The organism is Cellulomonas sp. ACRRI, from assembly GCF_022346185.1.
Classification (GTDB): domain Bacteria; phylum Actinomycetota; class Actinomycetes; order Actinomycetales; family Cellulomonadaceae; genus Cellulomonas.
Genome location: NZ_JAKRMS010000002.1, coordinates 1 through 55,093 on the forward strand (window position 1 = coordinate 1; position 55,093 = coordinate 55,093).

Annotated in this window: 55 protein-coding genes, 1 tRNA gene and 1 other RNA gene (1 of these 57 cut by a window edge); 22 read left to right on the forward strand and 35 right to left on the reverse strand. The window is 76.3% G+C overall.

Annotated elements, in window-relative coordinates; all coding sequences use genetic code 11:
- Window positions 1–43: 43 nt before the first annotated feature.
- The 4 genes from MHY85_RS00740 to MHY85_RS00755 all read left to right on the forward strand — a co-directional run bounded on the left by MHY85_RS00740 (window position 44) and on the right by MHY85_RS00755 (window position 4,280).
- Entirely contained in the window at window positions 44–955 is a 912-nt protein-coding gene (locus tag MHY85_RS00740) for a MetQ/NlpA family ABC transporter substrate-binding protein (protein WP_239191988.1), read from the forward strand.
- Between the two features lie 582 nt (window positions 956–1,537).
- Window positions 1,538–2,437: a MetQ/NlpA family ABC transporter substrate-binding protein gene (locus MHY85_RS00745; RefSeq protein ID WP_239191990.1), complete on the forward strand. Its 900-nt coding sequence runs from the start codon at window positions 1,538–1,540 to the stop codon at window positions 2,435–2,437.
- A 113-nt stretch (window positions 2,438–2,550) separates the two neighbouring features.
- Window positions 2,551–3,621, forward strand: coding sequence for a methionine ABC transporter ATP-binding protein (locus tag MHY85_RS00750; RefSeq protein ID WP_239191992.1), 1,071 nt, complete (start codon window positions 2,551–2,553; stop codon window positions 3,619–3,621).
- A gap of 59 nt (window positions 3,622–3,680) precedes the next feature.
- The gene (locus tag MHY85_RS00755; RefSeq protein ID WP_239192303.1) at window positions 3,681–4,280 is read left to right on the forward strand and encodes a methionine ABC transporter permease; all 600 of its coding nucleotides are present in this window, start codon (window positions 3,681–3,683) and stop codon (window positions 4,278–4,280) included.
- Window positions 4,281–4,423: 143 nt separating this feature from the next.
- On the opposite strand, the gene MHY85_RS00760 is transcribed toward MHY85_RS00755, so the two are convergent.
- The 6 genes from MHY85_RS00760 to ffs all read right to left on the reverse strand — a co-directional run bounded on the left by MHY85_RS00760 (window position 4,424) and on the right by ffs (window position 11,324).
- Window positions 4,424–5,878 (reverse strand): FAD-binding oxidoreductase, encoded by a 1,455-nt coding sequence (locus tag MHY85_RS00760; RefSeq protein ID WP_239191994.1) that lies wholly within the window; start codon window positions 5,876–5,878, stop codon window positions 4,424–4,426.
- On the reverse strand, window positions 5,875–7,083 hold the full coding sequence (locus MHY85_RS00765; RefSeq protein WP_239191996.1) for an alpha-hydroxy acid oxidase: 1,209 nt from the start codon (window positions 7,081–7,083) through the stop codon (window positions 5,875–5,877). The genes MHY85_RS00760 and MHY85_RS00765 overlap by 4 nt, the downstream gene beginning before the upstream one ends.
- A 106-nt stretch (window positions 7,084–7,189) precedes the next feature.
- Window positions 7,190–8,857: a serine/threonine-protein kinase gene (locus MHY85_RS00770; RefSeq protein WP_239191998.1), complete on the reverse strand. Its 1,668-nt coding sequence runs from the start codon at window positions 8,855–8,857 to the stop codon at window positions 7,190–7,192.
- A 125-nt stretch (window positions 8,858–8,982) separates the two neighbouring features.
- Window positions 8,983–10,359, reverse strand: a complete 1,377-nt coding sequence (locus MHY85_RS00775; RefSeq protein WP_239192000.1) for an FtsX-like permease family protein — start codon at window positions 10,357–10,359, stop codon at window positions 8,983–8,985.
- A complete protein-coding gene (locus MHY85_RS00780; protein WP_239192002.1) occupies window positions 10,356–11,066 on the reverse strand; it encodes an ABC transporter ATP-binding protein in 711 nt (236 codons plus the stop codon). The genes MHY85_RS00775 and MHY85_RS00780 overlap by 4 nt, the downstream gene beginning before the upstream one ends.
- 161 nt (window positions 11,067–11,227) lie before the next feature.
- An RNA gene (ffs, locus tag MHY85_RS00785) (signal recognition particle sRNA small type) lies at window positions 11,228–11,324 on the reverse strand.
- Window positions 11,325–11,503: 179 nt separating this feature from the next.
- Between ffs and MHY85_RS00790 the strand changes: the two genes are divergently transcribed.
- Window positions 11,504–11,588: transfer RNA gene (locus MHY85_RS00790), tRNA-Ser, on the forward strand.
- 60 nt (window positions 11,589–11,648) lie between these two features.
- On the opposite strand, the gene MHY85_RS21695 is transcribed toward MHY85_RS00790, so the two are convergent.
- The 4 genes from MHY85_RS21695 to MHY85_RS00810 form a co-directional block, all read right to left on the reverse strand.
- Entirely contained in the window at window positions 11,649–12,668 is a 1,020-nt protein-coding gene (locus MHY85_RS21695) for an HNH endonuclease (protein WP_239192004.1), read from the reverse strand.
- Window positions 12,669–12,722: 54 nt separating this feature from the next.
- The gene (locus tag MHY85_RS00800) at window positions 12,723–13,097 is read right to left on the reverse strand and encodes a VOC family protein (RefSeq protein ID WP_239192006.1); all 375 of its coding nucleotides are present in this window, start codon (window positions 13,095–13,097) and stop codon (window positions 12,723–12,725) included.
- 94 nt (window positions 13,098–13,191) lie between these two features.
- Window positions 13,192–13,905, reverse strand: coding sequence for a glycosyltransferase family 2 protein (locus MHY85_RS00805; RefSeq protein ID WP_154730916.1), 714 nt, complete (start codon window positions 13,903–13,905; stop codon window positions 13,192–13,194).
- A 357-nt stretch (window positions 13,906–14,262) separates the two neighbouring features.
- The gene (locus MHY85_RS00810) at window positions 14,263–15,087 is read right to left on the reverse strand and encodes a DUF5926 family protein (RefSeq protein WP_239192009.1); all 825 of its coding nucleotides are present in this window, start codon (window positions 15,085–15,087) and stop codon (window positions 14,263–14,265) included.
- A gap of 96 nt (window positions 15,088–15,183) precedes the next feature.
- On the opposite strand from MHY85_RS00810, the gene pgm reads away from it, so the two are divergent.
- Entirely contained in the window at window positions 15,184–16,857 is a 1,674-nt protein-coding gene (gene pgm / locus MHY85_RS00815) for a phosphoglucomutase (alpha-D-glucose-1,6-bisphosphate-dependent) (protein ID WP_239192011.1), read from the forward strand.
- Window positions 16,858–16,930: 73 nt separating this feature from the next.
- Here pgm and MHY85_RS00820 read toward each other — a convergent pair whose 3' ends face one another.
- Window positions 16,931–17,755 carry a GyrI-like domain-containing protein gene (locus MHY85_RS00820; protein WP_239192306.1) on the reverse strand — a complete coding sequence of 275 codons (825 nt, stop codon included), beginning with the start codon at window positions 17,753–17,755 and terminating at the stop codon, window positions 16,931–16,933.
- Between the two features lie 109 nt (window positions 17,756–17,864).
- Here MHY85_RS00820 and MHY85_RS00825 point away from each other — a divergent pair, with 109 nt between their 5' ends.
- Window positions 17,865–18,029, forward strand: a complete 165-nt coding sequence (locus MHY85_RS00825) for a hypothetical protein (RefSeq protein WP_203669314.1) — start codon at window positions 17,865–17,867, stop codon at window positions 18,027–18,029.
- Here MHY85_RS00825 and MHY85_RS00830 read toward each other — a convergent pair.
- Window positions 18,019–18,720, reverse strand: a complete 702-nt coding sequence (locus MHY85_RS00830) for a DUF998 domain-containing protein (protein ID WP_239192014.1) — start codon at window positions 18,718–18,720, stop codon at window positions 18,019–18,021. The two genes, MHY85_RS00825 and MHY85_RS00830, sit on opposite strands and share 11 nt — an antisense overlap.
- An 87-nt stretch (window positions 18,721–18,807) precedes the next feature.
- On the opposite strand from MHY85_RS00830, the gene MHY85_RS00835 reads away from it, so the two are divergent.
- On the forward strand, window positions 18,808–19,488 hold the full coding sequence (locus MHY85_RS00835) for an HAD family hydrolase (protein ID WP_239192016.1): 681 nt from the start codon (window positions 18,808–18,810) through the stop codon (window positions 19,486–19,488).
- Between the two features lie 22 nt (window positions 19,489–19,510).
- Here MHY85_RS00835 and MHY85_RS00840 read toward each other — a convergent pair whose 3' ends face one another.
- On the reverse strand, window positions 19,511–19,804 hold the full coding sequence (locus tag MHY85_RS00840; RefSeq protein WP_239192018.1) for a GNAT family N-acetyltransferase: 294 nt from the start codon (window positions 19,802–19,804) through the stop codon (window positions 19,511–19,513).
- A gap of 71 nt (window positions 19,805–19,875) precedes the next feature.
- On the opposite strand from MHY85_RS00840, the gene MHY85_RS00845 reads away from it, so the two are divergent.
- The gene (locus MHY85_RS00845) at window positions 19,876–21,282 is read left to right on the forward strand and encodes an MFS transporter (RefSeq protein ID WP_239192020.1); all 1,407 of its coding nucleotides are present in this window, start codon (window positions 19,876–19,878) and stop codon (window positions 21,280–21,282) included.
- 250 nt (window positions 21,283–21,532) lie between these two features.
- Here the strand turns inward: MHY85_RS00845 and MHY85_RS00850 are convergent, their stop codons facing one another.
- Window positions 21,533–25,828: an SCO7613 C-terminal domain-containing membrane protein gene (locus MHY85_RS00850; RefSeq protein WP_239192022.1), complete on the reverse strand. Its 4,296-nt coding sequence runs from the start codon at window positions 25,826–25,828 to the stop codon at window positions 21,533–21,535.
- 262 nt (window positions 25,829–26,090) lie between these two features.
- Between MHY85_RS00850 and MHY85_RS00855 the strand changes: the two genes are divergently transcribed.
- Window positions 26,091–27,863, forward strand: coding sequence for a pyruvate dehydrogenase (locus MHY85_RS00855; RefSeq protein WP_374232553.1), 1,773 nt, complete (start codon window positions 26,091–26,093; stop codon window positions 27,861–27,863).
- 18 nt (window positions 27,864–27,881) lie between these two features.
- Here MHY85_RS00855 and MHY85_RS00860 read toward each other — a convergent pair whose 3' ends face one another.
- Window positions 27,882–28,574, reverse strand: a complete 693-nt coding sequence (locus tag MHY85_RS00860; RefSeq protein WP_239192026.1) for a FadR/GntR family transcriptional regulator — start codon at window positions 28,572–28,574, stop codon at window positions 27,882–27,884.
- Window positions 28,575–28,807: 233 nt separating this feature from the next.
- Between MHY85_RS00860 and MHY85_RS00865 the strand changes: the two genes are divergently transcribed.
- Together MHY85_RS00865 and MHY85_RS00870 are read left to right on the forward strand one after the other, a co-directional pair.
- Entirely contained in the window at window positions 28,808–29,368 is a 561-nt protein-coding gene (locus MHY85_RS00865; protein ID WP_239192028.1) for a gluconokinase, read from the forward strand.
- A complete protein-coding gene (locus MHY85_RS00870) occupies window positions 29,368–30,771 on the forward strand; it encodes a GntP family permease (RefSeq protein ID WP_239192030.1) in 1,404 nt (467 codons plus the stop codon). Before MHY85_RS00865 ends, MHY85_RS00870 begins: the two co-directional genes overlap by 1 nt.
- Before the next feature lie 88 nt (window positions 30,772–30,859).
- Here MHY85_RS00870 and MHY85_RS00875 read toward each other — a convergent pair whose 3' ends face one another.
- Window positions 30,860–32,467 carry an FAD-dependent oxidoreductase gene (locus MHY85_RS00875; RefSeq protein WP_239192031.1) on the reverse strand — a complete coding sequence of 536 codons (1,608 nt, stop codon included), beginning with the start codon at window positions 32,465–32,467 and terminating at the stop codon, window positions 30,860–30,862.
- Window positions 32,468–32,482: 15 nt separating this feature from the next.
- On the reverse strand, window positions 32,483–32,815 hold the full coding sequence (locus tag MHY85_RS00880; RefSeq protein WP_239192033.1) for a YtxH domain-containing protein: 333 nt from the start codon (window positions 32,813–32,815) through the stop codon (window positions 32,483–32,485).
- A gap of 139 nt (window positions 32,816–32,954) precedes the next feature.
- Here MHY85_RS00880 and MHY85_RS00885 point away from each other — a divergent pair, with 139 nt between their 5' ends.
- The 7 genes from MHY85_RS00885 to MHY85_RS00915 all read left to right on the forward strand — a co-directional run bounded on the left by MHY85_RS00885 (window position 32,955) and on the right by MHY85_RS00915 (window position 37,690).
- Window positions 32,955–34,364 (forward strand): APC family permease, encoded by a 1,410-nt coding sequence (locus MHY85_RS00885; RefSeq protein ID WP_239192036.1) that lies wholly within the window; start codon window positions 32,955–32,957, stop codon window positions 34,362–34,364.
- 6 nt (window positions 34,365–34,370) lie between these two features.
- On the forward strand, window positions 34,371–35,111 hold the full coding sequence (locus MHY85_RS00890; RefSeq protein ID WP_239192039.1) for a nucleotidyltransferase domain-containing protein: 741 nt from the start codon (window positions 34,371–34,373) through the stop codon (window positions 35,109–35,111).
- 33 nt (window positions 35,112–35,144) lie between these two features.
- Complete coding sequence (locus MHY85_RS00895; protein ID WP_239192042.1) at window positions 35,145–35,384, forward strand: antitoxin; 240 nt, start codon at window positions 35,145–35,147, stop codon at window positions 35,382–35,384.
- Window positions 35,381–35,734 (forward strand): type II toxin-antitoxin system PemK/MazF family toxin, encoded by a 354-nt coding sequence (locus tag MHY85_RS00900; RefSeq protein ID WP_239192045.1) that lies wholly within the window; start codon window positions 35,381–35,383, stop codon window positions 35,732–35,734. The genes MHY85_RS00895 and MHY85_RS00900 overlap by 4 nt, the downstream gene beginning before the upstream one ends.
- 41 nt (window positions 35,735–35,775) lie before the next feature.
- On the forward strand, window positions 35,776–36,594 hold the full coding sequence (gene ppk2 / locus MHY85_RS00905; protein WP_239192048.1) for a polyphosphate kinase 2: 819 nt from the start codon (window positions 35,776–35,778) through the stop codon (window positions 36,592–36,594).
- A 37-nt stretch (window positions 36,595–36,631) separates the two neighbouring features.
- Window positions 36,632–37,132 carry a GNAT family N-acetyltransferase gene (locus MHY85_RS00910; protein ID WP_239192051.1) on the forward strand — a complete coding sequence of 167 codons (501 nt, stop codon included), beginning with the start codon at window positions 36,632–36,634 and terminating at the stop codon, window positions 37,130–37,132.
- A 72-nt stretch (window positions 37,133–37,204) separates the two neighbouring features.
- Window positions 37,205–37,690 carry an ATP-binding protein gene (locus MHY85_RS00915; RefSeq protein WP_158373333.1) on the forward strand — a complete coding sequence of 162 codons (486 nt, stop codon included), beginning with the start codon at window positions 37,205–37,207 and terminating at the stop codon, window positions 37,688–37,690.
- 101 nt (window positions 37,691–37,791) lie between these two features.
- On the opposite strand, the gene MHY85_RS00920 is transcribed toward MHY85_RS00915, so the two are convergent.
- The 6 genes from MHY85_RS00920 to MHY85_RS00945 form a co-directional block, all read right to left on the reverse strand.
- A complete protein-coding gene (locus MHY85_RS00920) occupies window positions 37,792–39,438 on the reverse strand; it encodes an ABC-F family ATP-binding cassette domain-containing protein (RefSeq protein WP_239192054.1) in 1,647 nt (548 codons plus the stop codon).
- A 75-nt stretch (window positions 39,439–39,513) separates the two neighbouring features.
- The gene (locus MHY85_RS00925; RefSeq protein WP_239192057.1) at window positions 39,514–39,867 is read right to left on the reverse strand and encodes a DUF3817 domain-containing protein; all 354 of its coding nucleotides are present in this window, start codon (window positions 39,865–39,867) and stop codon (window positions 39,514–39,516) included.
- 70 nt (window positions 39,868–39,937) lie between these two features.
- On the reverse strand, window positions 39,938–40,900 hold the full coding sequence (locus MHY85_RS00930; protein ID WP_239192060.1) for a pseudouridine synthase: 963 nt from the start codon (window positions 40,898–40,900) through the stop codon (window positions 39,938–39,940).
- A 25-nt stretch (window positions 40,901–40,925) separates the two neighbouring features.
- Window positions 40,926–41,486, reverse strand: coding sequence for a dienelactone hydrolase family protein (locus MHY85_RS00935; RefSeq protein WP_239192063.1), 561 nt, complete (start codon window positions 41,484–41,486; stop codon window positions 40,926–40,928).
- Window positions 41,487–41,536: 50 nt separating this feature from the next.
- The gene (locus tag MHY85_RS00940) at window positions 41,537–42,103 is read right to left on the reverse strand and encodes a pyridoxamine 5'-phosphate oxidase family protein (RefSeq protein WP_239192066.1); all 567 of its coding nucleotides are present in this window, start codon (window positions 42,101–42,103) and stop codon (window positions 41,537–41,539) included.
- A gap of 31 nt (window positions 42,104–42,134) precedes the next feature.
- The gene (locus tag MHY85_RS00945) at window positions 42,135–43,619 is read right to left on the reverse strand and encodes a gluconokinase (protein WP_239192069.1); all 1,485 of its coding nucleotides are present in this window, start codon (window positions 43,617–43,619) and stop codon (window positions 42,135–42,137) included.
- 133 nt (window positions 43,620–43,752) lie between these two features.
- Here MHY85_RS00945 and MHY85_RS00950 point away from each other — a divergent pair, with 133 nt between their 5' ends.
- A complete protein-coding gene (locus MHY85_RS00950) occupies window positions 43,753–44,853 on the forward strand; it encodes a DNA glycosylase AlkZ-like family protein (RefSeq protein ID WP_239192072.1) in 1,101 nt (366 codons plus the stop codon).
- A 31-nt stretch (window positions 44,854–44,884) separates the two neighbouring features.
- Here the strand turns inward: MHY85_RS00950 and MHY85_RS00955 are convergent, their stop codons facing one another.
- From MHY85_RS00955 to MHY85_RS00980, 6 genes are read right to left on the reverse strand one after another with little or no spacing between them, the layout of a single operon-like run.
- Window positions 44,885–45,478, reverse strand: coding sequence for a hypothetical protein (locus tag MHY85_RS00955; protein ID WP_239192075.1), 594 nt, complete (start codon window positions 45,476–45,478; stop codon window positions 44,885–44,887).
- Window positions 45,475–46,029, reverse strand: a complete 555-nt coding sequence (locus MHY85_RS21700; protein ID WP_239192078.1) for a DUF6286 domain-containing protein — start codon at window positions 46,027–46,029, stop codon at window positions 45,475–45,477. Before MHY85_RS21700 ends, MHY85_RS00955 begins: the two co-directional genes overlap by 4 nt.
- Entirely contained in the window at window positions 46,026–46,403 is a 378-nt protein-coding gene (locus MHY85_RS00965) for a hypothetical protein (protein WP_239192081.1), read from the reverse strand. The genes MHY85_RS21700 and MHY85_RS00965 overlap by 4 nt, the downstream gene beginning before the upstream one ends.
- Entirely contained in the window at window positions 46,396–46,578 is a 183-nt protein-coding gene (locus MHY85_RS00970) for a DUF2273 domain-containing protein (protein ID WP_239192084.1), read from the reverse strand. The genes MHY85_RS00965 and MHY85_RS00970 overlap by 8 nt, the downstream gene beginning before the upstream one ends.
- A complete protein-coding gene (locus tag MHY85_RS00975) occupies window positions 46,578–46,925 on the reverse strand; it encodes a hypothetical protein (RefSeq protein ID WP_239192087.1) in 348 nt (115 codons plus the stop codon). Before MHY85_RS00975 ends, MHY85_RS00970 begins: the two co-directional genes overlap by 1 nt.
- An 11-nt stretch (window positions 46,926–46,936) precedes the next feature.
- The gene (locus MHY85_RS00980) at window positions 46,937–47,425 is read right to left on the reverse strand and encodes an Asp23/Gls24 family envelope stress response protein (RefSeq protein ID WP_239192090.1); all 489 of its coding nucleotides are present in this window, start codon (window positions 47,423–47,425) and stop codon (window positions 46,937–46,939) included.
- A gap of 154 nt (window positions 47,426–47,579) precedes the next feature.
- Here MHY85_RS00980 and MHY85_RS00985 point away from each other — a divergent pair, with 154 nt between their 5' ends.
- Together MHY85_RS00985 and MHY85_RS00990 are read left to right on the forward strand one after the other, a co-directional pair.
- Entirely contained in the window at window positions 47,580–48,128 is a 549-nt protein-coding gene (locus MHY85_RS00985; RefSeq protein WP_239192093.1) for an RNA polymerase sigma factor, read from the forward strand.
- The gene (locus MHY85_RS00990) at window positions 48,119–48,631 is read left to right on the forward strand and encodes a hypothetical protein (protein ID WP_239192096.1); all 513 of its coding nucleotides are present in this window, start codon (window positions 48,119–48,121) and stop codon (window positions 48,629–48,631) included. Before MHY85_RS00985 ends, MHY85_RS00990 begins: the two co-directional genes overlap by 10 nt.
- 7 nt (window positions 48,632–48,638) lie before the next feature.
- On the opposite strand, the gene MHY85_RS00995 is transcribed toward MHY85_RS00990, so the two are convergent.
- The 6 genes from MHY85_RS00995 to MHY85_RS01020 form a co-directional block, all read right to left on the reverse strand.
- The gene (locus MHY85_RS00995; RefSeq protein ID WP_239192099.1) at window positions 48,639–49,994 is read right to left on the reverse strand and encodes a family 1 glycosylhydrolase; all 1,356 of its coding nucleotides are present in this window, start codon (window positions 49,992–49,994) and stop codon (window positions 48,639–48,641) included.
- Entirely contained in the window at window positions 49,991–50,890 is a 900-nt protein-coding gene (locus MHY85_RS01000) for a carbohydrate ABC transporter permease (RefSeq protein ID WP_239192102.1), read from the reverse strand. Before MHY85_RS01000 ends, MHY85_RS00995 begins: the two co-directional genes overlap by 4 nt.
- The gene (locus MHY85_RS01005) at window positions 50,890–51,858 is read right to left on the reverse strand and encodes a carbohydrate ABC transporter permease (protein WP_239192105.1); all 969 of its coding nucleotides are present in this window, start codon (window positions 51,856–51,858) and stop codon (window positions 50,890–50,892) included. The genes MHY85_RS01000 and MHY85_RS01005 overlap by 1 nt, the downstream gene beginning before the upstream one ends.
- Before the next feature lie 72 nt (window positions 51,859–51,930).
- On the reverse strand, window positions 51,931–53,187 hold the full coding sequence (locus MHY85_RS01010) for an ABC transporter substrate-binding protein (RefSeq protein WP_239192108.1): 1,257 nt from the start codon (window positions 53,185–53,187) through the stop codon (window positions 51,931–51,933).
- Window positions 53,188–53,355: 168 nt separating this feature from the next.
- Window positions 53,356–54,393 carry a LacI family DNA-binding transcriptional regulator gene (locus MHY85_RS01015; RefSeq protein WP_239192111.1) on the reverse strand — a complete coding sequence of 346 codons (1,038 nt, stop codon included), beginning with the start codon at window positions 54,391–54,393 and terminating at the stop codon, window positions 53,356–53,358.
- A gap of 49 nt (window positions 54,394–54,442) precedes the next feature.
- A protein-coding gene (locus MHY85_RS01020) for an anti-sigma factor (protein WP_239192114.1) crosses the window boundary here: on the reverse strand, window positions 54,443–55,093 show its 3' portion. Its footprint extends 93 nt past the window's final position; the window shows 651 of its 744 coding nt (coding positions 94–744); its start codon lies beyond the right edge, outside the window — the gene reads right to left on this strand; it ends in the stop codon at window positions 54,443–54,445.

Here is a 55,093-nt window from a genome sequence, read left to right on the forward strand (position 1 = left end):
ACCCGGCACGCCCCGCCGGGCCCACCCCGAGAGGCACACCCCCATGAAGCGCAGACTCACCGCCTGGATCGCCGCGATCGCCGCCACCGCGTCGCTCGCCGCCTGCGGCTCCGGCGGCGGCGAGGCGTCCTCCGGCGCGACCGCGACCGCCGACGCGGACAACCGCGTCACGGTGCGGGTCGGCGTCACGGACAAGGCCCAGGAGTACTGGACGACGTTCACCGACCTCGCGGCGGACGAGGGCATCGACGTCGAGCTGGTGAACTTCACCGACTACACGCAGCCGAACCCGATCCTCAGCTCGGGCGACCTGGAGCTCAACCAGTTCCAGCACCTGCTGTACCTGGCGAACTACAACGTGAACTCCGACGACGACCTGCAGCCGATCGGCTCGACCGCGATCTACCAGCTCGGCCTCTACACGACCAAGGGCTACGCCTCACCGGAGGACATCCCCGAGGGTGCCGAGATCGCCATCCCGAACGACGTGGTGAACCAGGCCCGCGCGCTGCTCGTCCTGCAGTCGGCCGGCCTGATCTCGCTGGTCGACGGCGGCAACGCGTTCTCCACGCCGGCCGAGGTCGACGAGGCCGCGTCGAAGGTGAAGGTCGTCCCGGTCGACGCCAACCAGACGGCGGTCCAGCTGCAGAGCCTGGACGGCGCGATCATCAACAACAACTTCGCGACGGACGCGGGCATCGACCCGACCACCGCGATCTACTCCGACCTCGAGGACACCGACACCGCGCGTCCGTACCTCAACCTGTGGGTCGCCCGGGCCGAGGACGCGGACAACCCGGTGTACCAGCAGCTCATCGACATCTACCACTCCCCGGAGGTCACCGACCAGCTCGTGGAGGAGAACGGCGGCACCGCCGTGGTCGAGGAGGTGCCGGCGGAGGAGCTGCAGTCCGACCTCGCCGACCTCGAGGACCTGGTCCGCGAGAACGCCTGAGCACCGCGCCCGACCGACGGCGCCGGCCCCGCGACGGGGTCGGCGCCGTCGGCGCGCCGGACCCGCGGCCGCTGTTCGGTGGCGGGACCGCGGACCCGGTGGCACCGTGATCGCGCGGCACCCGGGTGCCGTGAGATCCGTGGACGCGGCGCTCCCGGCGGGTGCTAGGGTCGCCCGCGTCCGCCCCACCCAGGGACAGGAGTCGAGCACGTGAGCACCCACGCCGCTTCCGAGCGCCGCGCGCAGCAGATGCGCGCCATGGCCGGGGCGCCCTGCGGGCTCATGTGCTGTCGTCAGCGAATGTGCTGACGCTGCGGCACCTCCGCAGCACGGCCCTCCCGCGGCGGACGTCCCGCCCGGCCCGACGCTCCTGAGCGAGCCGGACGGCCCGACCGGACACCCTGTCACGACCCGCACGCCCGACGGCCGCGCCGTCCGGCAGGGGGCCGGCCGCCGGTCGGCCGCACGACGGCACCGCGGCCACGCCGCACGCCACCGCCCCGCGGGCCCGGCCACCGGCCCGCACGGGGCCCGCGCCGCGAGCCGGGCCCCCGCTCAGATCCACCGGAAGGCAGCACCACCATGAAGCGCAGACTGACCGCCGTCCTCGCCGCCCTCGCCGTGGGCGCCCTGGCCGCCTGCTCCGGCGGCGAGCCCGCGGCCGCACCGACCACGGCCGACCCGGACAACCCGGTGACCGTCCGCGTCGGCGTGACGGACAAGTCGAAGGCGTACTGGACCACCTTCACGGACCTGGCGGCCGAGGAGGGCATCGACGTCGAGCTGGTGAACTTCACCGACTACCAGCAGCCGAACACCGTGCTCAGCGAGGGCCAGCTGGAGCTCAACCAGTTCCAGCACCTGCTGTTCCTCGCCAACTACAACGTCAGCGCGGACGACGACCTCGCGCCCATCGGGGCGACGGTCATCTACCAGCTCGGCCTCTACACGACCAAGGGCTACGCGTCGCCGGACGAGATCCCGGACGGCGGCGAGGTCGCCATCCCGAACGACCCGACCAACCAGGCGCGCGCGCTGCTGGTGCTGCAGTCGGCCGGCCTCATCTCGCTGAAGGACGGCGGCAACGCGCTGTCGACCCCCGCCGAGATCGACCAGGCGGCGTCCCGCGTGAAGGTCGTGCCCGTCGACGCCAACCAGACCGCGATCCAGCTGCAGGACCTGGACGCCGCGGTCGTGAACAACAACTTCGCGGCCGACGCGGGCATCGACCCGACGACGGCGATCTACTCCGACCTGGAGGACACGGACACGGCGCGCCCGTACGTGAACATCTGGGTCGCCCGGGCCGAGGACGCCGACAACCCGGTGTACGCGGACCTCATCGAGATCTACCACCGCGACGAGGTCATCGGCCAGCTCCTGGAGGAGAACCAGGGCACCGCGGTCGAGCAGGACCTGACCCCGGAGGAGCTGCAGGCCAGCCTGACGGAGCTCGAGGACCAGGTCCGCGCCGCCGGCTGATCCACCCGCGCCGGGCGGCCCGCGGGTCGCCCGGCGCACGACCGCCCGCCGGCGCGACGCCGGCACCCGCCACCCGCACCCGCGGGCGACCCCCACCCCAGGACGGTGACCCGATGACCGCGATGGTCTCCCTGCGTGACGTGACGAAGGTGTTCGACGGGGCCTCAGGTCCCGTCCGCGCCGTCGACGGCGTCACGCTCGACGTCGAGCGCGGCGACGTGTTCGGCGTGATCGGCTACTCCGGCGCCGGCAAGAGCACGCTGGTCCGGCTGATCAACGCGCTCGAGACGCCGACCTCCGGGCAGGTGGTGGTCGACGGCACCGAGCTCACCGGCCTCTCCGAGCGCGGCCTGCGCCCCGCCCGTGCCGGGATCGGCTTCATCTTCCAGCAGTTCAACCTGCTGAAGTCCCGCACGGTCGCCGCGAACGTGGCGTACCCGCTGCGAGTCGCGAAGTGGCCGAAGGCCAAGCGCGAGGCCCGCGTCGCCGAGCTGCTCGAGTTCGTCGGCCTGTCGGACAAGGCCAAGCAGTACCCGGACCAGCTGTCCGGCGGGCAGAAGCAGCGCGTCGGCATCGCCCGCGCGCTCGCGACGTCGCCGGCCCTGCTGCTCGCCGACGAGGCCACCAGCGCCCTCGACCCCGAGACGACCAAGGACGTGCTCGACCTGCTCCGCCGGGTCAACCGCGAGCTCGGCGTGACCATCGTGGTCATCACGCACGAGATGTCGGTCGTGTCCTACCTGTGCAACAAGGTCGCGGTCATGGAGCACGGCAAGGTGGTCGAGGAGGGCGACGTCTACCGCGTGTTCGCGGAGCCGGCGCAGCCGATCACGCGCCGGTTCATCGGCGCCGCGCTGCACGACCGCCCGCGGCCCGACGTGGTCGCCCGGCTGCGCGAGCGGCACGCGGGCCGGATCGTCACGATCGCCATCCGGGAGAGCGAGGCGACCGCCGGCATCATCGTCACCGAGCGGCTGCGCGCCCACGGGATCGACGGGCACGTGGTGTTCGGCGGCATCACCGAGGTGAACTCCCGCCCGCTCGGCTCCCTGACCTTCGCGCTGGAGGGCCCGGACGCCGCGGTCGACGCGTTCCTCGCGGACCTGCGCGCGCACACCGAGGTGATCGAGCACGCCCCCGACGGCGACCATGCCGGCCCCGCGAGCAAGGAGGTGGGCGCGTGAACTCCAACGGCGTCTCCCTGTGGCCCGAGCTCTGGCAGGCGCTCGGCGAGACCCTGCAGATGGCGATCGCCGCCCTGGCGATCGGCGGCCTCGCCGGCCTGCTCGTCGGCATCGCGCTCTACGTGACCCGCGCGGGCAACATCCTGGCCAACCGGCCGGTGTTCGTCGTGCTCAACGTGCTGGTCAACATCATCCGGCCGATCCCGTTCATCATCTTCATCACCGCGATCCGGCCGCTGACCCAGGCGCTCACCGGCGCCTCCTACGGCGTCGAGGCCGCGATCCCGGCGCTGGCGATCATGGCGACGTTCGCGACCTCCCGGATCGTCGAGCAGAACCTCGTCGCGCTCGACCCGGGCGTCGTCGAGGCGGCGCGCGCCATGGGCGCGGGGCCGCTGCGGATCATCGCGACCGTGATCGTGCCCGAGACGCTCGGCCCGCTCATCCTGGGCTTCACGTTCCTGTTCGTGGGCATCGTCGACATGACGGCGGTCGCGGGCGCGATCGGCGCCGGCGGCCTCGGCGACTTCGCGATCGTCTACGGGTACCAGCGGTTCAACGACGTGGTCACGTGGACCGCCGTCGCGGTGATCGTGGTGATGGTCCAGCTCGCCCAGTTCCTGGGCAACTTCCTGGCCCGCAAGGTCCTGCGCCGCTGACGCGCCTCGCCGGCCGCCGGCGCGCCCGCCGCCGGCGCGCCCGCCGCCTCGCGCCGAGATAGGACCCGCCCGGCGAGATAGGACCGTCCACGGCCCTATCTCGACCGAGCGGTCCTATCTCGGCGACCGCGTGACGGCCGGCGCTAGAGCTTCTTGCCCGGGTTGAGGATGTGGCGCGGGTCCAGGACCTGCTTGATGCCGCGCTGGATCGACAGGACGCGCTCGCCGAGCTCGCCCGGCAGGGCGCCGCGCTTCTCGGTGCCGATGCCGTGCTCGCCCGTGACCGTGCCGCCGAGCTCCACCGCCAGGCCGAGGATCCGCGCGTGCGCCTCCGCCGCCGCGGCGACCTGCGCCGGGTCGGCCGGGTCGAAGGCGATCACCGGGTGCAGGTTGCCGTCGCCGACGTGCCCGCCGGTCCCGATCGGCAGCCCGACCTGCGCGGAGATGTCGCCCAGCCGCTCCAGGAGCTGGGGCAGCCGGGTGCGCGGCACCGCGACGTCCTCGTTGATGCTGCCGCCGCGGACCGCCCGCATCGCCGGGTTGAACGCCCGCCGGGCGCGCAGCAGCGCGTGCAGCCGCTGCTCGTCGTGTGCGACGTCGACCGTCAGGGCGCCGTGCTCCCGCGCGATCGCCTCGTAGGCCGCGACGTCCTCGACGCCGCCGACCGCCTCGTCCGTGATCGCCAGCAGCATCGCCTCCGCGCCCGCGGGCAGCCCGGCGTCCGGGTCGTACGCCACGAGCGACGCCAGCACCACGCCGTCGAGCAGCTCCAGCGTCGACGGGCGGTGCGGGCTCGCGATGATCGCGTTCGCCGCCTCCAGCGCGTCGGCGACGGTCGCGAACGTCGCGCACACACCGCGGTCCGGCCCCGGCGCCGGCAGCAGGCCCAGGGTCGCCTCGGTGACGACCGCGAGCGTGCCCTCCGAGCCGACGACCAGGCCCGTGAGGTCGAGCCCGGCCACGGCCTTGACGGTCTCGGGCGACGTCCGGACGACTTCCCCATCGGCCAGCACGACCTCGAGCGAGCGCACGAAGTCCCGGGTCACCCCGTACTTCACGCAGCGCATCCCGCCGGCGTTGGTCGCGATGTTCCCGCCGATGGTGCTCTGCGCGTACGACGCCGGGTCCGGCGGGTAGAACAGCCCGCGCGCGGCGACGGCGTCGACCAGGTCCTTCGTGACCACGCCCGGCTGGACGACGGCGACCTGGTCCACGGGGTCGATGCGCCGGATCTCCGTCATGCGGGCCGTCGACAGCAGGATCGCGCCCGGCACGGCGTTGGCGCCGCCCGCGAGCCCGCTGAGAGCGCCCTGCGGCACCACCGGGACGCCGTGCGCGTGCGCGGCGCGGAGCACGGCGGACACCTCGGCGGTGGTCGACGGCAGCACCAGCGCGACGGGGTCGCCGGTCGGCGGGGTCGCGGAGCCGTCCTGGGCCCGGCCGCGCAGCACCGCGGCGTCCGTGACCACCGCGTCGGCGGGCAGCGCGGCGCGCAGGTCGGCCAGCACGGCCGCGAGCGCGGCGTCGTCCGGCGTGGGGGCGACGACGGCCGGCGCCCCGGGTGCGGCCGGGTCGACGGGCGTGCGGGTCTCGGTCACGGCAGCCTCACGTGGTCGGGGGTGAGCTCGGCCGGCGACCGCACGCCGAGCAGGCGCAGCGTCCGGGCGATCTCGGTGGTCAGGATCGTGCCGACGCGGTCGACGCCGCGCTCGCCGCCGGCCATCAGGCCGTACAGGTACGCGCGGCCCAGCATCACCGCCCGCGCGCCGAGCGCCACCGCCGCCACGACGTCGGCGCCGTTCGAGAACCCGGTGTCGACGTACACCTCGGCCCGGTCCCCGACCGCCTGCACCGTGTCCGGCACCAGGGTCAGCGGCACCGGCGCCCGGTCGAGCTGCCGCCCGCCGTGGTTCGACAGCACGACGGCGTCCGCGCCCGCCCCGACCACGCGCTCGGCGTCGGCGACGGTCTGCACGCCCTTGACGACCAGCGGGCCGTCCCAGTGCTCGCGCACCCACGCGAGGTCGGCGAGCTCGACCGTCGGGTCGAACATGTGCGCCGCGAGCTCCTCGATCGTGCCCCGCCAGGAGTCCAGCGTCGCGAACCGCAGCGGCTCGGTGGTGAGGAAGTTCAGCCACCACGACGGGTGCAGCGCGCCGTCGACGACGGTCTTCACCGAGAGGGCGGGCGGGATGCTGAAGCCGTTCCGGTTGTCCCGCAGCCGGGCCCCGCCCACCGGGACGTCGACCGTGATCACCAGGGCCTCGTAGCCGGCGGCCTTCGCGCGCGCCATCAGCTCGGTCGACGCGCCGCGGTCCTTCCACACGTACAGGCCGAACCAGTTCCGGCCGTCCGGCGCGGCGGCGGCCAGGTCTTCGATCGACGTCGTGCCCATCGTCGACAGCGTGTACGGCACCCCGGTGCGCGCCGCCGACCGGGCGACTGCCCGCTCGCCCTCGTGCTGCATCATCCGCGTGAAGCCGGTCGGGGCGTACAGGAACGGGGCCGCCGCGCGCCGGCCGAGGACCGTCGTCGACAGGTCGACCTCGCCGACGTCCCGCAGCACCGACGGCCGGAACTCGACGTCCCGGAGCGTCCGGCGGGCCCGGCGCAGCGACACCTCGGCCTCGGCGGCGCCGTCCACGTAGTCGAACACCGACCGCGGGGTGCGCGCCCGGGCGATCGTCCGCAGGTCCCGCACCGTGTACGCCCGGGACAGCCGGCGGGCCACCGGGTCCAGCTCGACCGGACGCATCCGCAGCAGGGGCCTGAGCTCGGACCAGGTCTGCAGCCGTCGCCGCACGTGTCGCCTCCTCGCCGGTGGGCCCGGCGGCTCCGGGCCCCGCCCGGGCACGGTAGCCCCGCGGGACCGGGTCGGGCGGCGGTGTCTCAGCCGGCGACGGGGCCGGTCAGCCCTTCGGGCCGCGCCCGACCGCGTTCTGGTGCGCCTGCTCGTTCGCGTGCGCGGCCGGGCCGGGGTCCGTGCCGCCCCGCGGGACGGGTGCCGGGTCGGTGACGGCCGGGTCGGTGACGGCCGGGTCAGTGACGGCCGGGTCGGTGACGGCCGGGTCCGTGACGGCGACGGGGAGGGCGTCGGCGACGGGGAGGGCGTCGGACGCGTCCGGCGCCGCGTCGGGCGCCGGGGAGCCGTGGTCGACCGTGCCGCCGGCGTCCGGCGTCACCGCGACGGCGTCGGTGACGGACTCCGCGGCGCCGCCGGTGGCCGCCTGCTCCACCGGCGAGGGCGGGGCGTCGTCGTCCGCCGGCGCGATCTCCTCCGTCGCGACCGAGCCCGGTTGCTGGGCCGTCGTGCCCGGCGCCGTCGGGTCGGAGGCCGGCGCGTTTGGCGCCAGCGCACCCGCCCCGAGCACCACCGCCGCCGCGCCGAGCAGCGCGGTCCCGGCCACCACGCCCCCGACCCGGCGCCGGCGCGCCGGGGCGAGTGCATCCTCCGGCTCCGCGCGCAGGCCCAGCAGCCGGGGGTCGACACCGAGCGTGGGCGCATCCAGCGCGGGGTCGAGCGGTCCGTCCGGCAGCGGCCCGCTCGGGTGCTCCTCGAGCGCCCCGGACTCGGCCGGCCCGGCCGCGCCGGGCAGCTGCACGGTGCCCAGCGGGACGGCCGCGGCCCCGATGTCCCCCGCCACCGGCCCGACCCCGAGCGCCCCGGGCCGCAGCAGCGCGCGGAGCTCCTCCGCCGCGGCCGTCGCCGTGAGCCGGTCCAGCGGGTCGAGCGCGGTCATCGACCCGATCAGCTCCGCCCACCGGGGGCCGAACCGCTCGGGCAGCGGCACCGGCCGGTGCAGCCGGGCGACCGCCGAGGTCAGCGCGTCCCCGGGGAACGCCCGCTCGGCGGTGAGGCACTCGACCAGCACCAGCCCCAGCGCGTAGACGTCCGAGGCGGACGTGAGCCGCCCGCCGGTCGCCTGCTCGGGACTGAGGTAGGAGGGCGTGCCCAGCAGCTCCTGGGTGGCGGTGGCCGTCTCGTCGGCGCGCACGCGGGCGATGCCGAAGTCCGTCAGCTTCGTCCACGACGCGCTCGCCCCGGGGCGGCCCGCCGGGGGGAGCAGGATGTTCGCGGGCTTCACGTCGCGGTGCACGACGCCCTCGTCGTGGATGTAGGCCAACGCCTCGGCGACGTGCACGCCCACGAGGGCGGCGTCGTCCGCGGACAGCGGTCCCTCCGCCAGCCGGGCGGCCAGCGACGGGCCGCGCACCAGCTCCATGACGAGGAAGTCCTGCACCTCCCCGCCGGGCAGCTCGGTGGTGCCGGCGTCGAGCATCATCACGAGGCCGGGGTGCGCGAGCCGGGCGAGCAGCCGCATCTCGGTGCCGTGCCGCTCGTCCTCGTCGTGCCCCGCCGCCGCGGGGTGGAACACCTTCACCGCGACGTCGCGGGCGAGCACCCGGTCGTGCGCGAGGTAGACCTCCGCCATGCCACCGCGGCCCAGGCGCTCGCCGACCGTGTACCGGCCGCCCAGCACCGTGCCCGCGGGCAGTGCGTGGTCCCGGGGCCGCAGCCCCGAACCGGGCGCGACGCCGAGGGCAGGCGCGGTCGCCTGCTCGAGATGGTCTCCCACCGGTGAACCTCCCCGACGTGAGGTACCAGGATCACCGGAGACCCTCGCATCCGCGCGTCGAGACGGGCGCCGTCACCTGCACGGGGGACGCCGCCCGGCGGTCCGCACTCCGCCCGCCGAGGGCCTCAGTCCGGCCTGACCTGCGTCTCCGCCAGGACAGAACGCAGCAGCGGCCGGCTCGTCTCGGTGGCGCCCAGCACCAGCAGGCACCCCGCCGTGAGGCACGTCACGAGCAGCAGCAGCCCGCTCGGGTCGGTCAGCCCCGCGACGCCGAACACCGGCGACATCATCACCACCGCCGTCGCCGCCGACCCCACGGCCACGAGCAGCATGGGCACCAGCACCTCCCGCCGGCGCACGGAGTCCAGCAGGGCCACCGGCGTCCCCGCGAGGACCTGCAGGGCGTACTCCCGCCGCCGGTCGAGCACCGTCGCCGCCTGGGTGATGCCCGCCGACGCGGCCGCGACCAGGAACGTGATCGTCAGCGTCAGCAGCGCACCGCGCATCAGGTCGCCGGTGAACGTCCGCATCTCGGCGACCTCGGCCGCGGACGCGCCGTCGCCGGCCGTCCCGGAGGCCAGCAGCGGCACCACCGCGAGCGCCCCGGCCACGAAGCCCGCCAGCCCGAGCCCGCCGACGACCCGCCAGGTCGCCCGCGGGTCGTCGACGAGCCGGCGCGCGGCCAGCAGCTGCGCGGGTGTCCTCGCCCGCCGCACCCGCAGCCGCCCGACGACACCCAGCGCCCACGGCCCGATCAGGTTGAGCGCCGCGAACCCGAGCGCCAGCGACCCGATCGCGAACGCCACCGCGAACGCGCCGAGCTGACCCAGCACGAGCGTCACGACCATGAACAGGCCCATCGCCGCCAGCGCCAGCACCGCCCGCACGGCGCGCATCCTCGGGGGCGTCTGCCGCCGGGCGACCCCGAGCGGCGACACCACGACCCGCCGCAACGAGACGACGCCGCTCACGACCGCCAGCACCGGCACCACGACGCAGGCGGCGGCGAGGACCGGCCAGCCCACCCACAGCTCCGCGGCGGAGAAAGTCGACCCCTGGAACGGCACGCGGGTCCACACGGGGAGCAGCGCGACGTAGCCGGCCACGCCCGCGACCGCGCCCACCAGCCCCTGCCACGCGGTCTCGACCACCGTCAGCGCCACCACCTCACGGGGGGTCACGCCGAGCAGCCGCAGCGTCGCCAGCCGCGCGTCGCGACGCGCCACCCCGAGCCGCGCCGCCGACCCGCCCAGCGTCAGCAGCGGCACCACGAGCAGCACGACGGCCGTCCAGGCGAACACCACGTAGCTGTCGCCGTTCGCGCGCTGGTAGGCGTCCGCGGGGTCGGCGGCGCGGCCGGCGAAGCCCAGGAGCCCGCCGATCACGGACAGCGTCAGCGCGGTCATCACCGCGAACGCCGCCACCGCGAGCACGGTCGTCAGACGGCCGTCCCGGCCGCCGGCGCGCCGCAACCGCGGCGCCAGGGCGAGCACGGCGCTCACCGGACGCCGCCCTGCGGGACGCGGCGCTCGTCCGCCACCACGCGGCCGTCGCGGACCTCGACACGCCGCCCGCACCACGCCGCGACGCCGGCGTCGTGCGTCACCACGACCAGGGACGCGCCGGCCAGCCGCGTCGTCTCGGTCAGCACGCGCATGACCTCCTGGCCGGTGGCCTGGTCGAGCGCACCCGTGGGTTCGTCCGCGAACACCACCTCCGGCCCGGTGATCAGCGCCCGCGCCACCGCGACACGCTGCGCCTGGCCCCCGGACAGCTCCCCCGGGCGCCGGCCCTCCATGCCCGCGAGCCCCAGGGACGCGAGCCACCGGCCCGCGAGCTCGGTGGCCTCCCGGCGGGACGTCCCGAGCAGCATCGGGGCGAGCGCCACGTTCTCGATCGCCGGCAGCTCCGCCAGCAGCTGGCCGAACTGGAACACGAACCCGTACTGCCGCCGACGCACCAGCGAGCGCTCCCGCTCGTCGAGATCGTGCAGCCCACGGCCGGACAGCGCCACGGTGCCGGAGTCGGGGACCAGGATGCCGGCGAGGCAGTGCAGCAGCGTCGACTTGCCCGAGCCGGACGGTCCCATGACGGCGACCGACTCGCCCGGTGCGACGTCCAGGTCCACGCCGGCGAGGGCCGTCGTCGCACCGAACCGCTTCACGAGGCCGCGGGCGGAGAGCCGGGGGCCAGGGGTGATCGTGCTCATGCCGCCAGCCTCCCGCCGGGCCGCGAGCCGCCGCGTCGGACCGGGGTCGCGTCCTGGCGGGGCCGCGGCTGCGACCGGGGGCGGAGAGCGGGGGGCGTGTCCGACCGGGGGCGGACGACCTCCGGGCGACCCGCCGGGGCGGCGTCGCCCGGGTCCGGACGTGCAAGGACCCCCCGCACACCCGCCAGAGCTCACCTGCCCTTGCTGCCTTCCGGCCCTGGGGGGGTTCAGCGAGATGACGCCGCACGAGGGGTCTGCCCCCAGCCTAACGCAGACGGGAGCCCTCCCGGGCCCTGCCGCAGCCGACCTGGTGCTGGTGCAGGGGGTGCCGGCGCCCCTGTCCCCGGGCGTCCGGGGGCCGCGCTCGACGTCGCGCGGGCCCAGGGGCGGAGCCGGTTACCGAGCACCGCCTCGGCTCGGGTACCCTCTACGGGCCGGGAGGATTCGCCTAGTGGCCTATGGCGCACGCTTGGAAAGCGTGTTGGGTTTACGCCCTCGGGGGTTCGAATCCCCCATCCTCCGCAGGTCGAAGGGGCCCGTCACCGCGTTCACGCAGGTGGCGGGCCCTTCGTCATCGGGCGGTCAGGCAGGGCGACGTGCGTCGCGCCTCTGCCATCGCGCCTTCCACCGGTTCGTTGCGGCTCCGAAATGGTCTTCCAGCAACGTCGGGTCCGGTCGCACCACCTCGGTGATCGCCATCGGCTGGGCGTCGAGCGCTCGCAGCGCCGGGTACTCGTCGAGGAGCGCCGGCGCGACCCGCGACGTCCACGTCGTCGGGTCGAAGGTCAGGAGCAGGCGGTCGAACATGCGGTGAATGTCGGAACGGAGGAGCAAGCCCCCGCCGGGGTCGTGGACGGCGCGGTCGGCGTAGCTGTACAGGTGCGCCGCGTCCAGCACATCCTCCGGCTGGGCTCCGGTCACTGCACAGGTCGACCCGTAGCGACCGAGCAGGCTCTCGCGGAACCTCTGCTGCCCGCGACGGACCCGGACGATGGCCTCGACGTGCCCCTCGGGGATGGCCCCGGCGGCCGTCACGAGGTGGAGACCGAGCATCCCCACGACCCCGGAGACCTCGAGCAGCAGGGCTTCCGCTCTCGCTGGATCAAGCCGGCGAATCGCGTTCTGCTGGTCCTTGCCCGCGTACACGGTGTCCAAGTCGCGCAGGCGCGCGGGCGTCTCGAACTGGTACCACCCGGAACGGTACGACGCCGTGTAGACGACGACGTCCATCGGCTCGTCCAGCGGGACATCGAACGTGCTCCGACAGCGCCGACACCGGTAGGCAGGCGAGACCCTCACCCGCGGGGCGACGGATGCGAAGCGACACACCGGACAGCGCCGCATCATCTTGGACCCGTCCCGGCTGGTGACGTCCTCGACCACGCCGTACCCGTGGACGAGCTGCGCGTCCCGGATCAGCAGGACGTCGCCGGCCTTGATGCCCTTGTGGTTGACGACGTTCGAGTCGTACTCGTACTGCACACCGAGGACGTCACCGTAGAGCGCCGTCGATTCCTCGAGCGTGCCCGCTGAGAAGCAGCTCCAGTACTGCCGCGTCATCGACGCGCCGACGCCGTGCGGACCACCATGCGTGGAGCTCACCAGATCACTGAGCTCGCCGGCAACCGCCTCACCCGGTCGGCCCGGCGTCCCGCCTCACTCCGTCCCGTCGGTGTCCGTCGTCCCCTCGTACAGCCCGATCTCGTTCCCCTCGGTGTCCACGAACGCCGCCCACCAGCTCGTCGGGCTGATCTCCGACTTCGGCCGGACCACCCGCCCGCCGAGCTCGGTCACCTGGCGCAGGGTGTCGTCGATGGAGTCGACCTCGACGTACGAGCGCGGCCGGTCGAAGCCCTCGTCCCGCGGGGCGAGCCCGCCGCCGCTGATCTTGTTGGGGGCCTGCCACATCGGGTAGCCCTCGTAGCCCGGGTACTCCTGGATCTGCCAGCCGAACAGCGCGCCGTAGAAGCCCTTGGCCCGGTCGACGTCGTCGACCGGGATGTCGATGTGCGTGATGTCGCCGTGTGCCATGCCGCACCCCCGTGACCGGCGACCCCGCGCCTGTGCGGGATCGGCTCGGGCCAGCGTACGACCGCCCCCCGACACGCCGGCCGGGCGGCCGGGGTCAGCCCTTCTTGCGCGGTGCCGCCCCGATCGAGCGGAGGCGCCGCGCGGCCACGGCGAGCTGGACGTCGCGGTACTGCGCGGCCCGGTGCATCTGCCCGCGCAGGTCGCTGCCCGAGGGCCGGTGCCGCAGGTCGCACGGGACCTCCACGGCCACGAACCCCTTGCGGAGCAGGTCGATCGTCATGCCGGTCTCGACGCCCCAGCCGCGGGCGAGCGGCGTCGCCGCCTCGAAGGCCTCGCGGGTGAGGCAGCGCATGCCGGACAGCGGCTGCGTCGGGGTCCAGCCCGTGAGCGCCTGGATGGCCCGGCGGGCGGCGCCGACGACGATGCCGCGGCCGCCCGCGCCGGGCTGCGGGGGCAGCAGCGCGATCGACACGTCGGCGGTGCCCTCCAGGACCGGCGGGACGAGCGGGGCGGTGTTGACGGCGGTGTCGCCGAGGTCGCCGTCGATGAAGAGCAGCAGCCGCGGCGGGCGGTCCGGGGCGTCGCGCATGGCGACGACCGCGGCGCCGGTCTCCATCGCGGCGGCCTTGCCCCGGTTGTGGGAGTGCCGGACCACGACGGCGCCGGCCTCGCGGGCGACGTGCTGGGTGTTGTCCTCCGAGCCGTCGTCGACGACGAGGACCAGGTCGACGTGCGGGATCGCCCGCGCGGAGCGGACGGTCGCCGCGATCCGGCGGGACTCGTCCTTGGCGGGGATGACGACGGCCACGCGCTGCCGGGTCCGGCCGGTGCGGGCCGTGGTGGTGGGCGCCTCGAGCGGCGCGGGCTGCTGGGGCTGGGACCGCCGGGGCTTGCGCGGCGCGCCGGGCTCCTGCTCCTGGGCAGGGCGGTCGCCGACCGGTCGTCCCTCGGTCCTGTCCTCCGCCTCGCCCGTCACGCGGGTCAGCCTATCGATGCGCGCGGGCGGCGCGCGCCGTCCGGGGCGGGACACGCGGACGCTGCACACGACGGTCACACGGGCGGCGCGGCGCCGTCACCAGCGGGTCCGCGCGGCCCGGCCGAGCCGGGGCACGCCGCGGGCCGCCCCGCGGACCGGTGCGGTCCCCGGGGCGGCCTGCGGCGGGGCTCAGCGGAGGGTGACCTGCCGGGCGACGATGCCGGCGCGGGCGCGGCGCGCGTTCGCGTCGAGCGGCTCGGTCTCGGCGAGCGCGGCCGTGAACCTCGGCGCGAACTCGGCCACGGCCGGCTCGATGTCCTCGGCCTCGCTGCCGCGGGCGAGCTCCCACACCGGGACGACCAGGCCGTTGGACCGGAAGTAGCCGATGAACTTCGCGCCGTCGAAGCCCGACTCGCGGCGCCCGTGCAGGCGGGCGAGGCCGTCGATGACCTGCTGCTCGTCGTGCGGCTGGGCCCAGCGCAGGTACTCCCGGGCACCCATGCGGACCCAGTAGGCGGCGTCGACCGCGGCGAGCTTCTTGGTGTCGACGACGCCGGCGTCGGCCTCCTCGATCGCGGCCTTGAGGTCCGGGGTCATCTCGGTGTCGGCGGCGACCCAGTAGGCGAAGCTCTCCTCGACCGTCACCTCGAACGGCACGGTCGTGTCGAGCACGTCCTGCAGGCGCGGGCCGGGGCCCGCCAGGCCGGAGTTCTGCACGGCGGTGCCGGGCTCGGAGTCGAGCGCCTCGAGCAGGGCGGCGGCGAGGTCGCGGCTGGCGTCGCCGGAGCCGCCCACCACCTGGAGCGCGAGCAGCACGACGCCGTCGGCGCGGTGCAGCGCCGCCCAGCCGTCGGGCAGCACGGTCGTGACCGTGATGTCGCGCACGCCGTGCTCGGCGTTGGTGCGGGCGGTCGCGGTGGCGGCGGGCACGAGCTCGCGCAGGGCGACCCAGTCGGGCTCACCGGGGAGGCCCTCGAAGGGGCGCAGCACGAAGTCGACGGTGGAAGAGGCCATGCACCCAGGCTACCGGGCCGCGACGCGCCGCCGCCGTGGTCCCCAGGTCGCCCGCTCGACCAGCCGCGCGACCGTCTTCGGTGGCAGGATCGGGCCATGGACCCGCGTGCCGGAACCCCTGCCCAGCCGTCCGACCTCGTGGACGTCGACGCGATGCTCACCGCGTACCACGACCGCCGCCCCGACCTGGAGGACCCCGCGCAGCGCGTGGTGTTCGGCACCAGCGGTCACCGCGGCTCGAGCCTCGACGGCGCCTTCAACGAGGCGCACATCGTCGCGATCACCGCCGCCATCGTCGAGTACCGACGCGGCCAGGGCACCGACGGGCCCCTGTTCATCGGCCGCGACACCCACGGGCTGTCCGAGCCCGCGTGGCGGACCGCGCTGGAGGTGCTGGCGGCCGCCGGCGTCGAGGTGCGCGTCGACGCGCGCGACTCCTGGACACCCACCCCCGCCGTCTCGCACGCGATCCTGCTGCACAACGGCGCGGCGACCTCCGAGGGCGTGCGCGCCACCGGGCCCGGTCTCGCCGACGGCATCGTCGTGACCCCGTCGCACAACCCGCCCCGCGACGGCGGCTTCAAGTACAACCCGCCGCACGGCGGCCCCGCCGGGTCGGAGGCGACCTCGTGGATCGCCGACCGCGCGAACGAGCTGCTCGCGAGCGGCGTGGACCGGGTGCCGCGGGTGAGCGTGGACGCCGCCCTCGCCGCGGACACCACGCGCAAGCACGACTTCCTCGGCGCGTACGTCGACGACCTGGCGCACGTGCTCGACCTGGACGCGATCCGGTCGGCGGGTGTGCGGATCGGCGCGGACCCGCTCGGCGGCGCGTCCGTCGAGTACTGGGGCGCGATCGCCGAGCGGTACGGCCTGGACCTCACCGTCGTGAACCCGCGGGTCGACCCGCAGTGGTCGTTCATGACCCTCGACTGGGACGGCAAGATCCGGATGGACTGCTCGTCGCCGTCGGCGATGGCCTCCCTCGTGCGCGCGATGGAGGGCGACTCGCCGTTCGACATCGCCACCGGCAACGACGCGGACTCCGACCGGCACGGGATCGTCACGCCGGACGCCGGCCTGATGAACCCGAACCACTACCTGGCGGTCGCCATCGGCTACCTGTACGCCGGCGCGCGGCCGGGCTGGCCCGCGGACGCCGCGATCGGCAAGACGCTGGTGTCGTCCTCCCTGATCGACCGGGTGGCGGGCAGCCTCGGCCGCCGGCTGCTCGAGGTGCCGGTCGGGTTCAAGTGGTTCGTCCCCGGCCTGCTCGACGGCTCGGTGGGCTTCGGCGGCGAGGAGTCCGCCGGCGCCTCGTTCCTCCGCAAGGACGGCACGGTCTGGACCACCGACAAGGACGGGATCCTCCTCGCGCTGCTCGCCTCGGAGATCCTCGCCACGACCGGGAAGTCGCCGTCGCAGCACCACGCGGACCTGGTCGCCGGGTTCGGCGAGTCCTGGTACGCCCGGGTCGACGCCCCGGCGACGCTGGAGCAGAAGGCCACCCTCGGGAAGCTGTCGCCGGAGCAGGTCACCGCGACCACGCTCGCCGGCGAGGAGATCACCGCCAAGCTCACCGCCGCGCCGGGCAACGACGCGCCCATCGGCGGCCTCAAGGTGACCACCGAGAACGCCTGGTTCGCCGCCCGGCCGTCCGGGACGGAGAACGTCTACAAGATCTACGCCGAGTCGTTCGTCAGCCCCGAGCACCTCGCCCAGGTGCAGGAGGCGGCGAAGGACGTCGTCTCCGACGCGCTCGGCGGCTGACCCGCGCGCCGGCCGCGCTCCGCGAGGAGCCGGGCCGGCGCGGGGCCGGTGGACGCGTCCGCGACGGGCGACGTCACGCCGTGGCGACCGGGAGGCAGACCCGGGTGACCCAGGCCGACGGGTCGGGCTCGGTCACCGGGCCGACCACGTACACGTTGCGCATCGGGCCGGCGACCCGCAGACCGCGCGCCGCGATCCACGCGCCGAGCTCGGCCATGACCGCGCCGACGCCCGCGTACGGGCCGTGCAGCTCGCCGACGACAGCGTCGACCGCCGGCTCCTCGACGTACCGCACGCCGTCGACCTCCGGGAACGGCACGGCGACGTCGAGCTGGACCTCGACGTCGGCGTCCTGCTCGACGAAGCCCTCGTCGTGGAACACCGCGACGGCCGCCGCGTCCGGCGCCGGGACCGTCCCGGCCGCGTCGAGCGCGGCCCCGAGCCGCTGCCAGAGCAGCCCCTCGTCGTCGTAGGTCGGGATGGTGCCCCGGAGCGACGCGACGCGGCGCGCGGGCAGGGTCGTGCGGGTGACGGTGGTGGACATGACGGGTCCTTCCAGGTCGGTGAGGAATCGGTCGATGTCCGCGAGCCGGCCCTCCGCCACGGCGATCTCCGCCTGGACGGCCCTCCGCCGCTCGAGCAGCACCGCCCGCAGCTGCGCCTCGTCGTCGAACGGGGCGCACGCCGCGAGGTCGTGCACGCCCACCCCGGCGTCGCGCAGCGCCCGGACGCGTCCGGCCGTGCGCAGCAGCGCGGGGTGGTAGCTGCGGTACCCGCTGAGCGGGTCGACCCGGGTGGGCGGGAGCACGCCGTGCTCGTCGTAGTGCCGCAGCATGCGGATGCTGAGCATCGACAGGCGGGAGAACTCGCCGATCGTGAGGAGCCGGTCGTCGGACATGTCCACGACCCCACACCCTGCCACCGTGGGAGGGTCCAGCCCTCGGCGCGCGGCGGCGCCCGGACCCGCCTACCGTGGCCCGACCAGGCCGCCCAGCGAAGGAGCAGTGATGAGCGAGGACGTCACGCCGTTCCCCGAGGACTCCCCCGACGCCCTGACCGAGCCGGACGTGGACGAGGTCCGCGACGACGAGGTCTCGGACGAGGAGGTCGCCCGGTCGATGCCGGACGCCAGCCCGTCCGACCAGGACCCGGGCTCGTACCTCAACCCCTGAGACCGCCCGCCGCGCCGAGCCTCAGTGACGACTCGGCGCGGCGGCGCGACAGCAGCGCCACCACCAGGACGAGGGGCGCCAGCGACTCCGCTCCGGCCACCGCCCGCTCGGCCAGACCCTCGGCCAGGCCGGCCCGGACGGCCTCCGCGACGAACCAGCCCAGGAGCCCGAGCAGCACCGCCGTCGCCGGCGCCAGCACCGCCGGCCGCAGCGGTGACGGACCGTCGCGGCGCACCGAGGCGGCCGGCCACAGCGCGAGCGCGCCGAACGCCACGCCGGCGGCGATCCCGTGGGCGTGCGGCGCCCGGTCGAGCGGCAGCAGACCGACCGCCGCCGTGGCGACGCCGCCGAGCGCGAGCCCGAGCCTGCCCGTTCTCGGCAGGCCCACCAGGCCGGACGCGGTGACGACGTGCGCGACGCCTGTGACCAGGAGACCGGCGGTCATGACGCCGGGGTGCGGCACGTCCGCGGTCGCGAGCTCGCTGATGGTCCGGCGCACCGGGTCGAACCCGGGGGCGACGGCCTCGGCGAGCAGCCACCCGCCGATCATCGCGACGGGTGCGACGGCGGCCGGCACGACGGCCCAGCGACGGGGCGACGTGATGCGGGGGCGGCCCGCGGGAGGGTGGTCGGCGGGCGCGTGGCCGGCGGGCGCGGGGTCGGCGGGCGCGGCGTGGCGCGGGCGGGGCATCGCCGCACGCTAGCCGCGGGACCCGCCGTCCGCCCGCCAGGACCGCCCCCGGTCGCGTGCCCGGCCGCCAGCCGCTAGACCGGGACCATGACCGGCACCGACGCACCGACCGCCGTCCTGCTCGACATCGACGGGACGCTCGTCGACTCGAACTTCCTGCACGTGCACGCCTGGGTCCAGGCGTTCGCCGAGGTCGGGCACCCCGTCGACGCGTGGCGCGTGCACCGGCGCATCGGCATGGGCTCCGGCCGGCTGATCGGCGAGCTGCTCGGCGACGACGCGGACCGGCTGGGCGACGACGCGAAGGAGCGGCACACCGCGCGCTACGCGGAGCTCGCCGGGCTGCTCCGTCCGTTCGGCGGCGCGCGCGACCTGGTGCGGACGCTGGCGGACCGCGGCGTGCGCGTGGTGCTGTCGACGTCGGCGGCCCCCGAGGAGCTGGAGAAGCTCCGGGCGACGCTCGACGTCGACGACCTCGTGCAGGTCACCGGCGCGGAGGACGTCGACGAGGCGAAGCCCGAGCCGGACCTGGTGCACGCCGCGCTCGACCTGGCCGGGGTGCCGGCGGACCGGGCGGTGTTCGTCGGCGACTCCGTGTGGGACGTCGAGGCCGCCGTGCGCGCCGGCGTGCCGTGCGTCGGCGTCCTGTCCGGCGGCACCTCCGAGGCGGAGCTGCGGGACGCCGGCGCGGCGGCGGTGGTCGAGGACGTCGCGGCGCTGCTGCGGGACCTCGACGCGACGCCGGTGGGGGCGCTGCTGCGCGGCTGACGGCGTCGCCGGGGGCGGGGGGTCAGGCGGCCGGGTCGGCGACCAGGTCGCCGTACTCCGGGTGGTCCTCGACGAAGGCCCGCACGAACGGGCAGCGCGGCTCGATGCGGTCCCCCGCGGCGCGCACCGCGTCCAGCGCCTCGCGCACCAGCGTCGAGCCGACACCGTGCCCCTCCTGCCGCGGGTCGACCTCGGTGTGCGTGAACACGACGACCCCCGGGCGCCGCCGGTACTCCGCGACCCCGAGCACGGTGCCCTCGTCGTCGGTGATCTCGAAGCGCTGCTGGTCGGCCACGTCCGTCACGTGCGTCGTCATGCCGCCGAGTATCCGGCCGACCGGCCGATATCCGCGAGCGGGGTGTCGGCGGCGGGTGCGACACTGACGACGTGCTGGGGCCCTACCGCGACGTGCTCTCCCGTCCGGGGGCGCTGGCGTTCTCCGCCGCGGGCGTGGTCGCCCGGCTCCCGATGTCCATGGTCGGCATCGGGATCGTGCTGATGGTCCAGGCGCTCTACGACTCGTACGGGCTCGCGGGGAGCGTGTCCGCGGCGTACGTGCTGGCGCAGGCCGTGTGCTCGCCGCAGCTCGCCCGCCTGGTCGACCTGCACGGGCAGGCGCGGGTCATGCGCCCCGCGGTCACCGTGTCCGCCACGGCGCTGGTCGGCCTGGTCGCGTGCGCGCTCGCCGGCGCCCCGGTGTGGTCGCTGTACGCCACCGCCGTGGTGGTCGGCGCGACCGTCGGCTCCTTCGGCGCGCTGGTCCGCGCCCGCTGGTCGCACGTCCTGGACGACCCGCGCGCGCTGCACACCGCGTACTCGCTGGAGTCGGCGCTGGACGAGCTGGTGTTCGTCGTCGGGCCGATCCTCGCCACCACGCTCGCCACCGCCGTCACCCCGTCCGCCGGACTCGTCGTGCCGGTGCTCGGCATGGTGCTCGGCGGGTTCTGGTTCCTCGGTCAGCGCGCGACGCAGCCGCCGCCGCACCCGCGCGAGGTCGTCACCGCGCCCGACGGGACCCCGGTGCGACGCCGCTCGGTCATGCGGTCCGGGGGCATGGTCGTGCTCGCGGTCGTGTTCGTCGCGATGGGCGCGATCTTCGGCGGCACCGACGTCAGCACCGTCGCCTTCGCCGAGGAGTCCGGCAGGCCCGGTCTCGCTGGCGTCATCCTCGCGGTGTTCGCGTGCGGGTCGATGATCTCGGGCCTGCTCTACGGCGCCCGGCACTGGACGACCCCGCTGTGGCGGCGCTTCGCGATCGGGATGGTCGCGCTGGCGCTGGGGGCGTCGCTGTTCGTGCTCGTCGACTCGATGGCGATGCTGGCGGTCGTCATGTTCGTCGCCGGCTTCGCGATCGCGCCGACCCTGATCAACGGCAACGGACTCGTGCAGGACCTCGTGCCGCGCGAGCGGCTGACCGAGGGGCTGACCTGGGTCGGGACGTCGCTCGGGGTCGGGGTGTCGGTCGGGTCGTGGGTCGCGGGGCTGCTCATCGACCGGCAGGGGTCGCACGGCGGGTACCTCGTGGTGGTCGGCGCTGCGGTGCTGGCGGTCGTGGCCGTGCTGGGGTCGCTGCGGGTCCTCCGGGCCGGGGCGGCGGAGCGCGGGCCGGGGACGGCGGAGCGGGCACCGGGCGCAGCAGAGCGGGTGCCGGGCGCGGCGACCGTGGCCGGCTCCGCGGAACCGGGCGGCGACGCGGGTGCGGCGACCACGCGGATCGGCGATGCCGACGCGGAGGCCGAGGGCGTCTCCGCGCTCGGCCGCGACGCCACGCCGGGAGGCGACGCGCGCCGCTGACGGCGCCCGCACTCCGCCCCGGCCAGGGCCGAGACCCCACCGCGTCGCCCCGGTCGGCCGGCGCCGGGTCGCCGATCGCCCGCCGCCGGTCGCCGGTCGCCGGTCGCCGAGAGTGCAACGGACACGTCGAGCGAGCATGCGCTGGGTACTCGCTCGACGTGTCGGGTGCCCGGTCGGCGACGACCGCGGGCGCGACGCGGGCGGACGGGGCGGCGCACCCGCCCGCACGGCGCACCCGCCCGCGCGCCGATCAGCGCAGGACGCCCCCGGCGGCCGCGCGGCCCTCCGCGACCGCCGTGCGCCGACGCTCCGCGAACACGCCGAGCACCAGCAGCAGCCCGCCCGCGGCGAGCAGCGTGAGCAGCCACGGGCCCGCCGACACCGTGCGCCCGAGCTGTGCCGCGAAGACGCTGAGCACCGCCACCGGCAGCGCGCCCGCCCCGAGCACGAGGGGCGCGCGCAGCATCTCGCGCGCGCCCTCGAGCATGAAGCCCAGCGCCAGGACGACCACCAGGATCGCGCGCCAGGTCATGGGGTCGGTCCAGATCGCCAGCATGGACGGGCCGAGGGTCGCCAGGATGCCCGGGGTCAGCGTGGCGAGCGACGTCGCGCGGCCGACCGGCCACGCGGGCCGCAGCCCGACCGGGCCGCCCGCGCCCGCACCCGCGGCGGCCGCCCCTCGTCCGAGCGCACCGGGCGCGGCCCCCGGGCCGGGCAGCGCGGCGCGCAGCGCGACCCAGCCCATCGCCGTCAGCGCGAGGCCCAGCGGCAGGGCGAACACCTCGACGCGGAGCTCGCGCGGGCTCCACGCGCCGATCGCCCAGGCGAGCGCGGCGAGCCACAGCACCCAGCCCGGCGGGACGTCGGTGGCGAGCGAGCCGCGCTCCCCGGAGGCCTCCGACCGCACCGCGGCGACGGCGAGCGCCAGGAGGCCGAGCTCGACGACCCACCCGGTCCAGGTGAGCGCCCAGGACGGCCGCACGGCGACCAGCGCACCGACGGTGAACGCCAGCAGCGCGGGCGCGAGCGCCCAGCGACGCAGCGCGGCGGCGCGGGCGGCGCGGGCGGCCCGGCGCGGGTCGGGCCCGGCGGGGACCCCGGGCGGGCGGGCGCCGGACCCTGCGGCGGCGGCCGCCCAGGTCCCCGCGGGCGCCGGGGCGGACGCGAGCCGGTCGACGAGCAGCCGGCCGAGCGCGCCGAGCAGCACCGCCCCGGCCAGGGACCAGAGCAGCGCCGCCCCGAACAGCCGGGCGTTGGCGACCCCGCCCGCGACCGGCGTGCTCGCCGCGAGGTGCGCCGCGCGGACCGCGCCCGCGAGCGCCGCCGCGGCCCCGCCGACCAGCAGGGGCTCGGTGAGCGCCGACCAGGCGCGCGCCCCGGCGGCAGGTCGTCGGTCGAGGGCCCCGGTCACGACCGCGAGGCCCGCGACGGCGAGCAGCACGGCCGACCGGGCGCCCACGTCACGACCGGCGACGGCGAGCAGCAGCGTCGGGCCGACGAGCAGCGCGACCCCGGCGGCGACGAGCGGCCGCCACCGGGCGCCCCGGCGCGCGAGGAGGGTGCCGACCAGGATCGCGGCCAGCGCCGGGGGCGCGGTGTACGCCTCGACGAGGCCGACGCCCCACCAGACGAGCGCGGACCAGGCGACGCCGCACCACAGCAGGGCCGCCGGCCACCAGGCGGGCCGCCGGTCCGGCCGCAGCGCCACCGCGGTCGCCCCCGCGCCGAGCAGGGCGCAGAGCACCAGGACGGTGTCGGCGCCGGTGGGGGTGCGGGCGATGCCGAGCAGCAGCGCGACGGCGCCGGTGCCGGCGGCGGCCAGCTCGACCGCGACCCGCGCGTGGTCGCCCGGCGTGCCCGGGGACCGGTGCCGCAGCCGGTCGCCGATCGCCGGGGCGGCCACCGCGGCCGCGGCGGCGAGCACCGCGACGACGGGGAGCAGCACCGGCGAGCCGGAGCCGGGGAGCAGCTGGGCGCCCGCGCAGATCACCACGACCGCCACGGTGGGCAGCACGAGGGCCGCCGCGGTGACCCGGGCCCACGACGGCACGGGCCGGCGGCGGGTGTCGAGCAGGAGGACCTCCACGAGCAGCAGCGCCGCGGCGGCTCCTGCCCCCCACCAGGTGCGGTCGAACGCGACGGCCGCCACCGCGACCACCGCGGGCACGAGCGCGACGACCAGCACGCCCAGCCAGGTGTCGTCGCCGACGCGGGGCAGCACCGCCAGCGCCGCCGCCACCACGAGCAGCGCGACCGCGACGCCGCCGACCACGCCGAACCCGTCCCAGCCCGACCAGCCGAGCACGGCCGCGAGCACCGCCCCGGCGTAGGCCGTGGCGAGCCCGACCAGCACCGCGCCGACGTCCCGCGGCAGGAGCGCCCGGGCCCGCAGCAGCAGGACGGCGACCGCGACGGCGCCGAGGGCGGTCGTCGGGCGGGACACCCAGGTCAGCAGGGCCAGGAAGGCGATCTGCGCGAACGCCGCCGGGACGGCGGTGGCGCGCCACGGCGCGGCCGGGGCGGGGCGCACGAGAGCACGGTCGGACGGGTCGACGGCGACGCCGGGTGCCACGCCGCGGCCGGGCGGCGCCGCCGGGGTCCCGGCGGGTCCGGCACCGCGCGTCACGGCGGGGACCCGCCGGGCGACCTCGACCAGCGCCGCGGCGAGCACGAGCTCGGCGGCGAGCAGCGCGACCGACCACGACCGCAGGAGCGCGACGGCGACCCACGCGGCCAGGACGACCGCCGCGGGCAGGCACGCCCGGCCGACGACCACCGCCGCGTGCTGCCGCCACACCGTGGCGCGGACCGGGACCCCGCCGGTCGCGACCGGGTACCGGGCCGGTGCCGGGTGGCCCGGCGCCGGCCGGCCGGGCGCGTGCGGGCCGGCGACGGGGACCGACTCCGCCACCGGCGCGAGCGGCACGCGGCCGATCGCCGCGAGCGTCGCGGCGAGCACCACGGCGGCGAGCACCGGGCCGGCACCGGCCCCGAAGCCCGTGGCGTCGAACGCGCCGGGCACCAGCGCCCAGCCGGCGCCCGTCCGGGGCGAGCCGCCATCGACCCGGACGGCACCGAGCAGCCCCAGCGTCTCCAGGACGCCCACCGCGGTCCCGGGCCCGGCGGTGAGCACGAGCGCCGTCCAGCCGCCGGCGACCTGCGCGCGGTACGGCACGTCCGCGGCGCGGTCGCCGGGCAGCAGGCGCGGCACCAGGACGACCAGCGCCCAGGCCGCGGCGGCCGCCAGCGGCACGGTGCCCAGCGGAGCGGGCAGCACGGACGCGACCGCCACGCCCGCCGACAGCACGGCCATGCCGCCGGCGGCCCACACCCACGCCGTGGCGGCACCCCACGCGGGCCGCTCGGCGAGCGCCTGCGCGCGGGTCACGGCGGCGGACAGCAGGAGCGCCACCGCGAGGCCGCCGGTCTCCCAGCCGGTCACCGGCTCCGGGAGCGCGACGGCGGCGAGCAGGGCGCCGCCGATCAGCGCGAGGGCCCCGAGGGCGAGCAGCGCGTCGACGACCGCCCCGTCGGTGCCGAACCGCCCCGCGACCGCCCGGCGGTACCCGGCGCGGACGAGGGTCACGAGCGCCGCGGCGAGCAGGGCCAGGTGCCACGCCCACGGACCCGGCCACGCGGCGGCGACGCACAGCGGCACGAGCGGCAGCACCAGCACCGCGACCGTCCAGGCGCGGACCCGGACGGCGAGGCCGGCGGCGGGCAGGCCCACACCCACCGCGAGCAGCAGGAAGGCCAGCGCGAGCCACCGGGTGGGCCCGTCGGCGAGGAGCGCGATCATCCAGGCGTCCACGACCGCGAGGGCCGCCACGAGCCCGCCGACCGCCTCCGCCGACGCGCCCAGGCCGGTCCGGCGCAGCGCGAGCGTCCCGGCGACGGCCCCGGCCGTGGCGACCAGCATCACCACGACCCGCGGGCCCGGGGAGCCGGCGAGGAAGAAGAACGCGAACACGAGCGCCGCGGCGGCGACCAGCCCGGCCCCGGCGAGCACGAACAGCCGGGCGACGTCGAACGGCCGCTCGGCTGCGGCGGCGGGCACCGGGGGCACGGGCCGGCCGGGCCCGCGCGGCGGGACCGCACCGCCCGCACCGCCGTACGGCGCGGCACCTGCCGTCGGGACGGGCCCCCACGGCGGCACGGCACCGGGCGCGGGCGCGGCACCGGGCACGGGCACCGCACCGGGCACGGGCACGCCACCGGGCACGGGCACGCCACCGGGCACGGGCGCCGCGCCAGGTGCAACGGGCCCGCCCGGGGCCCCCGCCACCGGCCGCCACGCGGCGGGCCGCGCGACGCCCGCGCCGGCCGCCACGCCCTGCCGCGCCCGCACGCCGTCGACGACCTCCCGCCGCGCGTCGAGCGCCCGGACCGCCGCGCGCGAGGCGTCGGCGATCCGCGCCCCGTCGGCGCCGCCCAGGTCGAGTCCGCACCGGGCGCAGCGCGTCGTCGTGAGGGTCGCGCCGCACGCGGCGCACCGCGTGAAGTCGAGCAGCTGGCGCCGTGCGGCGTCCACGGGGGTCGGTTCCACGAGCCGAGCGTGCCAGGTCGGGCGGGTCCGGGGCGGCCCGTCCACCGTTCCTGCGCAGGGAATCACCATGTCGGACGCCCACGGGCCCGCGCCCTGGTCGCCGCGGCGCCGGCCGGCCGCTTCCCGCGCTCGACGTGCCGACCCCCGGGGTCCGCGCCAGGGTGGAGCCGTCCCCGTGACCGACGAGACACCGCCCCCGGGTGGCGTGCGCGCAAGTCATGGGATGAATATGGCTCCACACGACAACGACAGGAGCGAGCCCGTGGCACGCAGCAGCACGGTGGCCGACCAGCTCGTCGCCCAGGTGGTGGCGGCCGGGGCCAAGCACATCTACGGCATCGTGGGCGACAGCCTGAACCCGGTGGTGGACGCCGTCCGCCGCGCCCGGGCCGCGGGCGCGGACATCCAGTGGGTGCACGTCCGGCACGAGGAGGCCGCCGCGTTCGCCGCGGCCGCCGAGGCGGAGATCACCGGCGACCTCGCCGTGTGCGCCGGGTCCTGCGGGCCGGGCAACCTGCACCTCATCAACGGGCTGTACGACGCCAACCGCAGCCGCGTGCCGGTCCTCGCGATCGCCTCGCACATCCCGAGCGCGCAGATCGGCACCCAGTACTTCCAGGAGACGCACCCGGACCGGCTGTTCGTCGAGTGCTCGGTGTTCTCGGAGATGATCTCGTCCGCCGCCCAGGCCCCGCGCGTCATCCGCAGCGCGATCCACCACGCCTACGGCGCCCCGGGCGTCGCGGTGCTGACGCTCCCCGGCGACGTCGCGGACCTCGAGGCCCCGCCGGCCGGCACGGACACCCTGGCCCGCCCGCGCAGGCCGCGCGTGGTCCCCGCCGAGGCCGACGTCGCCGCGCTGGCCGCCGCGATCGACGGGGCGAAGAAGGTCACGATCCTGGCCGGCGCGGGCGTCCGCGGCGCGCACGACGACGTCCTCGCCCTGGCCGACAAGATCGCCGCGCCCGTCGGGCACAGCCTGCGCGGCAAGGAGCACATCCAGTACGACAACCCGTTCGACGTCGGGATGACCGGCCTGCTCGGGTACGGCGCGCTGCAGGCGTCGATGGACGAGGCGGACCTGCTGATCCTGCTCGGCACCGACTTCCCGTACGACCAGTTCCTCCCGGCCGACGTCCGCACCGCCCAGGTCGACATCGAGCCCACCCGGCTCGGCCGCCGCACCCGGAACGACCTCGCCGTCGTCGGCGACGTGGGCGAGACCGTCCGCGCGCTGCTCCCGCTGGTCGAGAAGAAGCGGTCGCGCCGGTTCCTCGACTCGATGATCAAGAAGCACGAGCGGGCGATGGGCGGGGTCGTCGGGGCCTACACCAAGGACGTCGAGCACCACCGCCCCATCCACCCGGAGTACGCCGCGGTCGTCCTGGACGAGGAGGCCGCCGACGACGCCGTGTTCACGGTGGACACCGGCATGGGCAACGTGTGGGCCGCCCGCTACCTGACGCCGAACGGCCGCCGCCGCGTCATCGGGTCGTTCCTGCACGGGTCGATGGCGAACGCCGTGCCGCACGCGATCGGCGCGGCCCTGGCCGCCCGGGACTCGGGCGCGGAGCAGAAGCACGTCGTCGCGATCGCCGGCGACGGCGGCCTGTCGATGCTGCTCGGGGAGCTCATCACGCTCGTGCACTACGACCTGCCGGTCAAGGTGATCCTGTTCGACAACGCGACGCTCGGCATGGTCCGGCTGGAGATGCTGGTCGACGGCCTGCCGAGCTACGGCACCGACTCGCCCGCGATCGACTACGCCGCGCTCGGGACCGCGCTCGGCATCCCGTCGGTGCGCGTCGAGGACCCGACCCAGATCCGGTCGGCGCTGCGCCAGGCGTTCGCGCACGACGGCCCGGCGCTGGTCGACCTGGTCACCGACCCGCGGGCCCTGTCGATCCCGCCGAAGATCACCCGCCAGCAGGTCAGCGGTTTCACGGCGGCGATGAGCAAGGAGATCCTCGGCGGCGGCATGGGCGAGGTCATGGCGATGGCCCGCTCGAACCTGCGCAACGTCCCGCGCCCCTGAGCCGGGGCCGCGCCGCCCTCAGTGCAGGTCGCCGAGGGCGGCGCGGATCTCGCTGGTGATCACCGTCATCGCCCGCTCGGCCGCCTCGGGGTCGCGTCGGCGCACCGCCTCGGCCACCGCGTCGTGCGCGTCCAGCGCCTCCGGGCGGGGGCGGGAGGGCATCAGCCCGTGCCGGGTCCGGCCGGCGAGCACCTCGGCCACCACGCCCGTGAGGGCGCCGAACATCTCGTTGCGCCCGGCGCGGAGCAGCAGCGCGTGGAACTGCTGGTCGGCCTCGAGGAACTCGTCCAGGCGCCCGGCCTCCCCGAGCTCCCGCAGCCGCGCCACGAGGGCGAGCAGCTCGTCGACCTCCCCGGGCGACGCGTGCCGGGCGGCGGCCGCGGCGGCGACCGGCTCGACCGCGGCGCGGAGCTCGGTCAGCGAGCGCAGCTGACCCAGCCGTCCGGGGCCGGCGAGCCGCCACCGGATCACCCGCGGGTCGAACACCATCCAGTCCGACGACGGCCGGACGACGAGCCCGACGCGCCGCCGGGACGTCAGGAGCCCGAGCTGCTCGAGCGAGCGCATCGTCTCCCGGGCGACCGTCCGGGACACCCCGAACCGCTGCTGGAGCTGCTCGAGCGTCAGCACCGCCCCGGCCGGCAGCACCCCGGCGGTGATCTCCGCGCCGACGGCCTCCAGCACCGTGCTGTGCAGCACCTCGACGGCCACGCGCTCTCCTCCTGCCGGCCGGCGGGGGCGTCCCCTCGACGCGCGACCCCCGGGCGGCCGTGCCAGGGTCGCACACGGGAGCGGGGGCGCAGGTCACGCCCGTCCCGCGCACCACAGGTGACATCTTTGGGTTCCAAAGGTCTCATCTTTGTGGCAGAGTGTCCGCACCCCGGGGCGATCCGGGGAGAGCCCGGACGCTCGCCGCCCGGACAACGACGTCAAGGAGGGCAGCGATGCCGGAGGTCCAGCACCTCGTGATCATGGGGGTCTCGGGGTCGGGGAAGACCACGACCGCCCAGATCCTCGCCGACCGTCTCGGCTGGCCGTACGCCGAGGCCGACGAGTTCCACCCGCAGGCCAACATCGACAAGATGTCGGCAGGCACCCCGCTGACCGACGAGGACCGCTGGCCGTGGCTGCGCGCCATGCGGGACTGGCTCACCGAGCAGTCCCGCGCCGACCGGTCGACCATCGTCACCTGCTCCGCGCTGCGCGTCGCCTACCGCGACGTCCTCCGCGAGGCGGAGGGCCGCGTCCGGTTCGTGCACCTCCAGGGCACGATCGAGGCGATCGGCGAGCGCATGTCCGGCCGCGCCGGGCACTTCATGCCGACGTCCCTCCTGCCGTCGCAGTTCCAGACCCTCGAGCCGCTCACCGACGCCGAGGACGGCGTCGTCGTGCCGGTCGAGGTCTCGCCCCACTCCGTCGCCGACGCCGCCCTGCGCGAGCTCGGCATCGACCCCGTCTCCGCACGCGCCGACGTGACGCCGGCGACCTCCCCCCAGGAGTCCTGATGCTCTCGCTCCCGACCGCAGCACCGCTGCTGCTGGCCGCCGCGGCCGACGACGCCGCCCCCGCCGTCTCCGACACCCGGCTGATCGTCGCGGCCGTCATCGGCATCGCGGTGATCGTCGCCCTGATCGTCTGGGTGAAGCTGCACCCGTTCCTCGCCCTGATGCTCGGCGCGGGCGTGCTCGCCGTGGCCGCCGGCCTGCCCTACGTCGACGCGTTCACCTCGTTCACCGCGGGGCTCGGCACGACCGTCGCCGGCGTCGGCATCCTCATCGCCCTCGGCGCGATCATCGGCAAGATGCTGATCGACTCCGGCGGAGCCGACCAGATCGTCGACTCGATCCTGGCGCGCACCCCGGTCCAGCGGCTGCCGTGGGCGATGGCGTTCGCCGCGTTCATCATCGGCATCCCGCTGTTCTTCGAGGTCGGCGTGGTCCTGCTGATCCCCGTCGTCATGCTCGTCGCGCGCCGGTCCAAGGTGTCGATGATCGTGGTCGGCATCCCGGCGCTCGCCGGTCTCTCCGCCCTGCACGGCCTGGTGCCGCCGCACCCCGGCCCGCTGATCGCGATCGACGCCCTCGGCGCCGACCTCGGCCTGACCCTCGGCCTCGGCCTGCTCGTCTCCATCCCGACCGTCGCGATCGCCGGCCCGCTGCTCGCGAAGCCGATGGCCCGCTGGGTGCCGCTGCCCCCGCCGACGGAGATCCTGGGCGGCTCGGACCGCGACGACGACGCCCGGCGCCCCTCGTTCGCCATCGCGATCACCGTCGTGCTGCTGCCCGTCGTCCTCATGCTGGCCCGCACGCTGGCGGAGACCATCGGGTTCCAGGACTCCGGCTTCGGCCAGGTCCTCGACTTCGTCGGCACCCCGCTCGTCGCGCTCCTCATCACCGCGCTGGTGTCGCTCGTCCTGCTCGGCACCCGCCTCGGCCGGGACCGCAGCATGGTCAGCAAGCTCGTCGACTCCTCGTTCGCCCCGATCGCGAGCATCCTGCTGATCGTCGGCGCCGGCGGCGGGTTCAAGCAGACGCTGGTCGACTCCGGGGTCGGCGACGTCATCGCCAAGGGTCTCGCCGACGCGCCGATCTCCCCGCTGCTCGCGGCCTGGCTGGTCGCCGTGCTGATCCGCGTCGCCACCGGCTCCGCGACCGTCGCCACCGTCACCGCGGCCGGCATCGTCGCTCCGCTGGCGGAGGGCCTGTCCCCGACCCACGTCGCGCTCATGGTGCTCGCGATCGGCGCGGGCTCGGTGTTCCTCAGCCACGTGAACGACGCCGGTTTCTGGCTGGTCAAGGAGTACTTCAAGATGACCGTCGGCCAGACGTTCAAGACGTGGTCCCTCATGGAGTGCGTCCTGTCCGTCACGGCCCTGGTGGTGGTGCTCCTCCTGAGCCTGGTCATCTAGGCACGCACCGAGATCGCGGGAGATGCGGGGTGCGCAGCGCGCGGACCCCGCATCTTCTGCGTGGTCGGCGGATCGCCGACCGCCGCGCTCAGTCGAGCGGCGCCAGGGGGCGGGTCGCGGGGCCCTCCAGCGGGGTGCCGTCGGGGGCGAACCTGCTGCCGTGCAGGGGGCAGTCCCAGGACCGCTCGACCTCGTTCCACGTCACGACCCCGCCGAGGTGGGTGCAGACGCCCGAGACCCGGCGGGTCACGCCGCCGACCGTGCACACCGCCTCGGGCCGCACGCCCGCGCGCTCGACGCCGCCCTGCCCCTCGGGCGGCTCCGCGCGGGTCCCCGCCGCGGGGCGCGGTGCGGTCCAGCCGTCCGCCAGCCACCGCGCCACCGACGCGTTCAACCGGGCCGCGTCGCCGAGCCCGGTCAGCTCGTGCCGGCCCCACGGCCGCCAGGACTCCGCCCAGCGCGGCGCCCGGTCGTCGAGGATCTCGGCCGCGAGGACCAGCGCCGCGGCGACCGCGGTGGTCATGCCCCACTTCGCGTACCCGGTGGCCACGGACAGCCGCGGGTCGAGCGGCAGCAGCCGGCCGACCAGGGGCAGACCGTCGGTCGTCGCGTAGTCCTGCGCCGACCACACGTGGGTCAGCTCGGCGCCCGGGACGTGCGCACGCGTCCACTCGATCAGGGCGCGCACCGACTCGCCGGTCCGGGGCCGCCGGCCCACGGGGTGCCCCGCGCCGCCGACGAGCAGCAGGTCCGGCACCGCGGGACCCACCGGGCTGGGCGGCTCGCCCGGCACGACCGGCCCGCGGACCAGCCCCGTCCCCGCGAGCGCCGGTGCCGAGCGCAGCGACCGGGTGTCCGCGTCGACCGACAGCGCCATGCTCGCCGGCGGCGGCTCCGGCACCCGGAACGCGCAGGCGTACGAGCGCAGCGGGTGCAGCCGCGCGAACGCCCCGCCGCGGTCCAGGACCGGGGTGCCGGTCGCGAGCACCACCGCGTCGGCGGTCACGTCGCCGGCCGTGGTCCGGAGCACGGCACGTCGGCTGAGCGCGCCGAGCTCGGCGCCGTGGTGCATCCCGAGCACCCGCACGCCCTCCGCGATGCGCCCACCCCGCCCGACGACGTCGGCCGCCAGCGCGGCGAGCACGTCGAGGGGATCCACCTGCGCCTGCTCCGCCAGGCCGATCGCGCCGGTGACCGGCAGCGGCAGGTCCGTGCGCCGGCGCCAGCCCACGGGGACCCCGGCCCGGCGCGCCGCGTCGAGCTCCGCCTCGACGCGGTCCCGGCCGTCGGCGGTCGTCGCGAACGTGATCGCCTCGCGCCGCTGGTACGGCACGCCGTGGTCGTCGAGGTAGCGCAGCAGCCAGTCCATGCCCTCGGCGCTGCCCTCCGCGTACGCGCGGGCGACCCGGTCGTCGTGCCGCCGGGCCAGCGAGGCGAGCCGGTCGCCCTGCAGCAGGCTGATCTTCGCGGTGCTGCGCCCGGTGGTGCCCGCGCCGACCGCCCGGGCCTCCAGCACGAGGACCCGGCAGCCGGCGCGGGTCAGCAGCAGCGCCGTCGTCAGCCCGGTGAGCCCGGCCCCGACCACGACCACGTCGGCCGGCTCGTCACCGGGGTGCGGGACCCCGCCGGGCGCGCGGTGGTGCGGGTGGGACGCGGCCTCGCGCCGGTCCCACCACAGCGACGTCCGCGCGACCACGACGGACCGCGCCGCTCAGGCCCCGGGCGGCGTGACCGGCGTGGTGGGCGTGGTCCCGGCCGGCGGGGTGGTGCGGGTCGTGCCGGTCGCCGCCGCGTCGTCGTCGTCCGACGTGCGCGACACGGCGCTCTTCACCGCGTCGACGGCCTTGTCCTTCAGCGCGACGCCCTGGTCCTTCGCGAACCCGGCGGCCTTCGACTCGAGGTCGTCGACCGTCGACTGCACCCGCGGGTCGTGCCACGCGTCGGACGCCCAGCCCTTGATCTTCTCGAACTGCGCGCGACCCGCGCGGGTCCCGAGCACGTAGCCCACGCCCGCGCCGAGGACGAATGCCAGCTTGCCCTTCATGCCTGACCTCCCGAGATGTCCTGGTGGTCCGATCGAGCCTAGGCGCGGGGGGCGCCGTGCGCCCGGCGAGGCACGGGGCGGGCCGCTCGCCGCGCGCGCCGCCGCGCCCGGGAGCACAGTGACCCCGGGAGGTGCGCAGATGGCGGAGTCCACGCAGGCGGTCCGGGACCAGCAGCCCGCGCTCAGGCGGTCGATCGGGCGGACGGTGCTGCTGCTGTTCGTCGTCGGGGACATCCTCGGCGCCGGGATCTACGCGCTGACCGGCACCGTCGCCGCGGAGGTGGGCGGCGCGATCTGGCTGCCGTTCCTGCTGGCGTTCGCGCTGGCGGCGCTGACCGCGACCGCGTACGCCGAGCTCGTCGCGCGCTACCCGCGGGCGGCCGGCGCCGCCCTCTACGCGAACCGGGCCTTCCGGCGGCCGTTCCTCACCTTCCTGGTGGCGTTCGCGGTGATGATGTCCGGCATCACCAGCGCGTCCGCCGCGGCGCGCGCGTTCGGCGGCGACTACCTCGCGGAGCTGCTGCCGTTCGGCGTGCCCACCGTCGTCGCGGCCTGGGTGTTCCTCGGGCTGATCACGCTGGTCAACGTGCTGGGCGTCTCGGAGTCCGTGCGGGTCAACGTCGTGCTGACGCTCATCGAGGCGACCGGCCTGCTGGTGATCGTCGCCATCGGGGTCGTGGCGCTGGTCCGCGGCGAGGGCGATCCCGGCCGGGCTCTCGAGCTGCGCACCGAGGGGGCGACGTGGATGGGCGTGCTCGGCGGGGCGGCGCTGGCGTTCTACGCCCTGCTCGGGTTCGAGGACTCGGTGAACCTGGCCGAGGAGGCGAAGCACCCGCGGCGCGACTACCCGCGGGCGCTGTTCGGCGGCCTCGCCATCGCCGGCGCCATCTACCTCGCCGTCGCGTTCACCGCGTCGATGCTGGTCGAGACGGACGTCCTGGTCGGCTCGACGGGGCCGCTGCTCGAGGTGGTGAAGGTCGCGGGCCTGGTCTTCCCCGCGTGGCTGTTCGCGCTGATCGCGCTGCTGGCCGTGATGAACACGGCGCTGATCAACATGATGATGGCCTCGCGCCTGGTCTACGGGATGGCGCGGGAGCGGATCATCCCGGCGCTGTTCGGGCGGGTGCACGCCCGGCGCCGGACCCCCGTGGTGGCGATCGCGTTCACCGTCGTGCTCGCGCTGACGCTCACCGCGACCGGCGACCTCGGCGACCTCGCCGACACCACCGTCCTGCTCCTGCTGCTGGTGTTCGCCGTGGTGAACGTGGCGGTGCTGGTGCTCCGCCGCCGGCCGACGTCCGGGCCCGGCGAGGACGGCGACGGTCCCGAGCGGGTCGAGGGCGACTCCGCCCGGTCGTTCCGGGCGCCGACCTGGGCACCGGTGGTGGGCGCGGTGGTGTCGCTGGTGCTCGCCTCCCCGCTGACCGGGCGGGAGGGCTCGGTGTACCTGCGTGCCGCGGTGCTGCTGGCGATCGGCGTCGTGCTGTACGTGGTGAACCGGCTGGTCGTCGGGAGGGTGGACGCGGACGACGCGGCGCTGGCAGGCTGACGGCGCATGTCCGACGAGACCTTCCTCGACCGCGTCGCCGGCACCCTGGCGGCCCTGCCCGGGGTCGAGGCCGTGTCGCTGGGCGGCTCCCGCGCGCACGGCACGCACCGGCCGGACAGCGACTGGGACCTCGCGGTGTACTACCGCGGGGCGTTCGACCCCCAGCACCTCCGGGACGTCGGCTGGGACGGTCACGTGTTCGAGGTCGGCGGCTGGGGCGGCGGCGTGTTCAACGGCGGCGCCTGGCTGACCGTCGAGGGCCGGCGGGTCGACGTGCACTACCGCGACCTGGACGTCGTGGAGCGCGAGATCGACCGCGCCGAGCGGGGCGAGTTCGACATCGAGCCGCTGCTGTTCCACCTCGCCGGGTTCCCGACGTACGTCGTCGTCGCGGAGCTCGCCGGGCACCGGGTGCTGCGCGGCGCGCTCCCCCACCCCGGCTTCCCCGACGCGCTGCGCCGGACCGCGCCGGAGGTGTGGGGCGCACGGGCCGACTTCACGCTCGACGGCGCGGAGCAGCACGCGCGGGCCGGACGGGTGGCGCAGTGCGCGGGGCTGGTCGCGGTGGCCGTCACCCAGCGGGCGCACGCGGTGCTCGCCGCGCGCGGCGAGTGGGCGACGAACGAGAAGCGGCTGCTCGACCGGGCGGGCCTGCGGGTGGTGGACGACGTGGTCCTGGGGCTGACGGCGGAGCCGGCGGGGCTGCTGGGGGCGGTGGCGGCGGCGCGGGCGCTCGGCGGGAGCTGACGGCGCCTGGACACCCTCGGTAGGATCGACGGTATGAGTCTGAGTGAGCGGGTCACTGTGACGGTCCCGGTGCCGGACCTCGACTTCCTGAAGGAGTACGAACGCGCCCACGGCCTCCGCTCCCGCTCAGCCGCCTTCCACGCAGCCATCGCCGCCCTTCGCGAGAAGGAGCTCGAGAGCCAGTACCTCGAGGCCGACGAGCAGTGGTACGGCTCCGACGACGCGGCGGCCTGGGACCTGACATCGGGAGACGGGCTCGGGGGCGACGCATGAGGCGTGGCGAGATCTGGACCGTCGACTTCAATCCGGTGGTGGGCGCCGAGGCGGACAAGCGCACCCGGCCGGCGGTCATCGTCTCGGGCGACGGCCGCAACAAGGCGTCCGAGCGCACCGGGCGCGGGGTGGTCACCGTCGTGCCGCTGACGTCGAACACCGCGCGGGTCCTGGCGTTCCAGGTGCTCGTCCCGGCCGAGCGGCGCAACGGGCTCGGCTCCGACTCCAAGGCGCAGGCCGAGCAGATCCGTGCGGTGGACGTGTCGCGGTTCGGCGAGCGGCTCGGGGCACTGTCCCCGGAGCAGGTCGCCGCCCTGGACGAGGCGCTGCTGGTCCACCTCGCGCTGTAGCCCCCTCCCGCCCGCGCTGATAGGAGGCGTACGGTCCGGGGATGACGACGCCGAAGGTGCCCAAGGACGTGTACGAGGCCGAGCTGTTCCGCCTGCAGTCCGAGCTCGTGACCCTGCAGGAGTGGGTGCGTGCGACCGGCGCCCGGGTCGCCGTGGTCTTCGAGGGCCGGGACGCGGCCGGCAAGGGCGGCACGATCAAGCGGATCTCCGAGTACCTCAGCCCGCGCGTCGCGCGGATCGCCGCGCTGCCGGCGCCCACCGAGCGCGAGCGCACCGAGTGGTACTTCCAGCGGTACGCCGCGCACCTGCCCGCGGGCGGGGAGATCGTGCTCTTCGACCGGTCCTGGTACAACCGCGCGGGCGTCGAGAAGGTCATGGGGTTCTGCACCGCCGAGGACCACGCGCGGTTCCTGCACCAGGCCCCCGTCTTCGAGCGCATGCTCATCGACGACGGCGTCCTGCTGCGCAAGTACTGGTTCTCGGTGTCCGACAAGGAGCAGCTGCGGCGGTTCCGGTCGCGGCTCGCCGACCCGGTGCGGCGGTGGAAGCTGAGCCCCATGGACCTGGAGTCGATCGCGCGCTGGGAGGACTACTCGCGCGCGAAGGACGAGATGTTCGCGCACACCGACACCCCCGACAGCCCGTGGTACGTCGTGGAGTCCGACATCAAGCGGAACGCGCGGCTGAACATGATCGCGCACCTGCTGTCGACCATCCCCTACCGCGAGGTGAAGCACCCGAAGGTGAAGCTGCCGAAGCGGCCGCCCGCCGACGACTACGAGCGGCCGCCGCGCGAGATGTTCACCCAGGTCCCGGACCACGCGGCGCGGCTGGCGGGCGACCCCGAGGCGGACGCCTGACCCCAGGGCGGGCGGCTCCGGGGTACTGTCCCGGGCGATGACCACGACTCCCGCGGCCCCGCCCGTGATCGCCCCCGACGACCCGCGCTCCCCCGACGTGCGCGCGCTGCTGACCCGGCACCTGGAGCTCATGCACGCGCAGAGCGACCCGGAGGACGTGCACGCCCTCGACGTGGCCGCGCTCACCGCCCCGCACATCACGTTCGTCAGCGCCCGCGAGGGCGAGGCCGGCGCCCTGCTCGGGGTCGGTGCGCTCGCCGAGATCGAGCCGGGGCACGGCGAGATCAAGTCCATGCACACCGCCGAGGCGGCCCGGAGGCGCGGGGTCGCCGGCGCGCTGCTCGCGCACCTGGTGGGGCTCGCGGTCGACCGGGGGTACGCCCGGGTCAGCCTGGAGACCGGCAGCGACGAGCACTTCGCGGCGGCGCGGGCGCTGTACGCGCGGGCGGGGTTCGTCGAGTGCCCGCCGTTCGGGGCCTACGCGCCGAGCGCGGCCTCCACCTTCATGACACGGGACCTGCCCGGCCGAGGGCACTGAATCGCCCGGCCCTGAGTGGCGGCGAACCCCGCCGCCACCTACCGTCGAGGCGGCCCCGACCCGTCATCGACCATGGAGGACACCGTGGTGCACCCCGCCGACGAGGCAGCCGCACGGCCCCAGGAGGACGCCGGCATCGTCTCGTCCCGCCCGCCGGAGCGGTTCCGGCCCGTCCGCTCGTGGAGCCTCGACTCGGTGACCGACCTCTCCCGCGTGCGCAACGAGCTGCTGGCGGAGATCACCGCGCCGCACGCGGCCCCGCAGGACGCCCTCGGCCGGGTGCCCGAGAACATGGTCCTCGTCGCGTCCGAGCTCGCCACCAACGCGCTCCAGCACGGGCTGCCGCCCACGGTGCTGTCGCTGCTGGTGGACGCGGACGACTACCTGCTGGACGTCTGCGACACCGACCTGGAGACCACGCCGGTGATCGCCGGCGTGCGCCCCTCCGGCGCGGGGGGCTTCGGGCTGCTGATCGCGCACCGGCTGTCGCAGGAGGTCGGCTGGTACACCACCGACTCGACCAAGCACGTCTGGGCGGTCTTCCCCGCCCAGCGCTGACGCCCGCGGGCGCACCGAGATCGGTGGTTCGCGCCGAGATCGGTGCGTGGGGCCACCGATCTCGAGCGAGTGCGCCGATCGCGGCGGTCCGCGCCCGGCACTCAGTCCGCGGTGACCTCCGCGACCCGGCCGTCCTCGACGTGCCACCTCCGGGTCAGCCGCACGCTGTCGAGCATCCGGCGGTCGTGGGTCACGAGCAGGACGGTGCCGTCGAACGACTCCAGCGCCTGCTCCAGCTGCTCGATCGCGGGCAGGTCGAGGTGGTTGGTCGGTTCGTCGAGGACCAGCAGGTTCACCCCGCGCGCCTGGAGCAGCGCGAGGGCGGCGCGGGTCCGCTCGCCGGGCGACAGCGACGACGCGGCGCGGTTCACGTGCTGGCCGCCCAGGCCGAACTTGGCGAGCAGCGTCCGCACGTCGGCCGTCGTCCAGTCCGGCACCTCGCGGGAGAACGCGTCGGCGAGCGGGGCGTCACCCTCGAAGGCGGCGCGCGCCTGGTCGACCTCGCCGACCAGCACGCCCGAGCCGCGGTCCACCCGGCCCTCGTCGGGCGCGAGCCGGCCGAGCAGCAGCGCGAGCAGCGTCGTCTTGCCGGCGCCGTTCGGGCCGGTGACGGCCACCCGGTCCTGCCAGTCGAGCTGCAGGTCGACCGGGCCGAGCGTGAAGCCGCCGCGGCGGACGACCGCCGCCCGGGCGGCGGCGACGACGGCGCCGGACCGCGGCGCGGCGGCGATGCTCATCTGCAGCTGCCACTCCTTGCGCGGCTCGGCCACCACGTCCAGCCGCTCCATCATCCGCTCGGTCTGCCGGGCCTTCGCCGCCTGCTTCTCGGAGGCGTCGGCGCGGAACTTCCGGCCGATCTTGTCGTTGTCGGAGGCCTTGCGGCGGGCGTTCTTCACGCCCTTGTCCATCCACGCGCGCTGCATCCGGGCGCGGGCGGCGAGCGCGTCGCGGCGCGCGGCGTAGTCCTCGTACGCCTCCCGGGCCTGGCGGCGCGCCGTCGACCGCTCCTCGAGGTAGGCGTCGTACGACCCGCCGTACACGGCGACCCGCTGCAGGCTGCGGTCGATCTCCACCACCGAGGTGACCGTGCGGCTGAGGAACTCGCGGTCGTGGCTGACGACCACCACCGGGGCGGTCGACCGCTCGACGAAGTCCTCCAGCAGCGCCAGCCCCTCCAGGTCGAGGTCGTTGGTCGGCTCGTCCAGCAGGTAGAGGTCGTACCGGGACAGCAGCAGCGCCGCCAGCCCGACCCGCGCCGCCTGGCCGCCGGACAGCGCGGTCATCGGCAGCCCGGGGTCGACGTCGAGGCCGAGGTCCGCCAGCACCGAGCCGGTCCGGGCCTCGAGGTCGGCGCCGCCGAGGCCCATCCAGCGCTCCAGCGCCTCGGCGAACTCGTCGTCCGCGCCGGGCTCGCCCGCGCCCAGGCGCTCCGCGGCGGCGTCCATCGCGGCCTGCGCGGGGCCGACGCCCGTGCGCCGCTCCAGGTGGGCGCGCACCGACTCGTCCGGCCGGCGCTCGATCTCCTGGGCGAGGTGGCCGAGCTGCGCGGTCGGCGGGGACACCGAGACGGAGCCGTCGTCGGGCGCCCGCGTCCCGGCCAGGATCCGCAGCAGGGTCGACTTCCCGGCGCCGTTGGGGCCGACCAGCCCCACGACGTCGCCCGGGGCGACCACCAGGTCGACGCCGGAGAACAGCTCGCGGTCGCCGAACGCGGCCCCCACACCCTTGGCCTGCACGGTCGCGCTCATGGGTCCATTGTCGCCGGGCGGAGCCGGGTGCTCACGCGCATGCCGCGCGCCGACAACCCGGGTGGAGACCGGGCGTCAGCGCTCCGCGGGCGTGCGCTCCGCGGGCGTCCGGTCCGCCGGCGCCTCCAGGCGGCCCGTCCGGTGCAGCCAGCGCTCCGCGAGCAGGGTGAACATCGGCGGGACCGACGCCGCGAGCGCCAGCAGCGTCGGCCACCAGCCCCAGCGCAGCCGCACCCCCGCGACGACCGTGAGCGCGGCGTACGCCAGGAACACGAGACCGTGCGCCTGCCCGAACACCTGGACGCCGACCTCGGTGGTCTTCGTGACGTACTTGAGGAACATGCCGACGAGCAGCCCGGCCCACGTCGCGGCCTCGAGGAACGCGGCGATCCGGAACGCCTGGGCGTCCGGGTTGGTCACTCGCTTCATGCGGCGGTGCTCCTGCGATCGGCGGCACGGGACCGCACGACGGTAACCCGGCGCGCGCCCTGCGGCCCCGTCACGGCGCCCCGGACCCGGTTCCCGCCGCGGGCCGCCGGGTCTCCGGCTCCAGCGGCAGCCGCCGCACGCTCGCGAACCGCCGCGGCGCGCCGTCGACCGGGTCGACGAACGCGATCTCGGCCGCGAGCAGCTGGAGCGGGGTGCTGAAGTCGTCGACCGGGACGTCCCGCACCACCGGGTACAGCGGGTCGCCGACGATCGGGATGCCCAGTCCGAGCAGGTGCAGCCGGAGCTGGTGCGTCTGCCCGGTGCGCGGGCTCAGCCGGTAGACCCCGAGCCCGTCCGCGGTCGTCCGCTCCAGCTCGACCCGCGTCTCGGCGTTCACCGGCGCCCCCGGCACCACCTCGGCCTGCCACACGCCGCGCTCCTTGCGGATGTGGTTCCGCACGTCCACGGGCAGGTCCAGGTCGGCGCGCACCGGCGCGAGCGCCCGGTACGTCTTGCGCACCTCCCGGCGCTCGAACACGGTCTGGTACGCCCCCCGCCAGCGCTGCTCGGTCGCGAGCATGAGCAGCCCGGACGTCACCCGGTCCAGCCGGTGCAGGGGGGACAGCTCCGGCAGCCCGAGCTCCGCGCGCAGCCGGACGACCACGCTCTGCAGGACGTGCCGGCCCCGCGGGATCGACGACAGGAACGGCGGCTTGTCCACGACGACCAGCCGCTCGTCGCGGTGCACGACGTGGATCGCGCCGGGGACCTCCGGCTCGTCGCGCAGGTCCCGGTGGAACCAGACGAACCGGTGCGGGCCGTACGGGTCGTCCCCGCGCACGGGCCGGCCGTCCTCGCCGACGAACCGCCCGTCCGCCAGCATCGCCGGCACGTCGACCTGCTCGGGCAGCCGGTCGCGCAGCCAGCCGCCCATCGTCGTCCACGGCACCGGGCGCGCGCGGTCCCGGTCGGGGGTGCGCAGCCACGCGGCGGACAGGCCGTGGCGCGGCGGCAGCGGGGAGCGCGGGGGCACCGGGTGATCGTACGAGCGCCGCCGGTCACTCCAGCCCGTCGACGAAGGTCCGCACCCGCTCCCGCACGATCTCCGCGCACGCGGCGTCGTGGTCGGGGTGGCCCACCTCGGCGAACAGGTGCCCGGCGCACGGGTAGACGAACAGCTCGCCGCCGAACCCGACCAGCTCGTCCTCCGCCTCGGGTTCCCGCCACGGGTCGCCCTCGGCCACGTGCGCCTGCGCCGGGACCGCGTCGGGCCAGGTCGCGCCCCACCACGACGGCGCCACGGCGCCGTACAGGAAGAACGCGCCCCGCGCGCCGGGCCGGGTCAGCGCCTGCTCGGCCGCGCGGGCGGCGCCGAACGACATCCCCCCGTAGACCAGCTCGGCGGGGAGCCCGGCCACGGCCTCGGCGGCGCGGCGGGCGAACACGTCCTCGCCGACCTGCTCGGCGAACGCGACGCCCTCGGCCACGTCGGCGAACGTCCGGCCCTCGAACAGGTCCGGCGTGTGGACCGTGTGCCCGCGCTCGCGGAGCAGGTCGGCGAACGCGCGGACCCCCGGGGTCAGACCGCCGGAGTGGTGGAACAGGACGACCTCGGCCATGCGGCGAGGCTACGCGCGGGCCCGCACCTGCCGACAGGGTGCGCGGCGTGTCACGGCACGACCCGCCGGGCCCGCCAGCCGGCCCCGGCCCGCTCCGCCACCACCCGGTCGTGCGGCTCCGACGACAGGTCGAGCCGGTCGACCCGGTCCACGACGACCTCGACCCAGGCGAACCGGGCGGACCAGACCGCCTCGTCGTCGTCCCGGGCCGGGGTCGCGTCCCCGTCGACCGGGGTGCCCGGGACGCCCACCGTGGCGTAGCCGCGGCGGCTGCGCGCGCCGAGACCCTCCCACCGCCGCCGGAGCTCGGCGGGGTCGTCCACGACGGCCGCGCGGCCCTCGAGCCGCACCTGCACCTGCGCGTCGTCGTCCCACACCACGAGGGAGACGCGCGGGTCGGCCCGGATCTCGCGCACCTTGGCGGAGCGGGCGTCGGTCGCGAGCCCGAGCGCGGCGCGACCGGGCTCCCAGGACCGCAGGATCACCGAGCGGGACCGCGGCGCGCCGTCGGCGGACACCGTCGCCAGGGACGCCAGCGTGAACGGCGTGCGCCGGGTCGTCGCGGCCGCGAGGGCGTCCCAGACGGGGGCGAGGGCGGCGTCGGCGGTCGTGGTCACGGGGGCTCCTCGGATCGGGGGCGGGCCCGGGTCAGGCGTCGCGCACCAGGGCGTCGTAGGCCGCGGAGAACCGCGCCGCGCGCTCGGCGTAGTACCCGGCGTGCTCGGCGCGCGGCTCGTACGTGGCCCCGGTGGCCCGCGGCGCCCTGGCCGCGTCCGGCGCCAGGACGCCCAGCGCGAGCAGGGCCGTGCCGCGCTGCGTCGCCCGCTTGCGCGTCACGTGCGTGACCGGGCGTCCCAGCACGTCCGCCAGCACCTGCAGCCACTCCGGCCGGTCGCCGCTGACCCGGCCGGACGCCGCGACCTCGAGCACGTCCGGGGCGGCGGGGTGCAGCTCGTCGGCGACCCGCGCATAGGTGAGCGCGACGCCCTCGACGATCGCGCGGTACAGCACGTCGGGCGTCGTGGCGGCCGAGACGCCCGTGAACGCGGCGCGCGCCCCGCCGGCCCATCCCGGCGCCCGCTCCCCCGTCAGGTACGGCAGCACGAGCGGCGTCCCGTCGGACGGCGACGCGGCGAGGACCGGCCCGAGGTCGTCGCCCAGGCGCAGGGTGGCCTGCGCCCAGCTCACCGCGCGGCCGACGTCGTTGATCGCGCCGCCGAGCAGGGTCCGGCCCGCCTCGACGCGGTAGTTCCACAGGCCGAAGGGCAGCGGGTCGGCCGGCCCGTCGACGAGGACGCGCAGCGCGCCGGAGGTCGCCGTCGACGCCGTCATGACCGTCGCGTCGGTGGCCCCGGAGCCGACGTTGCTGGCGTACCCGTCCGTGACCACGGGGAACCAGGTGGCGCGGGCGAGGGCGGGCCACCGGGACGGGGCGGCGGGTGCCGCGGGCTCCCGCGTGTCCCGCGGCGGGGAGAACCGGCCGGGGTCCGTGCCGACGGCGGCGAGCAGCTCGGGGTCGAGCGCGCCCGTGCGCCGGTCGAGCAGTCCGGTCCAGGCGACGGTCGACGTCCCGGCCAACGGCTCCCCGACCAGGCGCGCGAGCACGTACTCGCCGAGCGACCACCACGCGGCCGCGGTGGCGACGACCCGCGGCTGGGCCTCCGCGAGCCAGCGCAGCCGGGGCGCGTGGTAGCTGGTGTGGATCCGGGTGCCCGTGCGCTGCTGCACGGCGTGCTCGTCGAGCTCCTCCCGCAGCGCCGCGACCGCGGCGGCGCTGCGGGAGTCGGCGTAGGTGAGGCAGGGGGTGAGGGGCCGGCCGGCCGCGTCCACCGCGATCAGCGAGGCCGCGAACGTGTCCAGCGCGACGCCGGCGACGCGCGTCCCGAGCCGCGGGTCGCCGGCCACCGCGTCGAGGACCTGCCCCACCTCGGCGGCGACCTGGTCGGGGTCGATGACGGACGTGCCGTCCGGCGCGACCGTGAACGCGTGCGGGACCTTGTGCTGCAGGCCGTGCACCGGCCGGCCCGCGGCGTCGTGCACGCCGCCCCGGGTCGCCGTGGACCCGATGTCGAGCGCCACCACCAGCGGGTCGAGGGCGTCGGCCAGGGCGACGTCGTCAGCGGTCCGGGTCATCGGTGCGTCCTCGTCGTCGGGGGCGGGTCGCGACCGACCCTAGCCACGGCGCGCGCACCCCGCCCCGCGAGCGACGACCTCGCCCGGTCCCGCCCGCCTCGCCGTGTCGGGGGCCGCTCGTACGCTGCACGGCATGGCGATCTCGTCGGCGCAGGCGCTGGCGTGGCGGCTCGGCCGGCAGCACCTGGTGTCCGGCGCGGCCTCCGCGGCCGACGTCGTGCGCCGGCTCGTCGCGGTCCCGGCGTGGTCCGGCGACGCCGACCTCGCCGTGCGCCGGCGCCTGACGGACCCGGTGCCCGACGCCGTCGCGGCCGCGGTGCGGTCCGGCGACCTGCTCCGCACGTTCGCGTTCCGCGGTTCCTCGCACCTGATGGCGGCCGACGAGGCCGGGGTCCACCTCGCCGTGCGGACCGCGAGCCGGCAGTGGGCCCTGCGCAGCTGGCAGGAGCACTACGACCTGCGCCCGGAGGACTGGCCCGCGCTCCTCGACGCGGTGCGCGCGGCCCTCGCCGACGGGCCGCTCGACCGGGAGGCGTTCGCCGCCGCGGTCACCGCGGTCCCGCGGTTCGCGCACCTCGGCCCGGCGCTGCTGCACCCGAGCATGACGCTGCTCAAGCCGATCGCCTGGCACGGCGAGCTCTGCTTCGGCCCGTCGGAGGGCGGCCGGCCGACGTTCGCGTCGCCCTCCGCGAGCCCGGCGTGGCGTGGTCTGCCCGCCCTCGACGAGGCGGGACCCCGGGCGGTCGCCGGCTACCTCGGCGCGTACGGCCCGGCGACCCGCGCGAACCTGCACCACTGGCTCGCGGAGGGCCTGAGCGCGGGCCGCCGCCGGGTGGAGCGCTGGACGGACGAGGTGCTGGCCGGCTCGGCGACGGAGGTGGCGGTCGACGGGCAGGCGGCGCTGGTGCTGCGGGAGCACGTCCCCGCGCTCGAGGCCACCGAGCCCGCGGACACGGTCACGCTGCTCGGGGGGCACGACCAGTGGGTGCTCGGTCCGGGGACGGCGGACGCCCGCGTGGTGCCCGCGGCGCGCCGCCCGGCGGTGACCCGCGGCGCGTCGCTCGTGCTGCGCGGCGGCGTGGTGGCGGGGACCTGGGCGGCCCGGCCGGGCGCGGTCGAGGTGACCTGGTTCCCGGAGGCGGGTGCGCCGCCGCGCGACGCGCTGGCGGCGGAGGCCGGCCGCCTCGGCGACCTGCTGGGGCGCGCCGGCGACCTGCGCCTGACGACCGGCTGAGGCGGCCGGGCGCCGCCCGGTCCGGCCGCCGTCAGGCCACCGGCCCCCGCGCTCCCCGGCGCCGGCCGACCCGCAGCCGCACCCGCCCCGCGAGCGGGGCGCCGAGCACCGCCTCGGACTCGCGCACCACCCGGTCCACGAGCGCCGTCACCTCCGTCAGGTCGACCCTGGCGTCGACCCGCACCTGCCCGGCGAGCACGAGCCCGCCGCGCTCGCGCCGCACCGCGAGCCGCGCCCCGCGCACCCGCGCGTCGGCCTGGAGGCGGTCCTCCGCGCCGCGCGCGACCGCGGAGGGGTCCACCCGCAGCCGCTCGCCGGTGCGCGACCCGGGCAGCGGCTGGTCGGGCAGCCCGCCCGGCGGCAGGTGGCGCAGCAGCCAGAGCACACCGAGCAGCACGAGCCCGACGCCGGCGACCGCGCAGGCGCCGGCCCACCAGGACTCGCTCGTCGCCGCCACGGCGCCGCTGAGGTCCACCGTCTCCGGGTCGAGGTCGACCGTGCCGACCCGGGCCCCCGACGTCCAGCCGGCCCCGGCCGCGAGCGCGAGCCCGCCGACCACGAGCAGCAGGAGACCCAGCACCGTGAGCACGGTCCGGTCGACGCCGGTGCCGCGGCGCGCGCTCACCGCCCGGCCCCGCTGTCCCGCACCGCCACGCGCACCCGCGGCACCGGGTCGAGCCCCGCCAGCCGGTCCTCGACCGCGGTGCGCACCTCCTCGGCCAGGCCCGGGGCACCGGTCCCGAGGACCCGGACCTGCACCGACCGGGGCGTGGCGGTCGAGCTGACGCGCAGCACTCCGTCGACGTCCTCCGCCGTCGCCGACGACAGCCGTGCCAGGTCCTCGGGCCCGAGCCGGGCGGCCGGGGCCGCCCGCACGGCCACGTCGGCCGGCCCGGTCCGCCACGCGGCCACCAGCAGCAGGATGCCGAGCAGGGCGAGGACGCCGCCGACCAGCGCGACGGTGGAGTCCACGGGCCGGCCGTCGACCGACCGGAGCAGGTCGGGCAGCCACGCCTGCGACGGGTCCAGGCCCAGGGACGCGGACGCCAGCGCCTCCCGGACCAGCACCAGTCCCACGAGGACCAGCAGCACGGCGAGCACCAGCCCGGTCGCCCGGGCGGCGCCGGCGCGCCGCGCGGGGCGGGCCCCCGGGGCGACGGGGCCGGGCGCGCTCACGAGACCCTCCGCCCCGCGGGCGCGGCCGCCACCACGGCCTCGACCGTGACCAGCACGTCGTCGACCCGGACCCCGACGAGCGCCTCGAGCTCGCCGCGCACCGCGGCCGCGACCCGGGACGCGACGTCGGCGGCCGGCTCGGGCCAGGTCCCGGCGACCCGGGCGGCGACCCGCACCCGTCGGCCGGCCACCTCGACGTCCACGCGCGGCAGGTCCCGCCCGACGGGGCCGTGCCGCACGGGCGTGGAGGCGCGCTCGGCCGCGCGGCGGGCCACCCGGGCGACGACGCGGTCGGCGATCGTGACCCGGCCGCCGACCTCGCGCGCCCGGTCGACCGGCACGCTCGGCGGCACCGGGGCCAGCACGTCAGCCACGGCGCCGCGCCCCGAGCACCGCCCCGAGGTCGATCCGCCCGTCGGCGTGCGCCCCCACCACCAGGCCGAGGCCGCCGAGCACCAGGGCCAGCAGGAAGCCCACCAGCCCGCCGGTGGTGATCGCCACGGCCAGCAGCAGCCCGGCCAGCAGGCCGGTCGTCGTCATCGAGCTCATCACTCGTCCTTCCCGGTCCCGCGGAGCGGGGCCTGCGACCCGCGGGGCTGCTGCCCCGCGGGGTCCACGTCCTCGACGTGCACGTGCACCGGCGACCCGGTGCCGGCGGCGGACGCGACCGCGGTCCGCACCGCGGCGGCCGTCCCCGGCAGGGGCAGGTCGGCGGACACGACCACGTGCACGTGCACGCCGTCGGGCGCCAGGCGCACGCCCGCGACCCGCTCGCCGGCCAGGTACGTCCCGACCTCGCCGAGCGGGCCGGCGCTCAGCCGGACCACGCCGGGCACCGCGAGCGCCGCCGCGCGCACGGCGTGGGCGACGGCCGCCGCCGGGTCCGCCGACGGCACCGCCGGCCCGGTCACTGGACCCGCGACGGGGCGGGCTCGCCGTCCTGGTCGTCCTCCTGCGGCAGCCAGACGTCGTTGACGCTGACGTTGACCTCGATCACCCGGAGCCCGGTCATGCGCTCGATCCCGGTGACCACCGAGCGGCGCACCGCCTCGGCGACGTCCGCGATCGCGACCCCGTACTCCGCCACGATGTCGACGTCCACGGCCGCCTCGGACTGACCGACCTCGACGCTGACGCCCTGGGAGTAGTTGGTCGACCCGCCCGGGATGCGCTCCCGGAACGCGCCGAACGCGCGCTGGGCACCGCCCCCGACGTCGTGCACGCCGGCGACGTCGCGCGCCGCGATCCCGGCGATCTTGCTCACCACCGTGTCGGCGATCGTGGTGGTGCCGCGATCGGTCGTCAGCGCGCTCGCGACGACCCGGGTGCGGTCCTTGGGGGTCAGCTCCTGGGCGTCGTTCACGGTCCCGGCCTGGGTGGGTGTGGTGCCGGCCATGGCGTCCTCCTCCTCCGGCGCGGCGGCCCGGCCCGCGGGTCGCGGGCCCGGTAGGCGACTCGTCCGCGCCGTCCTGACACCAGTGGGTGCCCGCCGCAGGCCGGTCCTCACGCTCCCCTGGCTGTGACGTGGGTCACACGCTACGGTGGCGTACGTGACGCCCGGTGGGGACGACACCGAGCTGGTGCGGCGCGCGCGGCTCGGCGACCGGGACGCGTTCGCCGTCCTGGTCGAGCGGCACGGCGCGGCCATGTACCGCTACGCGCGGCGGATGCTGCACGACGACGGCGCCGCCGAGGACTGCGTCCAGGAGGCGCTCGTCTCCGCGTGGCTCTCCGCCGACCGGTACCGCGGGGAGGCGGCCGTCCGCACCTGGCTGTTCGGCATCCTCATCAACACCGTGCGGCGCCGCGTCCGGACCGACGCGCGGCACCCGGCGGCACCGCTGCCCGAGGACGCGGCGCTGCCGGCGGCCGCGGGCGACCCGATCTCCGACCTCGAGGCCGCCGACCTGCGGGACGCCCTCGAGATCGCCCTGGCCGACCTGCCCCCGGTGCAGCGCGCGTGCTGGATGCTGGTGGAGGTGGAGCGCATGCCCTACGCCGACGTCGCCCGGGTGCAGGCGACCACGGTCGACGCGGTGCGCGGTGCGGTGCACCGGGCCCGGACCACGCTGGGGAGGAGGCTGGCACCATGGCGGTAGACCGCGACCCCTCCGGCCACCCGGAGCACCACCCGGAGGACCGCCCGGAGGACCGCCCGGACGAGCTGGTGGCCCGCGCGGCCGGCACGCTGCGGGAGATCACCGACGCGGGCTGGATCCGCGCGCGCCCCGGCGTGCTCGAGCGGGTCCGGCGCACCCTCCGCCCCGCACCGCACGTCGCCGGCCGGCACGCCGACGGGCGGTTCACCGTCGCGACGTCCGTGCTCGCCGACCTGCTGCGTCGCGCCGTCGACGGCGCGACGCCCGCGCGGGTGCTCGACGTCCTGACCGACGTCGGGCCCGACGCCGAGCTGGCCGGCGTCGCGCTGCGGCTCAGCGTCGCCTACGGCTCCCCGGTGGGCCCCGACGCCGAGGCGGCGCGGGCCGCCGTGCTCGCCGAGGTCGAGCGGACGCTCGGCACCCCGCTCGGGCCCGACCGGGTGACGGTCGACGTGCACATCTCGGACGTGCACCGGCCGGCCGGGGGCACCTCCCCCGCCTGACCGCGCCTCAGGTCGCGGCCGGCTGCCGGTCCCGGGGCCCGAACGCGTCGGGGACGCCCGCCCGCTGCCGTCCGACCACCGCGCCGGCCCGGTTGGCGCGCCGGTCCGTCGCCAGCGCCCGGAAGGTGTCGGCCACCGGGGTCCGTCGCCGGTCGAGCCCACCCGTGCCGTCCTCGACCAGGTCCCACAGCCCCATGGTGAGCAGGTACTGCTCGCGCTCGGCCGTGCCGTGCCGGTAGGTCCACTCGTACATGTCGAACACCGGCCACCAGGTGTAGCCCACGACCCGGTGCCCCACCGACCGCAGGGTGCGGATCGCGGCCACGGACTCGTGCAGCCAGGCCACCCGGTCGGCCACCGGGGCGGTCACGGCGGTCTCGGTGAGCATGACGGGCGCGCCGTGCCGGCGCTCGGCCTCGAGCAGCACCTCCACCAGCCCGGCCACGCCGGCGTCCTGCGCCGGACGCGGGTCCGCGAAGCCGCCGCCGTGGTGCACGCCCTCCTCGAACACCTCGGTCGAGATCCGCGGGTAGTAGTTGACCCCCATCACGTCGGGCCGCACGGCGTGGTCGGCGAACCAGGCCAGGTCGGAGTCGTCCGTCCCGTGCGCGCGCAGCACGCCGGCGAGCGGGTGCCCGTCGTCGACCGCGCCGGTGACCAGGTCCTCGACCAGGTGCGCCTGGTGGGTGAGCCGCTCGGCCTGCGCCCGGTGCTCGCCGTGCACGTCCCCGGCGTACCGCATCGAGGCGTCGACGTGCATGAAGGTCGCCCGGTCGCCCAGCACGTCGGCGATCCCGCGCTGGGTGCGGACGAAGCCCTCGCCGAGCGCCCGGACCATCGTCGTCAGCCCGCTGTCGCCCGTGAGGTACGGCGGCCAGTACCCGTACACGCCGCAGAACAGGGCGTGGATCATCGGCTCGTTCACCGGCGTGTAGTCGGTGACCCGGTCGCCGTAGCGCTCCGCGAACGCCACGCCGTACTCGGCGACGACCTGCGGGTAGTCGGGGTGCGCGAACTGCCCGTCGAGCCACAGCGGCGTGCCGTAGTGCAGCAGGTCGATGACCGGCCGCAGCCCGAGCTCCCCGAACCGGTCGACCACGCGGTCGACCCAGGACCAGTCCCACACCCCGCGGCCGGGGTTGACCCGGTGCCAGGGCACGCCCCAGCGCAGGAACGTCGCGCCGGCGTCCGCCGCGAGCCCGAGGTCCTCGGCGTACCGGGCGTAGTGGTCGGTGAGCGCGTACTCGTCGATCGGGCGCTCGCCCGGGCCGCCCTGCGGCACGAACGTGTCCTCGATCCCGAGCCCGAAGTGCAGGGCGCCGTCCTCGAACCAGCGGGCGCCGGTCGCGTCCGGGGCGGTCACTTGAGCCCCGTGGTGGCGATGGACTCGATGAACTTGCGCTGGACGAGCATGAAGGCGAGGACCAGCGGGACGACGGCGACGAGCGCGCCGGCCATCATGACGCCGTACGGCACGATGCCGCCGGGGCCGGTGAGCTGGGTGAGTCCGGATGTGATGGTGCCCATCTCCCGTTCGGTGGTGAAGACCAGCGGCCACAGCAGGTCGTTCCAGTTGTTGACGAAGACGAAGATCGCGAGCGTGAGCACGGCGGGGCGCGCGTTCGGCAGCACGATCTGCCAGAACACGCGGAGCTCGGAGGCGCCGTCGATGCGCGCGGCGTTGTCGAGGTCCCGCGGCAGCGCCACGAAGAACTGCCGGAGGAAGAAGATCCCGAACGCGTCGGCGGCGCGCGGCGCGATCAGCCCGGCGAACGTGTTGACCCAGCCCAGGTCGCTGACGATCTGGTAGACGGGGATCAGGGTCGCCTGGAACGGGATCATCAGCGTCGCGACGATCGCCACCAGCAGCGTCCGGCGGCCGCGGAAGTCGATCCGGGCCAGCGCGTAGGCGGCCAGCGCGTCGAAGGCCACCGCGAACACCGTGACCCCGCCGGCGAACAGGACGCTGTTCCCGATCAGCCGCGCGAACGGCAGATCGGTGAAGATGCGGTCGAAGTTCGCGGTCGTCCACGCGTCCGGCAGCAGCGTCGGCGGGTAGGCGTTGACCTCGGCCGTCGGCTTGAACGCCGTGAACAGCACGATGAACAGCGGCAGCAGCACGATCAGCGTCGTGACCGCGACCGCGGCCGTGAGCAGGACGGTGGAGAGGCGGACCCGCCGGCGGCCGGCGACGACGACCCGCCGCTGCTCGGGCGCCGGCGCCGGCGCGGGGGTGGCCCTCAGGGTGGCGGCGGACATCAGGACTCCTCCTCGCGGCGCCCGAAGAAGACGAACTGGACGATGCTGAGCGCGAGGGTGGCGAGCAGCAGGACGTAGGACAGGGCCGAGGCGAACCCGAGCTCGAGCTTGCGGAAGCCGGACTCGTAGATCTCCATCACGACCGTCTGGGTGTTGCCGTAGGGGCCGCCGCCGGTCATGACGTAGATCTGGTCGAAGGCCTGCAGCGCGGCGATCAGCGCGAAGATCAGGACGAACGCGGTGGTGTTCGACAGCATCGGCAGCGTGATGTGCCGGAACCGGGACCAGGCGCCCGCGCCGTCCATCTTCGCGGCCTCGTACAGCGAGCCCGGGATCTCCTGGAGCCCGGCCATGAAGATCACCATGTAGAAGCCGAAGTTCTTCCACACCGCGACCAGGGCGACGGCGGGCATCGCCAGCGTCGGGTCCTGGAGCACGTTGCCCAGGTCGATCCCGAGACCTCGCAGCCAGTAGTGCAGCAGCCCGACCTGCGGGTCGATCAGGTACGACCACGCCAGGGCCGCCACGGCCAGCGAGATGATGAACGGCAGGAACAACGAGGTGCGGAACAGTCCGCGCAGCGGCAGCCGGTCGTTCGTCAGCAGCAGCGCGAGGGCCAGCGCGACGACGACGGCCGTCGGCGTGAAGATCAGCGCGTAGACCACCGTGTTGACGACCGCGTCGCGGATGTCGGGGTCGGTGAAGATCCGGGTGTAGTTGTCCAGGCCGACCCACTCCGCCTGGCCGAACCCGCTGGCGTCGGTGAACGACATCTGCAACGCCGAGACCATCGGCCAGACGACGAACACCGCCAGGATGATCAGGGCCGGCGCGAGGAACGCGAGGGCGGTGCGGGTGCGGCGGCTGCCGGTGCGGGTGCGCTGCCGGACGGGGCCGCCGCGCCCGCCGAGCGGGGCGGGTGCGCGGTAGGCCCGCTTGCGGGACCCGGCCGCGTGGGCGGTGGTCATGTCAGGTGCCTCTCAGGGTGGCGGGCCGCCCCCGGGAGCAGGGGGTCCCGGGGGCGGCCGGTCCGGGTCGGGTCAGTCGTCCAGCGCGGCCTGGACGGCGGCCTGCGCCTGCGCCAGCAGGTCGTCGACCGGCTCGCCGGCCATCGCGCGCTGGGTCAGGTCGTCGACGGCGGTCAGCACGTCGGTGCTGTTCACCACGCCGGGCAGCAGCGGGCGGCCGAGCTCGGCCTGCTCCGTGAGCGCGGCCACGACCGGGTTCTCGTCCACCTCGTCGGCGGCGATGTCGGTGCGCAGCGGGGGCCAGCCCGAGCCGAGCGCCCAGGCGACCGACTCCTCGCGGGAGAGGAAGAAGGAGAAGAACTCCTCCGCGGCCTCCTGCTGGGCCTGGTCGGCCTGCCGGGTCAGCGCCATGGAGACCCCGATGGCGGACGCCGCCTGGTCCGCGGGGCCGGCGGGGACCGGCGCGATGCCGTAGTCGACGCCGTTCTCCTCGGAGACGGTCGCCATCCACGGGCCGCCGATGTACATCGCGACGCGACCGCTGCTGAACAGGCCGTCGCCGGTCACGCCGTCGACGCCGGTCGGGCTGATCGCCCCGGCGGTGACGGCGTCGTGCCAGAACTCGAGCGTCTCCGCGTTCTCGGGCGAGTCGACGACGGCCCGGCCGTCCTCGACGATCGCGCCGCCGTTGCCGTAGAACAGCGTCGGCCACACGCCGTTGCCGACGGTGGCGTGGTCGGCGAGCGCGAGGCCGTACTGCTCGGGGGTGCCGTCGCCGTTCTCGTCGACGGTCAGCGCCTGCGCGGCGGCGACCCACTCGTCCCACGTCGTCGGCACCGCGACGCCCGCGGCGTCGAACAGGGCCTTGTTGTAGAACATCGTCAGCGGCACGAAGCCGGTCGGGACGCCGTAGGCGGTGCCGTCGACGGTCACCATGTCCAGGGCCCCGGGGTTCAGGTCGGGCGTCGACTCGTCGTCGGCGTAGAAGTCGTCCAGCTCGACGAACGCGCCGCGGTCGGCGTAGACCGGCAGCCGCTCGGCCGGCATCGCGACGATCTCCGGGCCGTTGTCCGCCGACAGCGCCGGCAGGAACGTGTCGTCGATGACGTCCCAGGGGTTCACCTGGGTGGTGATCGTGATCTCGCCGTCGTGCGCGGCGTTGAAGTCGTCGACGATCTGCTCGAGCACGTCGCCGTCGGCCTCGGTGTACCCGTGCCAGAAGGTGAGCTCGACGGGGCCGTCGGAGTCGGAGGAGCCGCCGCCGGAGCAGGCGGCGAGGGTGAGCGCCAGGCAGACCGGCGCGACGACGAGGGCGGGGATGCGCTTCATTGCGTGGAGTCCTTTCGGGAGAGCCCGCATACAACGTTGTAAGACAACGTTGTAAGTGGGATCTTCGGGGGCGCGGCCGGGGCGTGTCAACCCGGGGCGCGGGTGAGCGGCGGGGCGCGGGACCGCCCGCGGCCGGACCCGTCCCGGGCCGCGCCGCGGAGCCGCCGGTCAGCCGCCCGTGGACTCCCGGACCACGAGCCGGAAGTCGGGCGCGAGGACGCGCGGCTCGAGCTCGCCGCGCGCGCGGTCGTCGATGCGCTCGCGGAGCAGCCGCACCGCCTCGCGCGCGATGTCGTGCCGCCCGGGCTCGACGGTCGTCAGGCTCGGGTACGTGTACCGGCCGTCGGCCACGTCGTCGAACCCGACCAGCGCGACGTCCCCCGGCACGGCGACGGCCCGCTCCTGGAGCGAGCGCAGCGCGCCGAGCGCGAGGTCGTCGTTCATGGCGAACACGGCGTCCATCCGCACGCCCGCGTCCAGCACCCGCGCCATCGCCTCGGCCCCGCTCCTGCGGTCCCAGGTCTCCACCGGCACCACCAGCGCGTCGTCCACCGCGAGGCCGGCGTCCTCGATCGCGGCCCGGTAGCCGGCGTACCGCAGCGCCGCGACCCCGGTGCGCTCGGTCGCGTGCGCGCCGAGCAGCATGACGCGCCGCCGCCCGAGCCCGAGCAGGTGCGCCGTCGCGGCGCGGGCCGCCTCCGCGTGCCGCATGGTCACGTGGTCCACCGGCCCGGCGAACAGCGGCTCGCCCAGCACCACCAGCGGGCGGCCCGCCGGGTCCGGGACCGCGTCCTCGTGCGTCAGCCCGAGCGGGGCCAACAGCAGGCCGTCCGTCAGCGACAGCCGGGGGTTGCGCAGCGCCTCGAGCTCCCGCTCCCGCAGCCCGCCGGTCTGCTCGACCAGGACGACCAGGTCCTGCTCGGCGGCGACCCGGATCACCTCGTCCGCGAGCTGCGCGAAGAACGCCTGGCTCAGCTCCGGGACCGCCAGGCCGATCACGCCGCTGCGGCCGAGCCGCAGGTTCCGGGCGGCCAGGTTCGGCCGGTAGCCCACCTGCTCGACCGCGGCGAGGACCCTGGCGCGCGTCGACTCCCGCACCTGCGGGTGGTCGTTGAGCACGTTGGACACCGTCTTGAACGACACGCCCGCGAGCTGCGCGACGTCGCGCAGCGTCGGGGCGGCCCTGCCCTCGGGTTCGATCGCCACGGGCCGAGGTTACAACGTTGCAACGCCGCACGGGGCCCGACTCCCCCGCTCACGCGGGCCGGTCGAGCGCCCCCCGCACGATGCTGTCCCCGGAGTGCGCCGGGTCGCCGTCGAACGGCTCGGCCGACACGTCGACCACGGGGAACTCGTCCAGGTCCAGGCCGGGCGGGACGGCGAACCTGCCCTCGTCGCCGTCGAGCGCCCCGAGGCTGACCAGCCGCGTCGCGTCCTGGTCCAGCAGCCACACCGCGCGGAAGCCGTCCTCCTCGGTCCGGGACACCCGCACCACCAGCGTGCGCGTCCCGTCCGCGCCCTCCTCGAGCCACGCGTCCCCGGACGCCGTCCAGCCGGGCAGCGGGTCGAGCCGCGCCTCCGCGACCACCGTCTCCGTGGGCCGCTGGCCGGCCGCGACCACGGCGCCGCCACCGACCGCGCCGACCACTAGGCCCGCGGCCACCGCGAGCAGCCACCGGCCGCGGGAGCGGCCGGCCGAGGCGCCGCCGCCCGGACGCGCCGGCCGGGTCCCGTCCTGCGGCCCGGCCGAGGCGGCGCCGGCCGGGCCGGGCCGCACGTCCGGGGCCAGGCCGAGCTCGGCGCTGATCCGCTCCCACACGGCGTCGGGCGCGGGCACGAGCGCCTCGCCGACCCCGGCGCGCGCGGAGGCCGCCGTCGAGCGCAGGACCGCCAGCTCGCGGGCGCA

Coding starts and splice junctions, on each gene's coding strand:
- MHY85_RS00800 (WP_239192006.1), bottom strand. CDS start 13,097: ATGGCACACGGCGACATCACGCACATCGACATCCCGGTCGACGACGTC.
- MHY85_RS00865 (WP_239192028.1), top strand. CDS start 28,808: ATGCCGGAGGTCCAGCACCTCGTGATCATGGGGGTCTCGGGGTCGGGG.
- MHY85_RS00915 (WP_158373333.1), top strand. CDS start 37,205: ATGGAGGACACCGTGGTGCACCCCGCCGACGAGGCAGCCGCACGGCCC.
- MHY85_RS00970 (WP_239192084.1), bottom strand. CDS start 46,578: ATGAGCTCGATGACGACGACCGGCCTGCTGGCCGGGCTGCTGCTGGCC.
- MHY85_RS00880 (WP_239192033.1), bottom strand. CDS start 32,815: ATGAAGGGCAAGCTGGCATTCGTCCTCGGCGCGGGCGTGGGCTACGTG.
- ppk2 (WP_239192048.1), top strand. CDS start 35,776: ATGACGACGCCGAAGGTGCCCAAGGACGTGTACGAGGCCGAGCTGTTC.
- MHY85_RS00925 (WP_239192057.1), bottom strand. CDS start 39,867: ATGAAGCGAGTGACCAACCCGGACGCCCAGGCGTTCCGGATCGCCGCG.
- MHY85_RS00745 (WP_239191990.1), top strand. CDS start 1,538: ATGAAGCGCAGACTGACCGCCGTCCTCGCCGCCCTCGCCGTGGGCGCC.
- MHY85_RS00990 (WP_239192096.1), top strand. CDS start 48,119: ATGGCGGTAGACCGCGACCCCTCCGGCCACCCGGAGCACCACCCGGAG.
- MHY85_RS00910 (WP_239192051.1), top strand. CDS start 36,632: ATGACCACGACTCCCGCGGCCCCGCCCGTGATCGCCCCCGACGACCCG.
- MHY85_RS00885 (WP_239192036.1), top strand. CDS start 32,955: ATGGCGGAGTCCACGCAGGCGGTCCGGGACCAGCAGCCCGCGCTCAGG.
- MHY85_RS00780 (WP_239192002.1), bottom strand. CDS start 11,066: ATGAGCACGATCACCCCTGGCCCCCGGCTCTCCGCCCGCGGCCTCGTG.
- MHY85_RS00740 (WP_239191988.1), top strand. CDS start 44: ATGAAGCGCAGACTCACCGCCTGGATCGCCGCGATCGCCGCCACCGCG.
- MHY85_RS01005 (WP_239192105.1), bottom strand. CDS start 51,858: ATGACCACCGCCCACGCGGCCGGGTCCCGCAAGCGGGCCTACCGCGCA.
- MHY85_RS00935 (WP_239192063.1), bottom strand. CDS start 41,486: ATGGCCGAGGTCGTCCTGTTCCACCACTCCGGCGGTCTGACCCCGGGG.
- MHY85_RS00840 (WP_239192018.1), bottom strand. CDS start 19,804: ATGACGACGCACGTGACGGACGTGGCCGACCAGCAGCGCTTCGAGATC.
- MHY85_RS01000 (WP_239192102.1), bottom strand. CDS start 50,890: ATGTCCGCCGCCACCCTGAGGGCCACCCCCGCGCCGGCGCCGGCGCCC.
- MHY85_RS00895 (WP_239192042.1), top strand. CDS start 35,145: ATGAGTCTGAGTGAGCGGGTCACTGTGACGGTCCCGGTGCCGGACCTC.
- MHY85_RS00825 (WP_203669314.1), top strand. CDS start 17,865: ATGAGCGAGGACGTCACGCCGTTCCCCGAGGACTCCCCCGACGCCCTG.
- MHY85_RS00950 (WP_239192072.1), top strand. CDS start 43,753: ATGGCGATCTCGTCGGCGCAGGCGCTGGCGTGGCGGCTCGGCCGGCAG.
- MHY85_RS00810 (WP_239192009.1), bottom strand. CDS start 15,087: ATGGCCTCTTCCACCGTCGACTTCGTGCTGCGCCCCTTCGAGGGCCTC.
- MHY85_RS00890 (WP_239192039.1), top strand. CDS start 34,371: ATGTCCGACGAGACCTTCCTCGACCGCGTCGCCGGCACCCTGGCGGCC.
- MHY85_RS00900 (WP_239192045.1), top strand. CDS start 35,381: ATGAGGCGTGGCGAGATCTGGACCGTCGACTTCAATCCGGTGGTGGGC.
- MHY85_RS00835 (WP_239192016.1), top strand. CDS start 18,808: ATGACCGGCACCGACGCACCGACCGCCGTCCTGCTCGACATCGACGGG.
- MHY85_RS00945 (WP_239192069.1), bottom strand. CDS start 43,619: ATGACCCGGACCGCTGACGACGTCGCCCTGGCCGACGCCCTCGACCCG.
- pgm (WP_239192011.1), top strand. CDS start 15,184: ATGGACCCGCGTGCCGGAACCCCTGCCCAGCCGTCCGACCTCGTGGAC.
- MHY85_RS01010 (WP_239192108.1), bottom strand. CDS start 53,187: ATGAAGCGCATCCCCGCCCTCGTCGTCGCGCCGGTCTGCCTGGCGCTC.
- MHY85_RS00980 (WP_239192090.1), bottom strand. CDS start 47,425: ATGGCCGGCACCACACCCACCCAGGCCGGGACCGTGAACGACGCCCAG.
- MHY85_RS00755 (WP_239192303.1), top strand. CDS start 3,681: ATGGCGATCGCCGCCCTGGCGATCGGCGGCCTCGCCGGCCTGCTCGTC.
- MHY85_RS00870 (WP_239192030.1), top strand. CDS start 29,368: ATGCTCTCGCTCCCGACCGCAGCACCGCTGCTGCTGGCCGCCGCGGCC.
- MHY85_RS00820 (WP_239192306.1), bottom strand. CDS start 17,755: ATGTCCGACGACCGGCTCCTCACGATCGGCGAGTTCTCCCGCCTGTCG.
- MHY85_RS00920 (WP_239192054.1), bottom strand. CDS start 39,438: ATGAGCGCGACCGTGCAGGCCAAGGGTGTGGGGGCCGCGTTCGGCGAC.
- MHY85_RS00750 (WP_239191992.1), top strand. CDS start 2,551: ATGACCGCGATGGTCTCCCTGCGTGACGTGACGAAGGTGTTCGACGGG.
- MHY85_RS00830 (WP_239192014.1), bottom strand. CDS start 18,720: ATGCCCCGCCCGCGCCACGCCGCGCCCGCCGACCCCGCGCCCGCCGGC.